The organism is Nocardia sp. NPDC056100, from assembly GCF_042266325.1.
Taxonomy (GTDB): Bacteria; Actinomycetota; Actinomycetes; order Mycobacteriales; family Mycobacteriaceae; genus Nocardia.
In genome coordinates this window covers 1,180,776-1,238,446 of the sequence record NZ_JBHJVY010000002.1, presented here as the reverse complement: position 1 = coordinate 1,238,446, position 57,671 = coordinate 1,180,776, and the positions used below count along the sequence as shown (strand labels likewise).

Here is a 57,671-nt window from a genome sequence, read left to right as displayed (position 1 = left end):
GCCCACTACTTCACCGAGATCATCGACGGCTACCGCACTCGCCAGGTGGAGGTCCGCGACACCGGAGAATCGGTCCGAACCGGCCTCGACGACTTCCCCTTGAACCCGCCCATCGACCTGTGGGACCCAGACCTGGCGGCCCACGAGATCACCGCGGCAGAGTTCGAAAAGACCTGGGAGCGTGCTGTTCCCCCACCCGAAGGCTGGTACGGCTGAGCGCACCTCAGGTCAAGCGTCGCGCGGTCGAGCGAGGTCGCGTTCGATGAGAGAACGGATGTACGCGGACTTCGATAGCCCGAGCCTGACCGCGCGAGCAGCGACACGACGATCCATATCGTCGGACATCTGCACAGTGCGCGGCTCGAGTGCGGGATCGGCATCCTGTCCCAGCTCGACGGACAGCTCGACCTCGAGGTCGGTGAAGTTCAAGCGACCCAACAGGTCGTTCACTTCATTCGGGGTGGTGGGGTCGAGTGGATAAGTCATCGGTGTACTCCCACCGCTCGTACCGATAGAGTTGTACGCCCGTCAATGCGCGCGTCGGGAATTCTATTGGACTGCCGGGGATTACCTAAGGGTTGTTCCACCTCGGCTTCGATCGGTTGCGACTTCGTGAGTGTCGCAGGGAGTTCCGGCCGTTGCGGCGTCATACGCTGCGGTTATGGGCGATGACATCGGGGTGGCGGGGCGTATCGAGGTTGGATATTCGCATCTGTTCGCTGGGCTGGAGTTGCGGCCTGATCGGGATGCCGATGAGTACGAGATCGAGTTCTCGGATGGGTCGGTGGCGCGGGGTGAGGTGCTCGAGGATGCGGGTGGAGGTGGGGTGTTGCGGGTTGAGTCGTATCGGACGGCTGCGGGGACTGATATGCCCGAACGGGTTTGGACGTTGCGTGCGGGTGGGGCGGGGGTGTTCAAGCTTGGGCGGGCGTTGTGAGTGGGGCGCGACGTGCGAGGGCTGCTGAGAGGTAGGGGGCGGTTCGGCTGCGTGGGGAACGTGCGACTTTGGCAGGGGTGCCTTGGGCGACTACTTGGCCGCCGTCCTGGCCGCCGCCGGGGCCCATGTCGATGATGTGGTCGGATTGGGCGGCTACGGTCATGTCGTGTTCGGCGATGATGACCGTCGCGCCTGCGTCGACCAGTGAATGTAGTTGGCGGACGAGGACTTCGGTGTCGGCGGGGTGGAGGCCGGTGGTGGGTTCGTCGAGTAGGTAGAGGGTGGCGGCGCGTTTGGTGCGTTGGAGTTCGGAGGCGAGTTTGACGCGTTGGGCTTCGCCGCCGGAGAGTTCGGTGGCGGGCTGGCCGAGGCGGAGGTAGCCGAGGCCCACCTGTTGCAGGGTGGTGAGGGCGCGGTGGGCGGCGGGGGTGTCGGAGAGGAAGTCGGTGGCTTCGTCGACGGTGAGGTCGAGGACCTGGGCGATGTTGTTGTCGCGGTAGGTGATTTCGAGGGTTTCGGGGTTGTAGCGGGCGCCGTGGCAGGTGGGGCAGGGGGTGTAGGTGCTGGGGAGGAAGAGGAGTTCGACGGTGACATAGCCTTCGCCCTGGCAGGTTTCGCAGCGGCCGCCCGCGACATTGAAGGAGAATCGGCCTGCGCCGTAGTGGCGCTGTTTGGCTGCGGGGGTGGCGGCGAACAGCTTTCGCACCGTGTCGAACAGGCCCGTGTAGGTGGCCAGGTTCGAGCGGGGTGTGCGGCCGATCGGCTGCTGATCGACTTCGACGACCCGGTCGATAGTCGACTCGGAGGTTGCCTGCCTGGAAATCGCGTGCAGGAGCGTCGATTTGCCGGAACCGGAGACGCCGGTGATGACGGTGAGGACGCCCAGCGGCAGCTCGACATCGAGCCCATGCAGATTGTGTTCGGTGAGATTGCGCAGTTTCAGCGCACCGGTGGGCTTGCGTGGGATGTGCTGGGGTTCAATCGAATCCGGGAACAGATAGCGCCGAGTGGCTGAGTCCTGGACGTCGTGCAGTGCGTCCAGTGGTCCGCTGTAGAGCACGTGCCCGCCCGCTGTTCCCGCGCCCGGACCCACGTCGACGATCCAGTCCGCCTGGCGCACCACGTCCATATCGTGCTCGACCAGAAAGACGCTGTTCCCCGAGTCGCGCAGGCGCATCAGCACCGAGGTCAGTGCTGCTGTGTCGGCCGGATGCAGTCCAGCCGATGGTTCGTCGAGCACATAGACCACGCCGAACAGCCCTGAGCGCAACTGGGTTCCGAGCCGCAGACGCTGGAGCTCGCCGCCGGACAGGGTCGGGCTTTCGCGAGACATGCTCAGGTAGCCGAGCCCGAGTTCAACCGGCACCTCGATGCGGGCGATCAGATCCCGGCTCAGCACCGCCGCAGCATCATCACCCGAGGCGTGCGGCCGCAATACCTCCGCCAACTCGGCCAGCGGCAGGCTAGCCAATTCGGTGATGGTGCGACCGGCAAAGGTCACCGCCAGCGCCTCGGGCCGCAGCCGTTCCCCATGGCACAGCGGACAAGTCCGCGTAGTCAGGAACTGCGCCGCGCTCTTGCGCCGCGCCTCACTCTTGGATTCGGAGAAAGCCCGCAGCACAAGGTTTTTCGCGCTCGTATAGATGCCTTCATAGGATCGCTGAATGCGCCCTGCTTCACGCTGAGGCCGCACCGTCACCACCGGCCGTTCCTCGGTGAACAGAATCCACTGCCGCGCCTCGGCGGGCAGATCCCGCCATGGAATATCGATGTCATACCCGAGCGTCGCGAGAATGTCCCGCAGATTCTTCCCATGCCAGGCACCCGGCCAAGACGCGACCGCGCCGTCCCGAATGCTCAGCCCGGGATCCGGCACCATCGATTTCTCGGTCGCCTCGTACAGCGTTCCCATCCCGTGACACTGCGGGCACGCACCCTCAACGGTGTTGGGCGAGAACGCATTCGAATCCAGATGCGCTGCCCCGTCGGGATACCGTCCCGCCCGCGACAGCAGCATCCGCAGATAGTTCGACATGGCTGTCACGGTGCCCACGCTCGACCGCGACGACGGCACCGCCCGCCGCTGTCCCAGCGCCACCGCGGGCGGCAGCCCGGTCACCTCGTCGACATCGGGCGTCTCGACTTGCTGCAACAGCCGCCGCGCATAGGGCGCTACCGATTCCAGATACCGCCGCTGCGAATCGGCGTACAGCGTGCCGAACGCCAGCGACGACTTCCCCGACCCGGAGACCCCGGTGAACGCCACCAACGCATCGCGCGGCAGCACGACATCCACCCTGCGCAGATTGTGCACGCGTGCACCGCGTACCCGGACATACGGATCGACCTCGGGCGACCTCATGGCAGCAAACGCTACCCAGCTCGCCGCGGGCGTGCTCGCGGCGCTCCGGATCGATGTCGGCCGGATCCGATCATTCCTGCGTTGTCGCAAATGCGACAGAATTCTGAAAAATGGATGTTTATGTTGGTGCAGTGCTATTAATGACGGGATGCCTGAGAATAGGGCAACAATTTCGATAAAACCCGTCGTGATAGTATCGATATGATGTGAATATCCAGATCAAAGGTGGAGATAGTCGGTGACTGCCGAAATTCGAGCAGCCCGCCGGTCCCGGAAGCCGCGTGATCGCAGCGCGCGGGTTCGTACGCTTCCTCAACTGCTGGCAACCGCGGTGGAATGCAATCCCGACGGCCCGGCACTGGTGTCCGGCTCGCGGACACTGACATACGCGGAGCTGGATCAGTGGTCTACGCGAGTCGCGCGGACGCTGATCGCCAGGGGCTTGGGCCCCGACGATCGAGTCGTGCTGGCCCTGCCGCGCTCGATCGAAGCGGTCGTCGCGGTGTGGTCTGTCGCGAAGACGGGCGCGGCCTTCGTGCCGATCGATCCGAACTATCCGCCGCCGCGGGTGGCGTATATGCTCGCCGATTCGAAAGCCGTTTACGGGCTGACGAATTCGGAAATACGCCCGCGACTCGGTGACGCACTCGAATGGATCGATCTCGACTCGCCTTCCTATACGGAAGAATTGTCGCGGACGTCAGGGGAGTCTTTCCTTTTCGCCGAGCGGATACGTCGAATCCACCTCGGCGATATCGCCTACCTGATCTACACTTCCGGCTCGACCGGGACTCCCAAGGGCGTATCCGTCACGCACGCGGGCTTGGCCGCGCTGTGTGCCGAGCAGGTTCGGCGCTTCGGCGTGCGGGACGAGTCCCGGACATTGCACTTCGCCTCCCCGAGTTTCGATGCCAGTGTCCTGGAATTGCTGCTCGCGGTCGGCGCGAGCGCGACGATGGTGATCGCACCCGCCGATTGCTACGGCGGAGCCGACCTGGTCGAGGTGCTGCGCACGGGCCGGGTGAGCCACGCGTTCATCACCCCGGCGGCACTGGCCGGTCTCGATCCGGCGAATCTGCCCGAATTGGGCACGGTGGTCGTGGGCGGGGAAGACTGTCCGCCGGAGTTGGTCGCCCGCTGGTCTCCGGGCCGGGATTTCTTCAATCTGTACGGCCCCACCGAAACCACCGTCGCGGTCACCATCAGCGAACCGTTGACCACCGGGGATACCGTCACCATCGGCGGCCCCATCGCGGGGATGACGGCTCTGGTGCTCGACGCGAAATTGTGCCCGACCCCCGACGGCGGCATCGGCGAGCTGTACGTGGCCGGACCCGGACTGGCTCGGGGCTATCATGATCGGCCCGGCCTGACCGCCGCACAATTCCTCGCTCACCCGAACGGCAGCGGCGAGCGCATCTACCGCACAGGCGATGTCGTACGGCGGATCGCGGGCACTCCCGCATTGCTCTTCCTGGGCCGCAGCGATGCACAGCTCGCGATCCGCGGATTCCGGGTGGAGTCGGGAGAAGTCGATGCGGTACTGGCCGCGGACGAATCCGTCTCCTTCGCAACGACTTCGGTGCACCGGGCTCCGAGCGGTGACGATGCCCTGGTCTCGTACGTGGTGCCCGCGCCAGGAATGGTGATCGACACCGCCGAGTTGATCGCTCGCGCCCGCCGCAGTCTTCCCCGCCACGCCGTCCCCGCCGCGATCATGGTCATCGACGCGATTCCATTGACGCCCAGCGGCAAACTGGATCGCGCGGCCCTGCCAGACCCGCTCATCGCCGCGCGGTCCTATCGCGAGCCGCGCCCGGGCACCGAGCAGATCATTGCCGAGATCTTCGCCGACCTCTTGGGCGCGGTTCGGGTAGGCGCCGATGACGACTTCTTCGAGCTGGGCGGAAATTCGCTGCTGGCAACACGATTGGTGGCCCGGCTGCGCACGGCCGCACCTGTCCGGGTGGCGGTACCGCTGGTATTCGACCATCCCACCGTGGCGACGCTGGCGGCCGCAGTCGACGGTCTGGCCGGGACCGCGCCGCAGCTGCCGCTGACCGCGCACGAGCGGGATGAGCGAACGCCGCTGTCCATCCCGCAGCAGCGCATGTGGTTCCTGGCGCGCCTGGACCCGGATTCGCCCGCACACAATATTCCGGTGGCCCTGCGCTTGACCGGTGAATTGAGTACGGCCGCAATGGAATCGGCGATGCGCGATGTGCTCGAGCGGCATGAGGTGCTGCGTACGGTGTATCCCGAACACGACGGTGCCGGATATCAGCACATCGTGCCCGCATCGCAGGTCCCGATGGACCTCACACCGGTCGAGGTGGCGAGTGCGGGCGTGGCGGCGGAGCTGACGGCGTTGGCGGGCAAGGGATTCGATGTTGTCCGGGAAGTACCGTTGCGCGCTCGCCTGTACCGCGTCGCCGAGGGCGAGTTCGTGCTGGCGGTGGTCATCCACCACATCGCGGCCGACGGCTTCTCGCTGGCCCCGCTGACTCGTGATCTGATGACCGCCTACGGCGCTCGCCTGCACGGCGGTGCGCCGACCTGGACGCCGCTGCCGGTCCAGTACGCCGACTTCGCGCTCTGGCAGCGGGAATCACTCGGTGCGGCAACCGATCCGGAGTCGCCGCTGGCGACGCAGCTCGGATATTGGCGCGACGCACTGGCCGCTGCACCGCCGTTGCTCGACCTGCCCTCGGATCGCCCGCGCCCACTGGTCGCGAGCAATCGCGGCGCGGCCCATCGCTTCGAGCTGGACGCGCATCTGCACCGCGCTCTCGAGCAGCTCGCGCGTGATCACGGCGCATCGCTGTTCATGGTGGTGCACGCGGCACTGGCGGTGCTGCTGACCCGCCTGTCCCGCACCAACGACGTCGTGATCGGTGCACCGGTGGCCGGACGCGGTGATCAGCGCCTCGACGATCTGGTCGGCATGTTCGTCAACACCCTCGTATTGCGCACTCGCACAGCCGGTTCCGACACCTTCGCGCAGCTGCTCGCCCGTGTGCGCGAGACCGACCTGGGTGCGTTCGCACACGCGGACCTACCGTTCGAGCAGTTGGTGGCCGAGCTCGATCCGCCTCGATCGCAGGCGCACCATCCGCTGTACCAGGTGGCGCTGTCGTTCCAGAACTTCGAAGGCGGAACGCTGCGGTTGCCCGGGCTGACCATCGAATCGGTCGACCTCGGCGATAACGCCACTCTGCTCGATCTGTACCTGTCGGTTGTCCCGCAACGGGATTCCGGTGGTCCGGCCGGGTTGCACTGCTCGTGGCGCTACGCGACCGATCTGTTCGACGAAACGACGATCGCCGCGCTCGGGCGACGACTGACCGCCCTGCTCGCGGCCGCGGCCGCCGCACCACACCGGCCTGTCGGGGATCTACCCCTCCTGCTCAAGGACTCCGAGCGGCGCGCAGTGCGGCAATCGGCAGCGGGACTTGATGTTCCGATGCCGCCGCGACTGCTGCTGGACGGTTTCACCACACAGGCGCACCGGGAACCGCACGCGACAGCCGTGACCTGCGACGATCGATCGCTGTCCTACGGCGAACTGTCCCGGCGAGTGAATCGACTGGCGCGCATGCTGATCCGCGCCGGAGTGGGACCCGGCGAGACCGTCGCGCTGGCGGTACGACCGGCACTGGAACGGGTGCTGGGTATGTACGCAATCGTGCAGGCCGGTGCCGCGTACGTGCCGATCGACCCCGATCAGCCCGCCGCCCGCGTGCTCGACCTGCTCGAAACCGCTGACCCGATGTGCGTGCTTACCACCGCCGACCATCCGGTCGACGTCGGTGACCGGCCGGTGTTCTACGCGGACGAGTTGGTGAACTCCGGTGCGCTGGAAGACGTTTCGGATGCTCCGGTGGTCGATGCCGAGCGACTGCGCCCCCTGCGCGAGGATGACCTGGCCTACATCATCTTCACCTCCGGGTCGACCGGACGCCCCAAAGGGGTGGGTGTCACGCATCGGGCCATCGGCAACCAGGCCGCGTTCATGGCCGCGGAGTATCAGCTGAACGCCACCGACGCGTTCCTGCAGGTGGTGCCCTCGACCTTCGATGCCTCGCTCATCGGCTATTTCGCACCGCTCGGTGTCGGTGCGCACCTGGTGATCGCCTCCACCGAAGGCCGTCGCGATCCCGTCTACCTCGCGGAAACCATTGTGCGGCACGGGGTGACGACGATCACCACCGTACCGGCGATGCTCCAGGCATTGCTCGAGTCGGTCCCGGCCCGGACCCTGTCGACACTGCGCGCGGTGTGGGTGGGTGGCGAGCCGCTGCCGGAGGCGACCATCACCCGGTTCACCGCCGCGACTACGGCCCGGTTGCACAATCTGTACGGGCCGACCGAGGCCACGGTGTCGATCACCGCCGCCGACGTGACCGATATCCGCGACGGTGGGGTGCCGATCGGGCGTCCGCACTGGAATTGCTCGACCTTGGTGCTCGACGAACGATTGCACGAGGTCCCGCCGGGCACACCCGGTGAGCTGTATCTGGCGGGTGCGCAGCTGGCCCGGGGGTATGTCGGTGAGAACGCTCGCACCGCAGAGCGTTTCGTCGCCCATCCGTACGGTCCCGCGGGCACGCGAATGTACCGTACCGGCGATCTGGTCACCCGGACCGCGGATGGCGAGCTGAAATATCTGGGGCGCACCGACTTCCAGGTGAAGCTGCGTGGGCAGCGCATCGAGCCGGGCGAGGTCGAGGCCGTGCTGTGCGCGCATCCGGCGGTGACCGGTGCGGTGGTGATCGTGCGCGCCGAGCAGCTGGTCGGGTACCTGCGTACCGCGTCCGGGGCGACGCCGGATCTCCCGGCGATCCTCGCGACGGCGCGGAAGCGGTTGCCGGGCTACATGATTCCCTCGCATCTGACCGTGCTCGATGAATTCCCGCTGGGGCCGACCGGGAAGGTGGATCGCGCGGCCCTGCCCGATCCGCAGCTGCCGGTCCGCGAATATCGCGCCCCGCGAACAGCCGACGAACAGCTCGTCGCCGAGGTGTTCGCCACGGTGCTGGGCATCGACAAGGTCGGGCGGGACGACGACTTCTTCACCCTCGGCGGGACGTCGCTCTCGGCGATCCGATGCCGCGCGACACTGGCCGAGCGGCTCGACGCCCCCGTCGCGCTGCGCGACCTGTTCACCTACCCACGGGTCGGCGAGCTGGCCGCGGCGTTGCGGGGTGAGACACCCTCGGCCGCAATGGAACCGGATCTACGGGCAGACGCTGTGCTGGACGCGGCGATCACCACCGTCGGCAGCGCGCCCCCGCGCCCGGGTGATCCCGAGGCGATCCTGCTGACCGGCGCGACCGGATTCCTGGGCGCTTTTCTACTGCGCGAACTGCTCGACCGGACCAGAGCCACCATCTACTGCCTGGTCCGCGCCGCTGACTCCGACACCGCCCATGCCCGCATCGTTGCGAGTGCCCGGCGCTATCGGATCGATGTAGCCGCGCACGGCGCTCGAATCGTTGCCGTGCCAGGCGATCTCGCCCAACCGCGCCTCGGATTGGATCCCGAGCGCTTCGACGACCTGTCCCGGCGGCTGGACGTGATCTACCACAACGGTGCCCAGGTCAATCATCTCGAACCGTATGCCCGAATGCGATCCGCGAATGTCACCGGCACCGCCGAGGTGCTCCGCTTGGCCGCATACGGCAGGGTTAAACCGATTCACTATGTGTCCACGAGCTCCATCCCCGCTGGTCCGCCGCCGCATTCCGGTCCGACACCGGGTGTGCCCGGCTATGTGCTGACCAAGTGGATCGCCGAAGAACTGGTCCGCGCCGGTGCGCGGCGCGGCATTCCCACCACCATCTACCGGCCCGGGCTGATCACCGGAGATTCCCGTACCGGTGCGACTGCGACCGACGACGCCTGGTGGACGATGCTGCGCGCCATGCTGCTTGTCGGGCAGGCACCGGATCTGGGTGCCGGTGCGGTAGAGATGGTTCCGGTCGATCACGTGGCCGCCGCCATCGTGCGATCGGGGCGGCCACGCGCCGCGACGACTCCCCTCGAGCTGATCCCACGCCATGCCGTCTCGGTTCGGATGATCATGGATGAGGTGCGCCGGCGCGGCTATCGCATGCGGATCGTCGATCCGGCCCGCTTCGGCGCGGCCCTGACCGATCTCGCCGAACACCGCGCCGCCGAGGGCGATGACACCCTCTCTCGCGCAGCGGCTTTGAGCATCAACTACGCCGCAGCACCGCGCGCCCGCACCGACCGTCACCCGGGGCACACCGATATCCGTTGCCCCGCAGTCGATTCCCAGACCCTCGCGCGCTACTTCGACTTCCTCATCGACGTCGGCTTCTTCCCGCACCCCGCCGCCGAACCGCTCCTGCCGATGGCAGACCCCGCAACCCGCGAACAGGCCGCCAAGGAAGCCTGCTGACTAGGACGCGACCACCGTCCCCTGGTGGTAGAGGATCGTCCAGTCATTCGCGGTCCGCTTCCAGACGGTCAGGCGTCGGGTAAGCCGATCATCCTGTCGCAGGGTGTAGGTGAGTAGATAAGTGTCCGAGGCGATTTCGCGCAATTGGAAGTCGCTGGTCTCCCACGGATCCTCCTCGGGGCGACCCTGCTCGGTTGCCAGCCGCCGCTGTTCGAGGGTGGCCCACACGAATTCCCTACTGTATCGCTGTCCCGATGCGCCGGTCTCCCAAAAGTCCGGTGCCGTGGCCCGCTCGAAGTCTTCACGCGACGTGCCGAATTCGGGATGGTGGAAGATCGGCTCCCGGCATTCCAGCTCGGCGAGGACATCGAGCAGGTCGGCTGCGGTGTGGCGATCGGGTTCGGAGGCCGGGAGTTCCATGATGCGAGCCGAGTTCACTGCGTGTTTCGGCGGGCGCGACGGCGTCGTTGCAGGCCGGGGTGGATTCCGGCCGGAAGGTCCGCGTGTGCGGCGATGCGATGCAGGAGGGGGATGAGCAGGCTTCGCTCGCTCTCGTCGAGTGGCGCGAGGATTTCCGATTCCAGTGCGTCGGCCTCGGATTGGACCGCCTCGAGCATCTCGCGGGCGTGATCGGTGAGATGCACCGCGTGCGCGCGCCGGTCGTCCGGATGCGGGCGCCGGGTCACCAGTGCGCGTTCCTGCAGCTCGTCGACCAGTCCGACCATCGCATTGCGGTGCACCCGAAGCAGATCCGCGAGTTCTTGCTGACTGCGGCCATCCACGACTGCCAGGTGACCCAGGACCGCGAAGTGAGCGGGATCCAGATCCAATCGGGACAGCTGTTCGGTGAACCGATATGCCACGTGATGACCGATCTGCGACAGCAGAAACACCCCACGCGAGTCCAACGGCCGGTTCACCATGGCCTCACTTTAGCAATCCAACATGACTGCCATCGAACATGATTGACAACTAGGCGGATTGTCATTTACGGTGACAATCTAGCGATGCTAGATTCTATCGCCCGGCAGCGCCGAATGGCTTGTCGGACAACGGCTCACCGCCACAACGTCACTGGAGAACCACCATGTCGCGCACAACTATCAACACCGTCCTGGCCGCCGCCGTCGTTCTGTTCACCTTCTATCTCGCGATCTCGTTCGTGCTGACCCCCGAGGCGGCTGCCCAAGGCTTCGGGCTGCCCGAGATCCCCGCCGATGGCGGCGGATTCCTTATCGTGAAAGGCTGCCGCGAACTCGCGATGGGCCTGGGCACAGGCATCCTGCTGCTCACCGGCCAACGCCGCGCCCTGGGTTGGGTCTTGCTGATGACGGCCGCCGCCCCGATCGGCGACATGGTCAATGTCCTGGCTCACGACGGCTCCACGGCCACCGCGTTCGGCGTCCACGGTTTGACCGCAGCGCTGATCGCAGTCACCGGCCTGCTGATTCTGCGCGAAACCAGCAAGGCGCCCGAGGACCAGCCTCTCGCCGGCCGGGAACCCGCCGCGCAGCCCGCCTGACATCGGCAGACCTGAACGACCGCAACATATTTCACGATCGAGGACTCGATGAAACAGCTCTATTGGGCCGCCGTCGGCTACACCGTGCTGGGACTGCTGTCCGGCCTGTTCTACCGCGAACTCACCAAATCCCACGACTTCACCGGAAAGACCGAACTCGCCGTGGTCCACACCCACCTGCTGGCGTTGGGAACACTGTTCTTCCTGATCGTTCTGGTGCTCGAACACCAACTCGCCCTGTCCGATACCCGCGCCTACCGCTGGTTCTTCATCCTCTACAACGCGGGCGTCCTATGGATGGTGGCGTGCATGACCGTCATCGGCGCAAGGACGGTCCGCGGTGACAGCAAGTACGAATTGCTGTCGCACCTGGCCGGCGGCGCGCACATCTTGCTGACGATCGGATTCGTGCTGTTCTTCGTCACCGTCCACCAGGCGATCACCGCCCGCCAGCACGCCCGGAATTGACGGTGGGGATTGCTACAGTCCCGCCATGCGCACAGTCACGTCCAAGGTTCGTATCGAAGCACCCCGAGAGATCGTGTGGGCGGTGCTGACCGATCCCGAATATGTCAGGCAATGGCAGTACGGCAGCGTCCTGAGCACCGACTGGTCGATCGGTTCGCCGATCAGGTTCACCACCGAATGGGATGGAACCACGTTCGAGCAGTGGGGCACCGTGCTGCTGGTCGATTCCCCCGCGCGGCTGCGGTATTCGCTGTTCGCGCCCCGCCCGGAGCTCGAGGACAAGCCGGAGAACTACTTCACCATGGGGTACGCGCTCGAAGACGACGCGGGCGCAACGGAATTGACGATCACGCAGGAAGATCCCCGCGAGACCGACGGTGATGAGGGCGACGACGAGGGGGAGAGCCCCGTGCTCGCGGCCCTGAAGGCCCTGGCTGAAGCCGAGGCCGCAAACCAGCGGGCCTGATATCGCGCGTTTGCCATCGGCTGCCGGGCACGGGTTGTCGCTTCAGAAATGGGCTCGCAGAAACCGCAGTGCATCGGGCAAGGATGCAAGGAACGCTCCGCTGTGATCCTTGCCCGGATATTGGGTGACGCCGACCGTGATGCCGGGGTTGCTGCGCTGCAATTGCCGGCCGAATTCCTCTGTGTAGGTGGGGGGTACGTCGATATCGGCGGTGCCGTAGCCGATGGAGACATCGACCGGGAAGTCATCGGTTCGGAAGCCCGCCAGGGCGGCGATATCGGCTTCGAAGGTCGGTGTGGGGGAGTCCGGGTCGGTGACCAGCGCCGCCGGGCGTCGCCCCTGCGCCGCGGCGGTGAGATTAGCCAGGCACGTCGAATTCGCCTGCGCCACATAGTCGCGGCCGAAGTCGGACAGAAACGGCGTCACCCGATCCGGATACAACTGCTGCATCGCCGCCAGATAGTAGGCGGCGTAAGCGATTTGATTGGCGGAGCCGGTGGAAGAGCGCTGGAACATCGTGCGCAGGCTCGGTCCGGTATTCGCGCGCAGGCCGGTGACGACCGCGCCGCTCAACCCCGCAGACGGTCCTGCGGGATCGTAGAGCGAGACCGCGCTCAGCGCGGCATGCGAGCCCTCGGATTGTCCGATGACGACCCAATTGTGTGACAGCGGAACCGGAGTCGTGCGGATCGCGGATACCGCGTCCAGGATGGAACGGCCTTCGACGATGGTGTTGTAGTAGCTGAACCCGCCGCCGGTCCCCAGCCCCTGGTAGTCCGGAGCCAGCACGGCATAGCCATTGTTCAGGATCTCGTTGAAATAGGTGCGGTTGCGCTCTGATTGGGGTTGGCGCGAGGGCGCGCAGGCATCGGCGATCCCTACCGTGCCGTGCGCCCAGACCACCAGCGGCCAGCCGCCAGCCGGGGGCAGCCCGGGCGGTACGTACAGTCCCGCTGAGGCGGGCGCGATCTGCGCGTACTGATTCGTTGTCGTATATCGAAGCTCGATCGCGGCGGCGGCCGCCGGGAATGACCAAGCCGGATCGAGCACACCGAGACCGGATACCTGACCGAAGCCCGCGTTCTCGGCGGTGGCCGCAGGGCTCGCCAGGGCGGCCGAGAGCGAGAGAAAGGAAACGGCGACGACGCAGGCCGCCTTGCGCAACGACAGTGCGAACATGGTCGACAACCGTAGTTCCCGAATCGGCCGGATGAGTGCCACCGGTGGGAAATCCGGCGCGGCGAGTGGCATCCGAGGCAGCTGATACCTTGCGTGCAGGCTTGTTTGGACTGATGTCTGGATCGATGTCGAAGGAGACTGCCACATGGGCTCAGCCGCACAGTGGTTCACCGGTGCGAACCGGTGGCGACTCTGGATAGCCGGACTGGTCGTCGTGGTGGCCGCGGGTGTGCTGGTGATCGCCTGGCCGGATTCGTCGACGAAAAAGTCAGCGCCGCCAGCTCCGGTGGCGGGCGGCAGGTTTCGTGTGACCACCGTGCTCGACTCCACTCCCGCCGCTGCGTGGACCGTGCGCGCCGCTGATCTGTCGAGCGAGCCCGGTGCGGTTCTGCTGTCGGTGCCGCACAGTCTCGACCGCTACTACGGATTCAGCAGTCCCATGGACGCCGGTACGACGATTGTGGCGGCTACCGCGGTGCCCGCGAGCGTGAGCGATGGGACCGGGGTGCCCGTCGGTCCGGTCCGACTGCACGGCCTCGACTCCGACACCGGAAAACCGCGCTGGACAACCGATGTCGGGGAACTCACCAGCTGCGGTGAACGGGTATTCGCGGGGATGCTCACCTGTAAGGGTGCCCATCGGATATTGATCATCGACAGTGCGACGGGCTCGGTGGTCACCGACCGGACCACCGATTTCGAGGTCGTGGACGTGCAGGTCCGCGACGGGGTCGTGTCGGTGGCCGGGCGTACCGCGGACGGACAGAGCGCGGTCATCACCCGCGGCACCGTCGCCGATATCGCCGCGACCTGGAGCAAAACCTATCCCACAGCGGTGCCCGGTGAACCCGTCCAGCCTCGGCTCGATCCGCCGGACTACTTTCGGCTCGGACGCGACAGCCATGTCCAGGTGTACGACTTGCGCTCTGGTGAACCGCTTTTCACCGGTCCGGTCGGCAATATCTTCGACGGCGGCATCATCGCCTCGCAGGTGATCGATCGCAGCGGCACCGCCGGAACGGTCGCGCTCCTGGGACGAGACGGGCACCTGATCACCGATGTCGCCAACGCCACCTTCATGCTCGAGTGGTATCCCGCAGCCTCGGCGGCACCGCTTCCGATCATGACCGGGGAGAGCGCCTACGATCGCACGACCGGCGCAATCCTGTGGACCAACCCGGAGATTCGCATCAGTGATGTCGCCGGGGGCAAGAGCGCGGTTCAGGGCGTGGTACGCGATACCGTCATCATCCGATCACAGGATGGGACAACGCTTTCCGGGCTCGACCTCACGGACGGGCATCGAATCTGGCAGCGGCCCTCACCATTCGAGCACGCCTCGCAATTCACCCTGTACGACGGCGTCACCGACGCAACGCATCTCATCCTCACCGACGGTGTCACCGTGCAGGCGATCGATGCCGCCGACGGGTCACCCGTCTGGTCAATGTCGTTGCCGCCCAACGGCGATCCCCGCACGCGCGCACAGGTGCGGGCACTCGCGGGTCGCATGGTGATCACGACCGCCCAGGACTTCACCGGATATGGCGTGTGAGCATGTCACTTGATCTGATCGTCGTTTCGAGCAGTCTCGAACCAGTTGATGCCGCTGCTGTGTCGGCCCTCGAACAGCGTCTGGGCATACCGATGCCACCCGGATACGCCGACTTCGTGGCGACCTACGGCCAGGGCAGTGTCTGCAACGCTTTCGATGTCTGGGGGCCGACGCGCTTTCTGGACAGTCTCGACGGCATGCGAGAGATGTGGGCGGAGTACTGGTTCTGGAAGCACCCGGAGCTGGGGCAGGCTGATTTCGCGGACGCCGTACCGGTGGGCGGTTCATCCGATGGCGACCAACTGGCGCTGGTGCTGGGGCGGGGTCTGGTGATGCTGCCGCGTCATTCGGACGAGGCGATCGATGTGGGCACCTCGTATACCGACGCCGTGCGCTGGTTCTGCACCTCGGGACGCCTCGTGGTGGCCAGTGAGGTGCTGTGGTTCGCATCCTGGGCACGGCAGAGCTGCTACGAGAACTGGGCGGGCGGTGAGCTGAATCCGGTGCGGGACGCGATTTCCGCGTTGGGGGTGCATGTCGCGATCGAGGCGTCCGGTGCGGACGCGAGTACGTTCCTGATCCCGGCCATGGGTGGTCACGTGTCCGTCCTGCGGCCCTCCGGCGACGCGGATCTGTATGTGCATGTGCGATTCGAGCCGGAATTCGCGGCGCTCCACGCGCGGATCGAAGCGGCGCTGATCGGAACCGGAGCGCGTCGAATGGCGCGCTGGGGAGCAGAACCCGTCACCTAGCGTTCCTTCCCCCGGCCGTGCGCGCCGCTGATTGCGGGGCGCACGGCCGGGGGGCGATTCAGTGTGCTCCGACCGTGAGCGCGGGCAGGAATCCCGATGCGGTGAACTGTTCGAGATAGCGGTTCAGCACCCCTCGATCGATGACCGGGCAATGAATGCCCTTCTCGTGCAGTGCCTCTCGCGTATGGCTGTCATCCCATCGGGTGTGCCCGGCGAGATCTCCGAAAGTGGAAGCCAGTACCGACGCGCGGGCGAGGGAGTCATCGCCCGTGGCGGAGCGGGTCACCGATTGCCGGTTCAGTTCGGCCAGTACGAAATCCATCGACCGTTCGTGTACCGGATAGCCGTGCTCGCGCAGGCATTCCAGGATCTCGCGCACCGCGACGGGTGTGTGATTGACCTGGTGGTAGACGGTCTCGGTGCGCGGATTCGAGCCGAGCGCGACGATCGCACGCACGACATAGTCGACGGGAACCAGGGAGACCGTGGCATCGCCCACCTCGGGCGTGACACCGAGCACCGCGGCGGCGCGCACCATATTCCAGAGGGCGTCATCGGGATTGTTGGCGCCGGTACGGGTGTCACCGCAGATCGTTCCCGGCCGATGGATGCTCACCGGCACCCCGCGCGCACCGGCTTGGCGAATCAGTTCCTCGCCAACCCATTTCGAGGTCAGATAGCCGTTGGACTGAAGTTGGCCCGCGCGCAGCCGGTCGTTCTCGCCGACGACCTCGGGGACCGTGCCCGCCGGGATCGCCGCGCCGAGGGTCGAGATGTAGTGCACGGCCTTCACCCGTGCGGTGGTGGCCAATTCGAGCACCGAGCGCGTGCCCTCGACATTCGCCGCGCGCAGCCGCTCGTACGGATCGACGTGGTTGACCTTCGCGCCATTGTGATAGATGACGTCGATCCGGTCGGCGAGCAGGTCGAACTGCCCGGCGTCCAGGCCCAGTCGCGGTGCGGCCAGATCGCCGCGCACGGCCGTCACCCGGTCGGTGACGCCGTCGGTCGGCAGCCGAAATCGTGCCATGGCCAGCAGGATTCGATCCAGCGGATCGTCGTCGCCGTGGGTGCGCACCAGGCACCACACCCGAGCCCGGGTGCGGGTCAGCAATTCGTGCAGCAGGTGTGCGCCGAGGAATCCCGTCGCACCGGTGAGCAGGATATTGTCCGCGCTACGCCGTGCCAGCGCGCATCCCGCAAGCGAGATCGCCGGGGCGAGAACCGCATCGGTCTCCGGTGTGAACGCCGGGAGGGGTCGGCGGACACCGCTCACGTAGCCTGCCAGACCCGCCACGGTCGGCGCGGCCAGGATCGCGGACATCGGGACATCGCAGTCCAGTCGCTCTGAAAGACGTTGGTGCAGCACGAATATCAGCAGCGATGAGCCGCCGAGCTCGAAGAAGTCCGAGGCCGAACCGACATCGGAGACCTCCAGCACCTCCGCGAAGACCTGCGCGATCGCGATCTCCAGCGGGGTGCTCGGTGCGATGACGACCTCGTCGGCGAACACCGGCGGGGGCAATGCGGCCCGATCGACCTTGCCGCTGGTGTTCACCGGCAGCGAGTCGAGCACCATGATCGCCGCCGGAACCATATATCCCGGCAGCAGTCCGGATACGTTGTGGCGCAGTTCCTTCGACTGGACGGTGGTTCCCGCTCGCGGCACCACATAGCCGATCAGCCGATCGTCCTGGCCGTCCCGGCGCACGGTCACCACGGCCTGGGCTACGGCGGGATCATCGAGCAGCGCGGATTCGATCTCACCGAGTTCGATGCGATGTCCGCGCACCTTGACCTGAAAGTCCGTGCGGCCCAAGTACTCCAGCACGCCATCGGGCCGAGAACGCGCCAGATCGCCGCTGCGATACATCCGCGATCCCGGTGGCCCGAACGGGCTGGCGACGAATCGCGAAGCGGTGAGTCCGGGCGCACGATGATAACCGCGTGCGAGTTGATCGCCCGCCAGCACGAGCTCACCGGCCACACCCGGAAAGAGCCGATGCAATCGGGGATCGAGCACACCGCACTGCGAATTCCATGCGGGCACCCCGATCGGCATGATTCCCGCGCGCCGATCCGCCTCGGCCACCTGGTGTTCGGTAATGCTGACCGCGGCCTCGGTCGGTCCGTACAGGTTGTGCAGCTCGGCCGCGGTGACCTCCGCGAACGCCTGCGCGGTCTCCGGCGCGAGCGCCTCGCCGATGACGAACACCGCGCGCAAGGTCGCCAGATCCGCGGATGTTGCCGCGCGGGCCACCAGGGTCAGCATGGTCGGCACGAAATCGGTCAGTGTCGCACCGTGTTCCGCGATCAACCGGCAGATAGCCTGCGGGTCCCGATGCTCGTCCGGCCCGGCCAGGACCAGTCGCGCTCCGGCACCCAGCGGCAGGAAATACCCCCACAGCGAGACATCGAAGGTCGCGGCGGTCTTGTGCAGGTAGATATCCCGGGCGCGCACGTCGTAGCGAGTACGCATCCACTCGAGCTGATTGACGATCGCGGCGTGGGTGACGACCACGCCCTTGGGCTTACCGGTCGATCCGGAGGTGAAGATGACATAGGAAGGGTGATCGCCCAGCAGCGGTGTGGTCCGCTCTTCATCACGCACCGGTCCGGCGGAATACCCTGCGAGGTCAACGGTATCGACGGTGTACGGGGATCCGAGGGTGAACCCATCGCCGGTGGTGGTCAGAACACACTGTGGCGCAGCGGAATCGAGGATGTATCCGATGCGCTCGGCCGGATGATCGGGATCGATCGGCACCCACGCCGCGCCCGCCTCCGCGACCGCGTACAGCGTGACGACCTGCTCGATCGATCGGCGCATCGCCACCGCGACAAGGGATTCCGGGCCGATGCCCTGTGCGATCAGCCACCGTGCGCGCCGGGTGGCGCGCTCGTACAGCTCGGCGAAGGTGAGGGATTCGTCCGCACCGACCAAGGCCACCGCGTCGGGGCGCTCGGCCACCTGCCGGGCGATCGCGGCGGTGAGATGCTCGCGTGCGACCGCCACATCGTCCCCGCGTGCCACATCGCGGCCATCGACCATCGCGAGATCGCCCACCGCAGTACGCGGATCGGCCAGGATGGACTCCAGCAGGCGGGTGTACGCGTCGACGAAACCCTGCACCGTCGATCGATCGAAAAGGTCTGTGCTGTAACCGAATCGCAGCGCTATGGGACCGAGCGCGCCCTCGGCGTCGCGGGTATCGATCACGCCGATATGCATATCGGTCTTGACCGTATCGGCTTCGATTTCGAACACCGACATATCCGTCGCGGTCATCTCCAAATCGGCCGGAGTGAAGTTCTGGAACGCGAATCCGATCTGGTACAGCGGATGCCGCCCCGGCGATCGCACCGGATCGACCGCGTCCACGACATGTTCGAACGGCACATCCGAGTGCGCGAAATTGGCCAGGTCGCGATCTCGGGTGCGTGCCAGCAGTGCGTCGAAACTCTCCGCCGCGTCCACCCGGGTGCGAGAGACGGTGGTATTGACGAACATTCCGACCACACCCGCCAGGGCAGGTTCGGCGCGATTGGTCATCGGCACGCCGATCGCGATGTCCTGAGTGCCGGACAGCCGGGCCAGCAGTACCGCCAGCGCGGTCCGCATCACCATGAACACGCTCGCGTGGCGTGCCCGCGCGAAGGTCAGCAACTGCTCGTGAACGGTCGCGGGGAGGAGTTGATCGAGCGTCGCGCCGCGGAGCGAGGCGATCGCGGGCCGCCGCCGGTCGGTCGGCAGATCGAGCTGGTCCGGCAGCCCGCGCAGTTCCTCGGTCCAGTATCGAAGCTGCTGTGCCAGCAGTGATTCGGAGTCATCGCGTGACCCGAGCAGCGCCTGCTGCCACAGCGCGTAGTCGGCGTACTGCACCGCCACCGGACGCCAGGCCGGGACGGTGCCGCCGCAGCGTGCCGCGTACGCCAGGCCCATATCCTGGGCCAGCGGAGCCATCGACGAGCCATCGGCGCAGATATGGTGCACCGCGCAGACCAGCACCTGCTCGGTCGGGGTCCGCAGCAGCCGCATACGCAACGGCACCTGCGCGGTGACGTCGAACCCTTCGCGAATCACGCTGTGCACCTTGACGGACAGCTCGTCCTCGGCGACATCCTGGACCGCGAACCCGTCCATCACCGCGTCCGCGTCCACGATCTGCTGGTACGGCCCATCAGCATCGGCCGGATAGCGGGTCCGCAGTGCCTCGTGCCGGGTGATCACATCGCGCAACGCTCCGCGCAGCGCGTCGACGTCGAGGCCGGTGAGCCGCAACGCGAAACCGATATTGTCCACCGCGGTGGCGGTATCGAACTGATTGCGCAACCAGAACCGAAGCTGATTCGGCGACAATGGAATTCGGTCCGGACGCAATCCCGCCAACAGTGCCGGACGCGCGGTGTCGAACCGCTGGGAACGAATGGCCTTGGTCAGTGTGGCGACGGTCGGATGATCGAACAGCAGCTGCGGCGGAATCCGCACTTTCCAGATCTCGCTCAACCGCGCCGCCGCCTGCGTCACCAGCAGCGAATTACCGCCCGCGGCAAAGAAATCACTGTCGGCCCCGAGTCGTTCGACACCGAGTACCTGCGCGAATACCTCGGCGACGAGGTCTTCGCCGGCACCGGTCACCCGCCGTTGACCTTCGCGTCGCACCGGCAGTGTTCGCAGTGCGTTCCGATCGACCTTGCCCGCCTCGGTGAGTGGGAACTCCGGCACCACCACAACGGAATTGGGCACCATATAGCCCGGTAGTCGGGCCGCCAACCGTGTCAGCAGGTCCGTCGAATCCGGTGCCGCGTCGGCGTCGGCGAGCACGAACGACACCAATTCGGTATCGCCGGTGGCGGTTTCGCGGTTCACGGTCACCGCACTCGCCACGCCCGCCAGGCCGGACAGCGCGGCGTCTATCTCCCCGAGTTCGATGCGCAGACCGCGAACATTGACCTGATGGTCGATCCGGCCGAGATACTCCAGCTCGCCGCTGTCACTGCGGCGCACCAAATCCCCGGTGCGGTATATACGCGCGCCTGCCCCTTGCGGATCGGCGACGAATCGCGCCGCGGTCAGTGCGGGCTGACCGATGTATCCGCGCGCCAAACCCGGTCCGGTGACGTACAACTCGCCGACCGAGCCGTTGGCGACCGCCCGCAATCGATTGTCGAGGATGAGGTGCCCGACTCCTTGCACCGGGCCACCGATCGATACGGGGGCATCGGGAAGCAAAGGACCGCTGAGGCTGGCCGCGACGGTGGTCTCCGTCGGCCCGTACGCATTGTGCACCCGTCGCGGACCACCGGCCCAGCGCATGACCAGCGACGCGGGACACGCCTCACCGCCAACCACGATCGTGCTGAGCTCATCGAGCCCGTCCGGTTGCACGGTCGCCAGCACCGACGGCGTCAAGAAGGCGTGCGAAACCCGTTGCCGGTGCAGGAATTCCGCCAGCTCACCGCCGCCGATGAGCGAGGGCGGGGCGATGACCATCGTCGCGCCCGCCCCGACTGCGAGCAGCAGTTCGAGTACCGACGCGTCGAAGCTCGGCGAGGCGAAGTGCAGGCATCGCGACGCCGAGGTGGTTGCCAAGGTCGTCTGGAGCTCGGCGCACAACGCCGCCAACCCGGTGTGGGTGACCGCGACGCCCTTGGGTACGCCGGTCGACCCGGACGTGTAGATCACATACGCCGTATTCGAAACCCGCAGCGCCGCAGCGCGATCGAGGTAGGAGATCGGTGCCGGTGATTCGCTCGCGACCGCCGTGCGCACCCGTGGATCATCCACTTCCAGCCACCGAACGGTATCGGGCAGATCCTCCCGATGACCGCGATCGGTCAACCCGAGCACACATCCGCTGTCCGCGAGCTGATACTCGATCCGCGCGCGCGGATACCCCGGATCCAACGGTACGAACGCCGCTCCCGCCTTCGTGACCGCCCACACCGCCGCGATCGATTCCACAGACCTCGACAGCGCCACCCCCACCCGATCCTCTGGCCCCACCCCGGCTTGAATCAGCCAGCGCGCCATCCGATTGGTTCGAGCATCGAACTCCCGATAAGTGAGCTCCACCCCGTCGGCGACCACCGCGACCCCATCGGGATTCCGCTCCACCGCCGCCGCCAGCAACGCCGCCAACCCCCGGCCACCAGTCCCGCTCCCGCGTCGACGCCGAGTCGAACGTGAAGAAGAAACATGGCTGCCGTCGCGCATAGGTGTCCTGCCGTTCGGGTCGAATGCTGGGATGATGCTACGACCGCCCGGATCACCTTGCCACAGCAGAGAAATGGACGCTTGACCGAACCGCTCGCCCGCCGACCTCACCTCCGCGAACGGTTCCGCCCGGTCCCTCGCGGTGGCGGAACGTTGCTCGGAACGTTATCTACCGGCCCGCAGTAGAGGCCAGAACCTGTCCTGTACTCCTGACACGATCGGAAGCATCCGGAATTCCTCCGGAACACCTCGATCTAGGAGTGCCCATGACCGTCGCCGCCGTCACTCATCTCAACTTCACCGGCGAGGCGCGCGCCGCGCTGAGCTTCTACCAGCAGGTGTTCGGTGGTCAGCTCACCGTGGCGAGTTACGCGGACTTCGGTATGCCCAAGGAAGTACCCGGCGCGGACAACGTCGTATTCGGCCAGGTCGTCGCCGAAAACGGCTTCGCCATCATGGCCTACGACGTCCCCGGACAAACCGATGCCCCCGAGCCCTCATGGACCCGCCGTGAAAACGGAACAACCCTGACAAACTCCCCATTCTTCGTCTCCCTGCGAGGCGAAACCGTAGACGAGGTCGCAGCCCTCTGGGCCAAACTCTCCGACGGCGCGAAGATCGTCGAGGAATTCGGCCCAGCACAGTGGGCCCCAGCCTTCGGCATGCTGACCGACCGCTTCGGCGTCACCTGGATCCTCGACGTAGCCGCGAGCTACTGACCCCACATCAATCAGCCCCGATCGCAGGCCCGCTCACCCGGGCCTGCGATCGGCGTAAGAGCGGGATTCGGAGACAGGTCATGCGTTGGCCTCGACTGGATTAGTTCCGCACCGGCACGTACGCGGGATACTTCACCTTCATGATCTTGTAGAGGTCTTCGATGTATTTGGTCAGGCGCGAGCCCGGCGTTGCTCGGCCGACAGCCAAGGCTCGGTTCGCAAAACCCTGTGCTGCTTCGGGTTCCCCGAGTCCGGCATGGGAGTACGCAAGCTCCGCGGTGTACCAGGTTGCCCACTCGGATTTCAGCGTGTCGGGGTCGAATCCCGCGAGACCCGCCTCCAAGTGCTGGACGGCTTTCGCCCACTGGCGCGCGTGCCGGTAGGCCATGCCGCGCTGCATTTGAATGAAGCTCTCCGAGTAGAAGTATTGGGCGTCCGGTCGATCGGGATCTCCTTTCACGATCAACTCCGTCGCCGTATCCAGCAGGGATTCCATACCCGCGATGTCGCCCTCCATGCCCAGGCCCCTCGCCTCCTGCTGAACCGCCAAGGCCAGTACGGTCCGGGAGAGCTTCTTGGCATCACGTTGCGCGGCCTGTGACAGGCCGATCGAGGCTCCGATATCGCCGGCCATCCACGCCACATGGCCGCGCATCGCAAGCGTCGTGGAGATCATGTCCGGATTGCCTGCCTCGGTTGCCAACTCGAGCGCGGTCCGATAGTGGTGCACGGCGGCATCGCGTTGCCCCAGTGAGGCATTCAACCAGCCTTGGAACTGCGTCCATCCCGCCGCGGCATCCACCATCGGTCGGCGGACCTCGGATCGCGCTTCCTTCGCCAGCGATGACGCGATTCTGGATTGTCGAATCGTCACGGGCAGAACAAGTCCCGAACCGATCCGATCCTCGAGGCGACGCGTCTCGGCCAGCACCGATTCCAGATCTGCCGCCAGCTGTCGGTCTATGTATCGGCGACTCTCCAGCGCGGCGGTCTCATGCGCGCCGAGCGGATCCGGTTCGCCGAGAGATTCGTACAGGGCGGTGAGAACGCCCTCGGTGTGTAAGGCGGTATCGAGGCGAGCGACGACGTCTCGTGGAGGCTTCCGCTTGCCATTCTCGAACCGCGAGAGGGCAGATGGGTCGTAGAGGATCGCTTTGCTCAACTGGCGCACAGACATACCTGCCTGTTCTCGCAACCTGCGGAGCTCGTTCCCGAACGTTCCCCAGTCACCCACTGTCACAGCCTGCTTCACCCCTCCGGTCTGCGTTGCAACGGGTTCGGCCACATTCCGGCCACACCGCAACGGTACCGCCAATGGCCTGGTCAGGGCATGGTTCCAGCCATGGGGACGAGCGATGATCAACAGCACGCGGATGCGGTCCAAGCGGCCTGGAGACGCAGTAGGGCCGCATCCGCGAATGAGGACTGGTCGCTGGAGATTCAGGCGTTGATTGTGAAAGCGGCAGGCAAAGGGTTCGTGTTGAGACCTCGGGGCTGCCCTCCGTGGGGGTGGTTACTGGAGAGGGATGGGAAATTGATCATCGGGGGATCCCTTCGCATCTGCGAGCAGGCGTTGTTATGAACCGGTGCTCGTGCGCTGCCGGCCGCGTTGGATGCGGGCGATGATCCAGTCGACGTAGTGGGCGGTGAGTTCCGGTGCGGTGGTGGTGATTCGGCGCAGGATGCGGGTGGCGAGGTTGGGGAGGACGGTGGGTTTGCCGGAGGCTGCGCCGATGAGGAGGGCGCGGGCTACGGCGGGGGCGGTCATGGGGGTGCCGGAGGAGAGGGCGGAGAGTTCTCGGGGTTTGGTGGCGGCTTCGGCGGCGAGTTGGGGGGTGTCGACGTCGGGCGGGTAGACGACGGTGACGGTGATGCCCTTGGGCTTGAGTTCTTGGCGCAGGGCCTCGGCGGCGGCGCGGACGGCGAATTTGCTTGGGCTGTAGGCGCTGTAGCCGATGAGGCTGAGGAAACCGGCGGCCGAGGAGATGGCGGTGATGCTGGCTCGGTCGACGGTGAGCAGGTCGGGGAGGGCTTCGCGGATGGGGGTCAGGGTGCCGAAGTAGTTGACTTCCATATGGTTTCGGAAGTCGGATTCCGAGAGTTCGGTGAAGTAGCCGGGTTTGGCGATTCCGGCGCAGGCGATGACTGCGCCGATGGGGCCGTGCTGGGAGCGCGCGCCGTGCAGTGCGGTGCGGATCTGGTCGGGCGAGGTGACGTTCGCGGTGAAGGTCGCGAGCCTGCCGTCGAATTCGCCGGTGCGGGCGGCGAGTGCGGACATGGCGGGATCGCCGAGGGCGAGCACGCTGACCTTCGCCCCCGCGCCGAGCGCCAATTCGGTGACGGCGAGGCCGATTCCACTGCTGCCGCCGGTAATGACCACATGGCGGTCCGCCCAATAGGCGGCGGTGGCGGCGGGCAGCTGGACCTGAGTCGAATCATTGTGCTGTACGCGAGTATTCATGACCGTCTTCCATTCACTCGATGTGTACTTCGTCAGCTGCGGGCGTGATACCGGCGTATCGGGACGCGGGTCCTGCCGATTGCGGGGGCAATCGACCGGTTCCGTACGCGGACAGCGGTATTCGTGATCGGCCGATTGATCGAACCGATCCGAACGCGCCGGATGCGGGCCGGGACATGGGTCAGGAATCGCAGTCCCCGGGTGGGATAGGGCGTGATCGCGGCGATGATGTCGACCGCGCCGCGAATGATGAGCCAGCAGCCCATCCACTCCAGCGAGGTCCACACCGTGGTGTTGGGGCGCAGTAATGCGTTGAGCCCCACGCCGATTCCGAATATCCGGATACCGAACGTCGCCGGGACCGTCCACGATTCCTCACGCAGCGCGCCGTGGTCGGCTCCCAATCCGGCCAGTAGAGCGGCGATTCCGTCGACCATGAGGTAGCCCGCGGTCAGCGCGAGCACGGTGATCGCGGTGTCGTCCGTGGACAGCATCGCGATCATCCCGAGCCCGAGAGCCGCCATACCTTCGACGACGAAGGCGCGGATCATGCGCCGCGATGTGTTCATTGCTTCCTCCCGTCGTCTCGGTACGGCACAAGTATTAAGTCAATCGATCGACTAAGTCAAATGACCAACTTGGAAACCACTGCCTGTGAGAGCCACGAGAAGCGCGAGGACCAGCTGATATAGTCCAAGTTGTTCAACTGATCAAGTTGATCGATCACATCTTGGAAGGACGGTATGGCCCACGTGCCCGCCGCGGTCCGCCGCGCGCAGATCGTCGAGGCGGCAACCGCGGTCATCGCCCGCGACGGCGTCGCCGGAACCACCACCCGCGCGATCGCAGGGGAGGCGGGGCTGTCATTGGCGACCCTGCACTATGTGTTCGCGGGCAAGGACGAAGTGCTGGCGGCGGTCCTGGAGGCACTACTGGAGGAGGGAAAGCGGGCTCTCGAAGCCAGCACCCCGCAGGCCGGGGACGCGCCCATCGGACTGGCCGATGCGCTCTACCACCTGGCCCGCACCTACTGGCAGGGAATCCGGAGCGACCCGGGAACCCAACGCGTGCAATACGAATTGACCCTGTACGCCATGCGCACCCCCCAGGCCGCCCACCTGGGCCGCGCACTCTACGAGTACTACCTCGAAGCCACCGAAACCCTCATCCGCGACGCCTGCGAACGCGCGGGCGAGACACCCCGGACCCCGGTGCGAGACCTGGCCCACCTCGCGGTCTCGGGCATCGACGGCATCTTGCTGCAATACCTGGTCCTCGACGACGACGAGCAAGCCCGCCGCAGCCTGGACAACCTCATTCACGGCATCCTCGCCCTGGCCACCGCGCCGGAGTCGAGCGGTCAGCGGATCTGATCACCTGACCGCCCCGGCCTCATTCGATCGCGCCGAGACCGCGGAAGAACGTGCGCACGTCCGCGACGAACAGGTCCGGTTGCTCCATGGGCAGGAAGTTGCCGCCGCGCGCGAGTTCGGTCCAATGGGTCACCGGCGCATCGCGTTCGGCGAAGCGGCGAATGGTGATATCGGTGGGAGCCAATGCGACACCGGTAGCCACGGCTCCGGTCGGCCGGGGCGTCCAGGCGTCCGGGTTGTGCCCGTTCTCGTAGTACAGCCCGGCCGAGGACCCGGCGGTGCCGGTGAACCAGTACAGGCTGACATTCGTCAGCAGCGTGTCCCGGCCCACCGCGTCCTCGGGCAGTTCGGTTGCGGGGTCGGTCCATTCGCGGAACTTCTCCACGATCCATGCGAGCTGACCGACCGGGGAATCATGCAGTCCGTAAGCCAGGGTCTGCGGGCGGGTGGACTGCTGGATGGCGAAGCCCATCATGTCGTCGCGGAAGTGCTGCAGCTTGCCCAGGCGGCGCATCTCGTCCTCGGTCAAGCCGTCCATCTCACCGTCCTGCCCGAGCGGGAAGGTGACGTGACCGTTGACGTGCACGCCGACAACGTTTTCGGGGGCCTGGCGACCCATTTCCACCGCATCCCAGGCACCGCCGCCCTGTCCCTGCACGCCGTAACGGTCATATCCCAGGCGTGACATGAGTTCGATGAACGCTCCGGCAATCTTGCCCGCGTGCCAGCCGGTGCTGGTCAGCGGACCGGAGAACGCGATGCCCGGAATGCTCGGGATGACGAGGTGAAAGTCCTGCGACAGCGGTGCGACGACCTCGCGGAAGATCATGAACGAGGCGGGCCAGTCGTGCAGCAGCAATAGCGGTAGGGCATTGGGATTGTCCGAGCGCAGGTGTGCGAAATGAAGTGTCTCGCCTTCGATCTCGGTGGTGAACTGGGGCAGCTCGTTCAGCGCGGCCTCCTCGGCGCGCCAGTCGTACTCGTCCGCCCAATAGCGGGCGAGCTGCTGGAGATAGTCCAGCGGCACGCCCCGGGTCCATTCCTGGCCGGGAATCTCGCCGGTCCATCGGGTACGGCGCAGGCGGTCACGCAGGTCATCGAGGTCGGACTGCGGGATATCGATCTTGAATGGCTGAATTTCGGTCATATGAGTAGTGTTCGCCGAGCAGGTGCTCGGCGGCAGTGTCCGGTGCAGCAATGCGGGTGCAAAATGCACATTCCTGCGCGATGGTTACGGCTGGTTCTGGAGGCGAGCGGTGGGCCGACAGCCCGGATGGATACTTGTCGCGGTCATGCTCGCCGGGCAGCTGGTGGCTCGGATCGGCGAACTGATCAGTGGGGCATCGCGATTCACCCTCGTCGGGTCCGCTGTCCTGGTGGCGATCGTCGTGCTGCAAGGGCTGATCAGCATCGGGCGCTGGCATCCCAAGCTATTGCTGTGTGTGCAGGCGATATTGGTGTTCGCGCCCTATCCGTGGCTCGGCACGGTGTGGGGGCCGGTCGCGGGTCTGCTCGGGGCGGGCATCGTACTCACGCTGCGGCCGCGTCTGGCCTGGCCGTTGTTCGGTGCGGTGCTGATCGCCGAGACCACGTGGAATCTACTGCTGGACAGTGCGTTTTCCGCGGTCACCACCACCGTCGTCGATCTCAATGTGGGTTTCACCTTCTTCGCGGCGGTATATCTGGTCCGGCAGTTGGAGCGCACGGCTCGTGAACGCGAGCGAGTGGCCGCCATGGCCGTGACCACCGAACAGCTGGACACGGCGGCACGGTTGCATCAGACCCTCGGCGCGGAACTCGGTGCGATCATTCGGGAGATCCGGCGGGCACCCGGCCGCGCGGATCTGATTCGAATCGCCGAGTCGAGCAGATCGGCGCTCGGTACCGTTCGATCGGTCGCGGACGCGCAGCGCGCCGCGATACCCGCGCCCGCGGATACCGCGCAGCAGCCCTCGCAGGCTCGGTTCGCCTGGTGGTTTCTGCTGTTCCTACTGCTCAATTGCAGTGCGATGCCCTTGGCCAATCTCACCCAGCTCCATGTCGATTGGCGCGGTTTCGCACTGATCACCGCACTGATGATCGTCTCGGGCGCGCTCCAGCTGCATCACGGCGCACCCCGGGAATCCGATGCCGAGCCCAGGGCTTGGCACTGGACGCTCGCACTGCACGCGGTGATCGTCGTGCTCGCGCTGGTGCTCCCGTCGTGGCCTGCGGCGTCGACGATCGCACCGTTCTTCCTGATGTTCGGTGCGGTGGTGGTTCGAATCCGGACGGCCTGGGCGTGGGCGTTGATCGTGGCCTGCACGCTGGTGGCCGCGTGGACGTTCCAGTGGCACGGCATTCATTTCGGGTGGCGCATCTATTGGAGCGTGACCTCGGTGGTGGCGGCCGTTTACGTCTATGTGCTGTGCCGTATCCCGGAGGTGAATCGGGAGCTGTATCGGACCAGGGCGCAGGCGCTTCGGATGGCTGTTGTCGCCGAACGGCTTCGCATGGCCCGCGATGTCCACGATCTGCTCGGGCAGACCCTGTCGGCGATCACCCTCAAAGCCGAATTGGCCGCCCGCCGCCCGGAGGATTCCGCCGAAGCCTTACTCGAGTTGGCACAGCTGGCCGACCAGGCGTTACAGGAAGTCCGATCGATCACCCGCGGACCCGCCGAGCTGTCCCTGGCCGAGGAGATCGCCACCGCCCGTTCGGTTCTGGAGGCAACGGGGGCCGAGGTGAATGTGGACGTTGCCCCCACCCCGCCGGACAGTCGAGTCCTGGCCATCGTCCTGCGGGAGGCGGTGACCAATATCGTGCGTCACTCCGAGGCGGATCTGGCTTCGATCCACGTGATCGTCGATGCGAATTCGATGCGGCTGGTTGTCACGAATAATCGCGTGCCACTCGGCAAGGAAGTGCCCGGACGTCAGGGCACCGGCTTGTCCAATATGTCTTCCCGGCTCACCGATTGCGGGGGAGTCCTTGTGACAGAAAGGGATTCGGGCCTGTTCACGCTCACCGCCACGCTCCCTCAGGTGATGGAGTCGGCGGCCGGACCGGTCACAGCCAGCCCGCGGCTGTCGCGAGTTTGATCGCGTCCACGCGATTGCGGGCATCGAGTTTGGTCACCGCGGCGGCCAAATAGTTGCGCACCGTTCCATAACCCAGATGCAAAGTGGCCGCGACCTCGCGCGGTGACGCACCGGTGGCCAGTTCGCGCAGCACATCGGTCTCGCGTTCGGTCAACGGGCTGTCGGCCACATCGAGCGTCGCGTACGCGAGCTGCGGATCCAGCACCCGCCCGCCGCCTGCCACCGTGCGGATCGCGTCGATGAGTTCCTGCGGGCGGGCATCCTTCAGCATGAATCCGGCCACCTGCGCGGCGATACCCCGGCGCAGATTGCCGGGTCGGCCCACGCCGGTGAGGATGAGCACCCGGCACGAGGGCACCCGATCGCGCAGCAGCGCCGCGGCTTCCAACCCGTCGATCCCGGGCAATTCGATATCGAGTATCGCCACGTCGGGCCGGTGTGCCAGCACTGCGGGGACAACCGCGTCGCCGGTTTCCACCCCGGCCACCACCTCGATGTCCTGCTCGAGGGACAGCAAACCGATCAGCGCCTCCCGCAGGATGCGCATGTCCTCGGCTACCAATACACGAATCACCGTTGCATCATTCCCGACCGCGTTCGCGGTGATTCCGCAGGGCACAGGGCTACGAGAGAACCGGTACGCGCAGATAGCTGGGTTCGGCGTCCGGTGGCACGGCTCCCGCCAGTGTGAAAGGTGTGGCTTCCGCGCGGAATTCGATCAATTGCCGGGCGTGTTCGTCGAGTGCCCGGTCTTCACCGGACACCGGTTCCCAGGGGCGAATCGGCCGGGCTTTTCCGTCCTCGGCCAGCGCCACGACGACCGCGAGTCCGTGGGCGGCGAGGGTGGGCTGATCGGAGAAGGTGTCGGTGGAGGTGACGTGCACGCTCATGTGCATGCTGCGCGGGCCGGTGTGGATCAGCCGCGCGGTCACTTCGACCACATGACCGATTGCGATCGGGCGGTAGAAGCGGATACCGCCGAAATACGAGGTGATCACGTGCTGTCCGGCCCATCCCGCACCGCAGACATAGGCGGCCTCGTCGATCCAGCCCATGGTCCGCCCGCCGTGCACCCGGCCACCCCAGTTGATATCCGAGGGCGCTGCGAGGAACCGCAGGGTGGCGTCCGGCGCGGTGCCCGCGCTCGTGTAGCGCTGGGCGCTCATCGCCTCCTCGATCCGGCGGCGCACCGAGATGCGTTCGCGCGCTTGGCGACTGCGCTGCTGTTCGAGGATGGTCGTCGGAACCCATTGCGGGACTTCGACGGCGTGGCGGTGGTCGTCCATCGCGACGAAGATCATCAGGCATTGCGTGGTCTGGATCGGCTTGGCCCGGGTCGGATCGGTCGAGTAGACGGTCACCAGAATGTGCATGCTGGTGCGCCCGGTGTGCACCAGATTCGCATGCAGCTCAACCAGTTCGCCCACCGCGATCGGGCGGTCGAGATGGATATTGCCGACATAGGCGGTCACGCAGTACCGCCCGCTCCACTGCGCGGCCGCCGCATAGCCGACCTTGTCGATCCACTCCAGCAGACGGCCGCCGTCCACGGGCCCGGCAATGCCCGCATCGTCGGGTTTGACGAGAAGTCGATGGATTGAGCTGGTCACCGTCGGATCCGTTCGGTAGCACCTGTCGCGTACGCGCTTGCTCGACCGCGTTGTCCCGCAGCACGATAGGGCTTCGCTGGGTTTACGGGCGAGTAGCGGTATTCCCAGGCGCTCGGCTCAGCTGACGGCCGGTTCGATATGGCGGCGCTTGATCAGCAGGATGATCGCGAGCAACGGGTAGACCAGGATCGGCAGCAGCGTGCCCGCGTAGAAGGTTTGCTCAGCCAGGATCGCGGTCCCGGACAGCAGCGTGAAATCGAAGAGCCCGTGGATGATCGAGTTCGCGGCATTGCCGCGGGTGACCCGCCGGATCAAGTAGAAGAAGTACCCCGCGAGGCTGACCATGATCGCCTGCGGCAACGCCGACGCTCCATGGCTGATGGCATTGGTCAGGTGCACCGCGCCGAAGATCACACTCGACCAGAGCGCGACCCGGCCTTCGGTGAGCCCGTGCTCGCGCAGCATCACCACCCCGATACCGCGGAACATCCCCTCCTCACCCCACCCCACGAACTGCGTGGCGATAAGCAGCACAACGACATACAGCCAGCCCTTCTGCGAGAGCGCGCTGTAGGCGATGCCCCCGGCGATGGCGACCAGGAACACGATCGGCACCACGCGCACCCACGATTGCGTAGGCCGGTCATCACGCAAAACCGGCCGCAGCCAGCCGAGGTAGCCGATCACCGCGTACGTGAACGCCAGCGCCACACCGAGCGGAATGATCATGCAGTAGAACACCGCCCGGGTGGACAGGAAATCGTCCTCCCCGGTGAGGTGCTTCATGAGGATCCCGCCGCCCTGGATGAGGGCGAGATACACGACGACGATGACAGCAAACATGGGGTACGACAGGCTCCGGCCAGTGCCGACGGCCGAAGTCTGCGTGCGGGGCGCGCTCATGAGCCAAAAGTAGTCGCGTTCACCCCGTCAAGTCGGACATTTCGCGCTTGCTCGCCATTCGCTGCGTGGAGGGCGCGGTAGCCGTAGTAGTACACGGTCAGTTGCAATGCCCAGGTGGCGAGAGCTCCGATATAGAACAGCATGTGGTCGGCATCATCACCGGGGATGTGGACCAGGTCGTAGACGACAGCGACCACGGTGCCCAGGATTGTCGCTATGAGCGCCCAAATCGCTTGGGCGCGTGCGTTTATCGACCACAGTCGGAGTGCGAAGTAGAGCAGATAGATCGTGGTGAGGAGGTTGACCACGATGTAGAACACGGCCCAGCCGAAGGGGATCGGCTGATGCAGCCGCGATAGGAGGAATCCGGCGACGATCGCGAGCGCGAACACCCCGATGTCCACCGAGAGCGGGGGTCGATACCGGTGCGTGACGGTCATCAGTCCGAGCACCAGGATCAGTGTGAGGCCGACCGAGCGGGAGAACGCGTCGAAGAACAGCATCAGGTGGTAGCTGCCACTGTCGTGGTGAATGCCCGTCGCACCGAGCACCACCACATTGCTGCCCGAGATCGCGACGACCAGCCATTCCAGGCCGAGCAGGTAATTGCCGAAATTCCTGATGAAACGAGTGCCGTAGACGAACCCGGCGTAGACCATCGCGAGATCGGCGACGACCAGCAGCGCTATGCGGAGGTCCATGATGACTGCTTTCGAACGGACGAGGGGATATGAGCGAGCGCGTGACCGGCCTGCTGGGCCGCCCGCTCACCGGCGCTGACCGCACCGTCGATATACCCCTGATTGATGGTCGCGGTCTCGGTGCCCGCCCAGTGGATACGCCCGACCGGTCGGCGATCGGCATCGGTGTACTGGGTGATCACGCCCGGCGGGCGCGAACTGACGCAACCGCTGATCCACGGCTCGTGCGTCCAGTCCTTCTCCAGATATGCCGTCGGGTTCGCGGCCTCGGGACCGAACAGCGTGCACAGATCCGCCAGGAACGCGGTCCGGCGGGCCTCGGGATCGTCGAGAATCTCATCGCTCCAGTGCAGGCCGTACCCCGATCCGGCGGTGCCGAGGAAGGTGAGCAGGATGCCGACGCTCGCATCGGGCGGTGAGTTGTCGACGACGTAGTTGGCGACCGGCAGATCGGTGATGGCTTGGCCGCTGAAACCCTTGTCCCGCCAGAAGGGCCGGTCATAGATCGCGAAGAGCTTGCTCTCGGTGCCGTTGCACCACCGGCGTTGCAACATGGCCCGGCGCGTGGGCAGATCGGGGGAGAAGTGGATGCGATTCGCGTCCGAGGGAGCCATCGCGACGATGACCTGCTCGGCGCGGACGTTCACGCGCGCCGAGGACACCAGCACGCCCGAATCCTGCTGGCGGATCTCCGATACCGGAGAGTCGAGCACGACCAGGTCCCCGAGTTCCTCGGCCATGCGCAGCGAAATCAGCTGCGTACCACCGACAACCCGCGATTCCTGTGCACCGCCGGTGATATTGACCAGGTGGTCGATCCCGCCGCAGCCTGCGATGCGGGTGAGTTGCACCAGCAGCGAGGTGCTGTGCAGGTCCTCGCCGTCGGTGACGGTGAAGGCCAGTTTGAACAGCAGCCGGACCTCCTTGGTGAGCGAGTTCGCGTCGATCCACTGCCCGAAAGTTGTGCTGTCCCAACGGCGTGCGTTCGGAGCTGTCCAAGGCGCCTCGAGTGGAACGGTTTTCGCCATGCGCTCCAGGCGCAGCTGCATTTGCGCGTAATCGGCCAGCACGAGCGGATTCAGCGGTGGGATGGTGCCGCGGAACAGTTTGGTCCGGCCCTTGCGCAGGTAGATCGACTTGCCCTCGACATAGGTCTTGAAGGTGGGCAGCCCGAGTTCGTCGAGCAGCGCCAGCACGCGGTCCTGCCCCGGGCCGACCCACTGCCCGCCCGCCTCGGTGATAATGCCCGGTGCGACATCGAGATTGAGGGTGCGCCCGCCGACCCTGTCATTGGCTTCGAGTACCAGCACCGAATGCCCGGCCTGCCGCAGCCGCCGAGCCGCGGTCAGTCCGGAGACACCGGCGCCGACGACAACGACATCGACGATCTTCTCTTCGGTCATCGGGGAGTCCTTTCGTTGGAGGCGTGCGCGCTGATCTCGTGAACGATGCGATCGGCGAGCGAATCGGGTATGTGGTGGCCCATTCCGGGAATGACCAGGTGACGTGAGCCGGAAATGGCGGCGGCGGTGGCGATTCCGCCCGAAGGGTGGATCAGTGGATCGCGATCGCCGTTGATGATGAGCGTGGGCGCGGTGATCGTGCGCAGTTCGGCGGTGCGGTCACCCGAGGCGCGAATCGCCTGTACTTGCCGCCGCATGCCCGCAGCGGCGTCGCCGGCGGTTCTGTCCCAGGTGCTGATCGCATGCGCGGTCTCGGCCGCGTCATCGATGGGGTAGGCCGCGCCTGCCAGATGCGCGGTGAGTTGCAGGTGCGCGCGCACGGCCTGCTGCCGTGTCCGGGGCGGAGCGGCTGCGAGCAACATCGTCGTGCCGAGCGAGGCCCGGCCCACTCCGGGACGACCGGTCGTGGAATACAACGAAGTCAATGACCTTGTGCGACTGGGAAATTGGGCGGCGATGGTTTGCGCGATCATGCCGCCCATGGACCGCCCGGCGATATGCGCCCGTTCGATACCGAGATGGTCGAGCAGCCGGGCACAATCGGCGGCGATATCGGAGAGCGTGTAGGCGTCGCGCCGCGGGCGGCCGCACAGCAGACGAAGATTTCCGGGCGCGGGTGCGGAGACGAACGTGGACTTTCCGCTATCGCGATTGTCCACGCGGACAACAAGAAATCCGCGTGCCGTGAGCGCGGACACGAAATGTCGCGACCAGGTGGTGAGATCCTCGCCGAGACCCCCGAGCAGCAGAATCGGCGGGTGCTCGCGACGACCGTCGAGGCGGTAGCAGAGTCGAATCCCGTCGCGCGGTCCGGTGAATCGGTCCCGCGATGTCGTGATCGGTTCAAACATGGCTGGATTCCGTTGTGACACCGGAGGTTTCGGCAATGCGCGAGAAATGCAGACTTTTGTCGAACAGTGCGCCGCGCAGCAGTTTGGCGTCCTCCGGATAGGAAAGACCCATGCGCCAGGGCAATTCGGTCCCTTGACGTGGAATCGTGTGCTGGGCGCGCAATACGTAACCTGCGCTCAGATCGAGCACCGGCCGCGTTGCCATACCGGGCTCGGCCACCGCGACCGCCGTGTCGTAGCCGTGAGAGTCCATGTGCGCGAGCAGATCGCAGAAGTACCGGCACATCAGGCTGATCTTCAAGGTCCACGACGAGGTCGTATAGCCGACCGCCATCGCCAGGTTCGGAACCCCCGACAGCAGCATGCCCCGGTAGGCGATCGTCTCCGACAGATCGACCGGGCTTCCGTCGACGCGCAGTTCCATTCCGCCGAACAGCTGCATATTCAGCCCGGTGGCCGTGACGATGACATCGGCGGGCAGCTCGCGACCGGACTCCAGCAGTATCCCGGATTCGGTGAATCGCGCGATCCTGTCGGTCACGACCGATGCGTCGCCCCGGCGGATCGCCGCGAAGAAGTCCCCATCGGGAGCCAGACACAAACGCTGGTCCCAGGGTTCGTACGGCGGATTGAAATGCGTATCCACATCGAAACCCGTTGGCAGCAACCGTTTGTTGACGCGACGGATCAACGCGCGCCCGACACGCGGGAACGTGCGCATACCTTTGACGACACCGCGATCGAGCCAGATGTTCTTGAATCGCGTCAGTGCGTACCCGCGCCGCTCGCCGAACAGTTTGGTCAGTGCCAGCGCGACCGTGTCGACCCGGGGCAGCGACATCACATAGGTGGGCGTGCGCTGGAGCATCGTCACATGCGATGCCGCGCCGGGCCCCGAAACCATCGACGGGACAAGGGTTATGGCGGTGGCCCCGCTACCGATCACCACCACGTTCCGGCCGGAGTAGTCGTAGCCCTCGGGCCAGTGCTGCGGATGGATGACGACGCCCGCGAAGTCCTCACGTCCGGGAAAGTCGGGGGTGAAGCCCTCGTCGTAGCGGTAGTAACCGGTGGCGGCGAAGACCCAGTTCGTCTTGATCAGCCGATGTTCGGCGGTATCGCCGATCCGCACTCGCAATGTCCAGGCCGCGTCGGCCGTCGACCACTCGGCGGCGATCACCCTGTGCCGCAGTCGAATCAGCCGGGACAACCCGTTCTCATCCACGGTCTCGCGCAGGTAGTCGCGAATGAGCGGAGCGTCGGCGATCGCCGCCCGGTCCTTCCACGGTTTGAACTCGTACCCGAAGGTGTGCAGATCCGAATCGGATCGAATTCCGGGATAGCGGAACAGATCCCACGTCCCGCCGATATCGTCCCGGCTCTCCAGCACCACCACGCGCTTGCCCGGGAATGCCGTCGTGACGTACCGGGCGGCGCCGATACCCGAAATTCCCGCGCCGATGATCACAACGTCGAACTCCTCGTCGACGATCGACATGTTCACCGCATTCACCCCTTATCCGCTCGGTTAGGCGATGACCCACCCTGCTCCCGAACGGATGTCCGCCACTACGGCGTCATGCCCCGACATGTGACCGAGACCGGTGCAGGTTGCACCTGGACCGGTGCGGGTCAGCGCCCCTCGCGCAATTGCAGATACATCAGCGCGGCGACCACGTTGACCGCGTTGTCGACCAGGGGTTGCGGCAGTAACCGATCCGCGCGGGTGAGGCGGCGCTCGATCGTATTGCGGTGCGTGAACATGCGTTCCGCGGTGCTGGTCGCGTTGAACCTCTCGCGCACATAGGTCAGCACCGTCTCGCGCAGGACCGCGTCGGCGGCGGCGAGATCACCGAGACTGTCGGCCACGAACTGCTCGGCCTGGGACATATCCGCCGAGAGCGCCGCGACCAGCTGGACGTCCTCGTACCGCACGATCCGGCGCTCGGAGCCCAGCCGCGCCAGCACCCGCTGGGCGGTGATGGCATCGAGGTGAGTGCGGCGAAATCCCTCGATATCGCGGCCCGGACGACCCAAAGCCACTCGCACCCTGGACAATTCGCCCAACTGCGGCCGTAGCGCATCAGCCTGGGGAGCCGTCCCGGTGGGAAACCACAACCACTGTGCGGCGGTACTGGCGACCAGGGTCAGCCGGCGGTCCGCCCCGCACGCTCGCATCACCTGGTCGGCGGCCTGTTCGAGCGCGCCCGCGTCCTGCTCGGCATCGACCCAGATGACCGCTGCCACATGGTCTCCGGTCAGGGCGTATCCGAGCTTGGACTCTGCGCGCGCACGACTGATCGGCGCACCCTCGAGCAACAGCTGTACGGTCGCCTGGCGTTCGGCGTTCGCGCTGCGCGCGAGATCGTTTCGTTCGGCCTCGATATGCGCGGCCAGGGCCGCGATCGAATCATCGACGAAAGTGGTCATGGAATGGCCCGACACCTCGATGACCCGGCGCAGCAGGTCATGATCCTCGGTCGCGGCGAAACAGGCGTCGACCCAGCGCCGCCATGCGACGCGCTGGCCCCCGCGCCATGAACCGAGGTCGCCGATATCCATGCCGCGCCGCGCCAAATCCCTTCCGAATCGCAGGGTTTCGGGATCCACGCACGGCGGTACGCGCCGTCCGGGTTCCTGGATGGTCGCGGTGAGCCAGTGCAGCAGATATGCCCGGCTCATGCGCCGATCACCGGCCGCCAGCACCGGATCCTCAACGATGAACCGGAACGGCGTGCCGAGTTGGGCCGCGGTGAACACCTCATCGGCCAGTTCGTCCGAGGCGGGCAGCACCTGTTCCGCGACCGTGCGCAGCATGGCGCGCACACGTTCATCGGGTGCGGGCCACAACTCCTCCATGTGTGCACTGTGCACCATTTGTGCTCATCCGGTGGCTGATACGCGACGATTAGCCGCGTGACCGGGTATCAGCAGCTGTCGCAGCGCGTGCCCGGCGGCCAGATCCGCGAGTGCCGCGGCGGCGTCGGAGAGCGGGCGGCGGGCCGAGATCATGGATGCGAGATCGAGGCGACCCGCCATGACCTCATCCACCAGCGCGGGGATGTCCCGGTGCGGGATGGAGGAACCGTAGTTGCAGCCGAGAATGCGCTGATCGGCCTCGGCCAGCGCGAGCGGATCGAACCGGGCCCGCTCACCCTGGGCGGGCAGCCCGACGATTACCGCCGCACCGCCGAGCCCCAAAGCCGCGATGGCCTGTTCGGTGGTGCTGATCTTGCCGATGGCGTCGAAGACGTAGTCGTAGCCGTCGGGTTCGATCGAGCGCAGCGCGGCGACCGCATCGGATGCGGCGGCGTTCACCGTATCGGTCGCGCCGAGCGCCGTGGCCAGCTCGAGTTTCCCGGCGACGACATCCACCGCCACCACGCGACTCGCCCCGGCCAGGCGAGCGGCCTGCACACATGCCAGACCGACACCGCCGCAACCGATTACGGCGACCGTGGACTCGGGCCGGACCGCCGCGGTATTGCGCACCGCGCCGACGCCCGTCGCGATCGCGCAGCCGATGATCGCGATATCCTCGAGCGGAGCGTCCTTGCGAATCTTGATCGCCCCCGACACCGGAACCACGGCTTCCTCCGCGAACGAGGACACCCCGAGGTAGTGGTGGACCGAGCTCCCCGCCTCCGACAGCCGGGTGGTGCCGTCGTACAGCACGCCGCCGGGCGCGACAACCGTTGCCACCAGCGCACATTGGGCGGGTCGCCCCGCCCGGCAACTGCGGCAGCCGCCACAACCGGGCACCCACGAGAGCACCACGTGGTCGCCGATCTCCAACTCGTCCACGCCGTCCCCGAGCGCGGTTACCACCCCGGACCCCTCATGGCCCAGCACCACGGGCCGGGGGATCCGCCACGCGCCGGTGAGGACGTGCAGATCGGAGTGGCACACCCCGGCCGCCGCGATGCGCACCCGCACTTCGCCGGGGCCGGGCGGCGCGAGCTCGAGATCCCGCACCCCCACACTCCCGTGCTCATCGAGCACGACGGCGCTGATGCGAGTGGCTCGCGAATCCGGAATCTGCTGTGGTCGCATGGGTTTTCCTAGCGTGAGGCGGTGAACGACTGCACAGCAACGTCATTCGCGCACGGCACGCACACGCGCGGGCACAGTCGTCTCGGACGTGCCGCCACTGTGCCCGCGATCGCCACCGGCCCGCCACACCTCGGTGCTCCTGATAGGGCACGCGGGTGGTGCAGATAGCACCCTCGTCAGCCGGCCTCACCGAGGCGCTGGACGACCTACGCTGAGGATTTCACAGCCCGTTACGCTCCCAATAGGTCCTCGGTACCCAGCAGTTCGGCGGTGTAGGAACCGGGTTCGGGCAGAAGTTCCCTGTCCCACAACAGGACTCGTGCGCGAATGGCGGTGGGGTCGGTGTCGCGAGCGGTGTCGATGCGCACCGATATCGGTGCGGGCAGCGCCAAGAACGCGGTGACGAAGGGCAGTGACTCGGCCAGGTCCCACAGGGTGCGGGTTCGCAGGACGCCATGGTCATGCGAACGTGCGCAGGTCACCGTCCAGCCCGAGTGCATCGAGTCGTCGAGCGAATCGCGCGAGAGCATCAGCGCGGACACCGTCTCATCCACGCAGTCGGCGACGGCGGCCAACTGGGTGTCGGCGGGAAAGTCGATACCGGCCTCCAAACCCAGTCCCGAGGTCACCTGCCGCTGTGTCCACGACTCGCGCAGCGTCTGATCGACCTGTTCGACCCAGTGGTCGCCGGTGACGCGTTCCTCGAGGCCCAGCAGCCCATCGGGCCGTTCGACCAGCCGCAACGTGCGCCAGCCGGACCGCACGGTCTGCCCGGCGGTGAATCGGGTGCCGTCGGCGATCGCGTCCTGGATGTCGTCGAGCGCCCACGCCACCCACCACGCCCCGGATTCTTCCGTCGAGGTCAGAGCGACCCGGGCGACCACATCGGGTAGTCCCAGCTGCTCACCGATCATGGTGCGGGTCAGCCCATCTCCGAAACTCCCGAGCCCGCGCCGTGCCCGCGCCATGGACAACGGTGCTCTTTGCGGCCCGAACCAGATACCGCCGTGAGTGATGTCCACGCCGTCGCGCACCACGGTGGCCAAGACGCTGCCCGCCAATATGACCGACGGTTCCAGGACCACGGTGGTGTCCGGCGGCAGCGCCAGGAACTGACGTAGATACGGCCACTCCGCCAACACATGTCGGAGCGAGGAGTAACCCACCGGCTCATGGTCGTGCTCGTCCAGGCAGACCAGGAACCAGCCCGACATGCCTTGATCCGGGGTGCCCCCATGTCGGCGGAACCCGAGTGTGCCCGTAGTACGCACGCATGGACGGAGCGCCACCATATCCGTTCCGGCGACACTGCCGTCGAACATCGCCAATTCGAGTCTGGCGCAGACGGTCTCCTGATGACGCAGATCGGTGATGATCTCGTCGACCTGTTCGGACCACACCCCGGGCGTGACCTCTTCCTCGAGCCCGAGGGTGCCATCCTCGCGCGCGATGACCCGCACCATCCGACCGGCGATGCTGAACACCTGCCGCGGTTCGATCCACTGCCCACCGAGAACCGCGTCGCGCAACCAATCCAGTATGGACCGCACCGTGGCGGTGTCGGGCACCGGCTCTCGCACGATCACCGTGAATTCGGCATGCCCGGAGTCGGCGGCGGTCGTGGTCCGAAAACGCATCACCGCAGTGTTTCTACCTGCCATACCGTCGCTTCCCAGTGGTGGGCAGCACGGCCCGACCCCTGCGTCGATGCGACCCGATCGCTCAGGGAGCGTTGTTCGCGACGGTGATGACCGTGTCCGGCGTGAGCGGCCGGGTAATCGTCCAGAACGTCCGGAAGTGCGATTTGGACATCTTCCACGTGCCGTTCTCGATGACATACTCGTCGTCGTACTCGCCCGCGGAAACGCTCTCGGTTCTGTCGATCAGATTGACCTGCCGGAACCGCAGTGTCCAGACGCCGTTCGCGGACGTCCCGGAGGTGAGGGTGATGTCGGGCAGCATGCCGTGATGCATGTCGAGTATCACTGGCTTCCCGTCAACCTGGTGCAGCGCAATGGATTCGAAGATCTTGACGATCCCGTCGGCGTCATCGAATCGGCCCAGCGTTCCGAAATCGATCGACGCGCCCTCGGCGATGAAGCAGTCGCGGAAAGCCTGCGGATTCTTGGCATCGCACGCGCGCCAATACCGGTGCTTGAGCGCCTTGATCGCCTCGACGGCTTCGATCCGCGCCACCCGCGCACGCAACTGCTCGACTTCGGTTGTCCCATCTTCACTCACGCTCGTGACGCTATCGCCCAGGCGCGGATAACGCCGTGCCGGATGTGGATCATGATCGTTTCGACTCGTCGAAACCGGGTAAGTGCTGGAGGTACCCAGTCTGTTCCGGGCGACCCCTCCACAAGGGATTGATATGTCAACTGAATACGCAGCACGATCCGCACACACTTCCCACACAGCGACGGGCGGCGATTCATACGACAATCTCGAGCCCCGGTTCCACGAGCTCGCGGCTATGGACCCGCAGGACCCCGCGCGGGCTCGATTGCGCGACGAAATCATCACCGCCGCTATGCCGTTGGGGGCGCATGTGGCTCGCCGGTATGCCGGGCGCGGGGTGGAGCTCGAGGATCTGACCCAGGTCGCGACGATGGGCGTGGTGCTGGCGGTGGATCGGTTCGATCCGCAGCACGGGTCCACCTTCCTGGGATTCGCGGTGCCGACGGTGATGGGTGAGGTCAAGCGGTACTTCCGCGACAGCACCTGGGCGGTGCGTGTGCCGCGGCGAACCAAGGAGTTGCAGCAGCAGCTGACCAAGGTGATTCCGGAGCTGGCGCAGCGGCTCGAACGCGAGCCGCGAGCGCGCGAGATCGCCGAGCACCTCGGGGTGGATCTGCTCGAGGTCACCCAGGCATTGGTCGCCCGCAACAGCCATACCGCGTCCTCGCTGGACGCGATGCTCACCGTCAGCGAGGACAGCTCCGGCTACTCCCCGGCGGACACCCTCGGCGACGTCGACGCCGGATACGCGCTGATGGAGGACTCCCTGACCGCCGGTCCGCTGCTGGCGGCGCTGCCCGCGCGCGAACGCTCGATCCTGGTCATGCGCTACGGGCAGGACAAGACCCAGTCCGAGATCGCGAAATCATTCGGCATCTCCCAGATGCAGGTCTCGCGAATCCTGGCCAAGGTACTGGGCGAATTACGCGCCCAATGCCTGCAAGCCGCCTGAGCCGGTCTCACGGTGCGCCGCAGCCACTTCGAGCAGCATGGTGATGAATGTGCGCAGCGGGGCCGAATCCCTGCCGATCGGCCGGAGCAGGCCGTACTCGATCGGCGGAGCGTCCCGGAACGGCACGAACGCGATGCCGGGGCGGGAGTAGTAGAGGCGGGCGCACGCTGCCACCGGCGAGACGCCACGACCGGCCGCGACGAGGGTGGGGATCTCCGTCCAATAGGTGGCGGTCGGCCCCTGCGGAATCGGTCGCCCCGACGGTGTGTGCAAGGGCAGATGGGCGTCGAGCCAATAGCCCGGCACCGCACCGTGAATCGATACGAGCGGGACGTCGGCGAGATCCTCCAGCGATACGGTGTCGCGTCGCGCGAGCGGATGCCGCGCCGGGACCATGAGCGCGCGCGGCTCGGTCAGGACCACCGGCCCGATCGCGAGACCCGTTTCGTGGACCGGGAATTCGCTGATCTGCAGATCGAGATCGCCCGAGCGGAGTCCGCCGAGCGGATTCCCCACCTGCACTTCGTGAATCGTGATCTCGCAGTCGGGCCGCTGCACCCGGAACGCGTCTGCGGCGGGCCCGAGCAGATCGGCCACCCACGGCGTGGAGTATCCGATGTGCAGGGTGCACGTGATGCCGCGACCGAATTCGATCGCCCGCGCCACCGCCCGTTGCACGCTCTCGTATGCGGGCTGCAGGTCATCACGGAGCCGCTGTCCGGTCGCGGTGAGAGCCACCTGCCTGCTGGTGCGATCGAATAGTGGCACACCGACACGACGTTCGAGCCGTTTGACCGTCTGGCTGACCCGGCCGGTGGACAACCCCAATCGTTCGGAGGCCCGCCGGAAGTGCAATTCTTCCGCCAGGGCGAGAAAAGTTTCGATTTCGTACCGCTCGATGGTCGTACTCCCGGTGCGATCGCTGGCGATGGATAACCCGTGGTCAGCCCCACAGCGATGAGATGAATCCGAAACGCGCCGCCCCTGGGACGAGAACGAAGTACATAGCGGTGTGCGCGGGCACCGGGTCGATTGGCGGATCGGAAGGCTCATTGGATTCCCCCATTCGGTCTATTTCACTGCGGGGCAACAGAAGTGGGTCGGCACCTGCGGCCGGTTCGTCGCCGGTCGCGATTGCGCGCATATGAACTCCTTGCTGCCCGTCCGCGTCCGGGTGAACGGGGTCGATACCGTCGGCCACACCCGGTGATCCAGGAGTCAGCTATTCGGACGGTATCGATCGGCCGTACGTGCCCGCTTGTCCGTGAGCGCACGGCCATTGTCCGAATGCGCAGGGCGCGGAATGGCCGATCGTGGCCGGGCTGCGGTCCGCGCGGGTTCGGTCGTACACTCTGACCTCGAATTGGATTGACGATCAGGCACCGATGGTCGCCGAACCGAGAGACGGTACCGATGAACACAGTGGCTATTGCCGACTCGGCCACGACCGATGCCGTGGATCCACGTGAGCGGGCCGACTATTGGGCGCACGTGATCGATATGTACCAGTGCCGACTCGGCTACCGGTTTCCCAGCCGCACCGATTTCCAGGGCAGTAGCCAACTGCGGCGCACCGATTCCTATCAGTTGATCGGCTGGGAATCCGATGCCGTCACCTACCTGCGCACCCGCAAACTCATCCGCGCCGATCCCGATGACAACTATCGGCTGATCATTCCCTTCACCGGGCAGCTGGCCTTCGGGTCCGACGACGGGCACGGAATTCTCACCCCGTCGGCAATGCTGCTGGTGGCCATCGACCAGCCCTTCGCGCTGTCCATGTCCGAGGCGACGCGCGGGGTGATCATCAACATTCCGCGCGAGCAGGTGCGGCATCGCCTCAACCGCGTCGCGCCGCCGCTCGGCCCGCTCGATCTCACCACCGGGCTCGGGCGCGTTTCCGCCGGGATCGTCGGTGGCCTGTACACCGAGCGCGCCACCCTCACCGACCGCGAATTCGACAGTGTCTCCGAACGTTTGGTGGATCTGCTGTGCATGCAGATCCTCGGCGATCCGGCGGCCTCGACCACTCCGCTTGCAGATGTAGCAGCGGCCGCTCGCCGGTATATTCGCGCGCACGTCGGCGATCCAGACCTCACCGGCGCGTGCGTCGCGGCCGCGCTCGGCTGGTCGCTGCGGCAGATTCAATTGGCGTTCAACGCCATTGGCACCACACCGAGCGAAATCATTCGAGAAGAACGCCTGCACGTGGCGTGCGAGCGCCTGCGCAGCCCCGCCTACCGGCGGTGCGGTATCGCCGATATCGCCTCGGATCTGGGGTTCGGTTCGGCCAGCAGCTTCAACAAGGCGTTCCGCCGGCGTTTCGACACCACGCCGAGCCAATTCCGCGGGGGAGTGGTGGGCGATACCGGCCCGCGACTACTCGCGTGAGACCGGTTGCACGCGAATTCCGGTGGGTGAACCATGTTGCGCGCGTGCGGAATTGCGGATCTGCTGGGGTGTGACGCCGAACCAGCGGCGCACCACCCGGGTCAACGCGGATTGTTCGCGTAGGCCGGCGAGCGCGGTGATCTGGCTCATCGGCAGATCGGTCTCGCGCAGCAGGCGGTAGACGGTGTCGCGGCGGGTGCCATCGAGGACATCGTTGAAGGTAGTGCCCTCCGCGGCCAGGGCGCGTTGCAAGGTGCGCTCATGCATGATCAGCATGCGGGCCACGGTCGCGATATCGGGTTTGGCGGTGGTGATCAGCTGTTCGATCGCGACGCGGACGCGGGCGCTCATCGTGTGATCCTGATCGGAGAAGTTCCTGTTCAGGTAGTCGACCGAGATGGTGCGCAGGGTGTGGTTGCTGCCCGCGATGGGGCGGGCGAGCATCTCGGCGGGTATCCGGAAGACGACGTACGGCGAGTCGAAAACCACTGGCGCGCCGAAGTATTCGATGTAGAGCGACTTCGGCGCCACCGGCGGATGCGGCAGATGGATCGAGAGCAGGCCATAGTCCTCACCCGCCACCTGCCGCAGGACCTTGTGAATCGTGCCCGCCGACAATCCCGCGCCCTGTGCGAAGCCGGTCGCGGCGGCGGTATCGCGATATTCCAACCCGATGGCCTCGGGCTCGCCTTCCGGATCCTCGATCAAGCCGACGGAAATACCGCCGTTATGCGTGAACACGAAGCGGGAGGCGAACTCCAGCGCGTCGCCGACGGTGGCGGCATTGGCCACCGCGACCGCCAGCGGTCCCAGCACGTCGATGTCCTGCCGGGCGGCCAGTCGCAGGCCGAAGTCGGGGCAATTCAGTTCTGTCGCAGCGGCTTCGAGCGCCCACCCGATCGATTCGGCGGGGATGATCGCCTCGTCGTTGGTGACCGCGGCGACGGTGATGCCGAAACGGCCGAGCAGGGCCGCGCCATCGCCGCCCAACTCATCGGCCAATGCCGGATAGTCCCGCAGGCCGGCGGCTCGTGCCGTGGTCACCATGTGATGGCTCGCCTTTCCCGATGTCGGTTATTCGCGACTACGGACGTTAATGCAGAGCGTCGATTCACCGCAATATCCCGCGCTGCGGCCGTGAACTCCCAATGCAATTAACATATTCTGCCACCGACACGGCGAAAAATATTGTCGCCGTGGGATAAAAGGCCATGTACATCGCTCTGAGCTGGGGTTTCAGCGGGGGAATGGGACATGTGCAGGTTGCTCGGCCGATGTGGGCCGCATTACAGTCCCTACCCGCTGGTAACTCGTAATCGGCTAATGCGTCCGAACTCTGAAAAACATTGACGTTTCGGATGACTCGAATGAATGTGGAGCGATATGAAATCGAGGGTGGGGGCAAGATTGTTCGCTCGAAAAGCGAGCGTGGCGGTCATCGGCATCGCCGCGGTGACCCTGTTCGTCCAGCCGATCTCGGCCGCCGATCCCGAATTCACCGGGATCGACGGCGGGCAGTACGCCGCCGCGTGGACCGCCGCGGTCGACGGCCCGCAACCGTACGCGCAGATCTACCCGGACCTGGCCGAGCCGGTCACCCTGAGCGACGGAACGGTGATCAAACTCGATGTCACCCGGCCCGGGAACACCGGGCAGCCGGTGGACGCCAAACTGCCGACGATCGTGGAATTCGAGACCTACAGCAAGATCGCGATCAACCTGGCCTCGGTGCTGTTGCAGGTGCCCGGGGTGGAGAATGTGCTGCTGCCGTGGATCGGATCGATCGGCGCGCCCGCCGGATCCGGGCTCGAGGGACTCACCGATCTCAGCCAGCAGCTGCGGTCGGGGGCGCTGCAGACCTTCCTGCACAACTATGACCTGGTCAAAGCCGGATACAACATGGTGCACGTGGACATTCGCGGCACCGGGACGTCCCAGGGCAAGTGGCAGATGTTCGGGGACAAGGAGCGGCAGGACGCCGCCGAGGTGATCGACTGGATCACCAAGCAGCCGTGGAGCGACGGCAGTGTCGGGGTCAAGGGCACGTCGGCGACCGGTATCGCGGCACTGCGCTCGGCCGATCGCGGCAATCCGGCGATCAAGGCGGTCTTCACCTATATCGGCAGCGGGGACCTCGTCGATGACATCGTGGCACCGGGCGGCGCGGTCGGATTCGGGTTCGCCGCGTTCTGGCCGATGGTGGTGAACCTGGCAAAATTCGCCCCCGATGTGGAGTCGGTCATCGCGGGCAAGTTCGATCCGGAACAGCAGCTGAAGTGGTTGCAGGACAGGCTCGCCGACCCGTTGACGATGGTGGATGTGGTCGCCAACGCGTTCACCGCGATGAATACCGGCCAGCTCATGCCCAAGACCCGCGATCTGTTCGACCCGGAGTCCGACGTGCGCCGGGGGCTCAAGGCGGACAGTCGGAATGTCACCGCACCGAGCTTCATGGTCAGCGGTTGGTGGGATCTGTTCGGCAGCACACCGACCGACACCTATCGGGCCATACCGCAGGCCGCGGACCGCAAGAAGCTTGTCGTCGGTGAGGGCTTTCACGCGGGCGCGGGTATCAAGGGATTCGGCGATCCGGGGATGCCGCCGCGCCTGGATGTGCTCCAGCGTGCGTGGTTCGACAAGTGGCTCAAGGGAATCGACAACGGGATCGACCGATACAGTCCGCTCACGCTGATGCAGCAGGGTGGGGGATGGATCTCCTCGGACACCTATCCGCAGGCCGGAAATGGTTACCGCCGTATGTATCTCGACGATCAGCGCTCCGGCACCGCGAATTCGCTGTATGACGGCGGACTTTCGGGCACTCCGCGACAGGGCGCGGTCAATGATTTGACCGTCGCGCCCGGAATTCTCGGCGTGTGCTCCCGCGATACCGCGCGCATTCTGGCGGGCGTCCCGTCCATCGTCATGGCCTGCGGTGAGGACTCGCGGATCTGGGAGAACAACGGCTTGAGCTTCACCAGCGGCCCGGTCGCCGAACCGACGGTCATCTCCGGGGCCATCAGCGCGCATCTGAACACGGTGCTCGATCAACCCGACGGCTACTGGGTCGTCACCGTGAATGACGTGTCCCCGGACGGTCGTTCGCGCGAGATCAGCTCGGGTCAGCTGGTCGCCTCGCTGCGTCAGATCGACGAATCCCGCAGCATCAGAACGGACAACGGCGACTTCACTCGGCCCGTCTACTTCCTCGACGTCGACAAGCGCCAAACCGTGACCCCGGGCGAGCCGCTGGTCCTCGATATCGCGATCGACCCCACCGACGCGGTCCTGCAACCCGGGCATCGCCTGCGCGTGGACGTCTACGCCAGCAATTTCCCGAAGGGCTTGCCGCCCATGCCGATTCTGGTCGACAGCAAGCTCGCACCGCAGCATCTGCGACTGGATCCGGCCGAGCCCAGCTGGGTGAATATCCCGCTCAGCGCCGATATCCCGTAGCGGCCCCCACCACCTCCTCGGCACCGCGCATCGCATGGGGTATGCGCGGCGTCGAGGGCTTTCGTCCGTGCTCGAATCACCCGGAAGAATGATGACCACTCACCACATCACCGATGCGCGCCCACGGCACCATGTTTCATCCCTGCTGCGGTTGTCCGCGCTCACCGGCGCTCTGGCGTTGACCGGAACCTGCGTGCTGGCCGGGCTTCCGGCCGCCTCGGCCGACGACGCACCCGATCCCGTTGCGGCACAGTCCGCTCCGGCCGACACCTTCTACGATCCGCCCGCGGGTTATGAATCCACCACGCCCGGAACCATTCTCGCCAGCCGCCCGGTCCGCGCCGCCCTCCCGTCGCTGCCGCTGGCGGTGAACGCCTGGCAGCTGCTGTACCGCACCACCGACGCCGACGGCAACCCGTACGCCGCGGTCACCACGGTGCTGAGTCCCGAAACCCGTTCCGGCCCTGCCCGATTGCTCTCGGTGCAGGCGGCCTACGACTCCATCCAGCGCAACTGCATGCCCTCCTACGCCATGACCGCCGGGGATCTTGCCTCCCCGCCACCGAGCGAAGCGCTCGAAGCCGCGATCGCGCTGGATCGCGGCTGGACGGTATCGATTCCCGACCCGGGCGGCATCGACAACCGCTTCCTCACACCCCGCGTCATGGGATACACCGTGCTGGACGGGATTCGAGCCGCCGAGAACTTCAGCCCGCTCGGCCTCGACGGTGCCGCCACCCGCACCGCGCTGACCGGATACTCCGGCGGCGGTATCGGAACCAGTTGGGCCGCAGAACTACACCCGTCCTACGCGCCGGAACTCAACATCGTGGGTGCCGTACTCGGCGCGCCGATCCCGGACCTCGCCGCGGCAATGCGATCGGTCAGCGGCCGCATCTCGGGCGGCCTCATCGCCGTCGGCGTCGCCGCAGTCATGTACGACTCCCCGGAATTCTCCGCCGCCCTCGACCGCTACCTGAAGCCGGGAGCCCGCGCGATCCTCGCCGCCGCCGGCCGCGAATGCGTCTCCGCCACAGTCTCGAAAAACCTCTTCATCAACGCCTCGGACCTGCTGACCGTGCCACTGGACCAAGTGCTCTCGGACCCGGTAATCCACGCGACCATCGCCGACCGAGCCCGCGGCACCGCCGCCCCCACCACACCGATGTACATCGTGAACGCCGTAAACGACGAGGTAAGCCCGATAGCGAAGGTCGATGCCCTGGTCGCCCGCTACTGCGCGGCCGATGCGTCAGTGAGTTATGTCCGCGACGACCTCCCCGACCTCATCAGCGACCACAGCATCGAAGCCCTCACCAGCGTCGGCGGCTCCTTCACCTGGCTGGACCGCGCCATGAACTCCGACAACCCGAACCCACCCACCTGCCAAACCACCACCGTCCCCTCCACCTTCACCGACGGCTCCTGGTCCACCCAACTCCCCGCATTCACCCAGAGTCTGGCACGCGTACTACTGAGTCAGTCTCTCGGCCAATAGCTTTCGGCAACGTTCGCCTCCGACGAGCGCGGCCCCCGGCAGCAGATGCCGGGGGCCGCGTGAACGTTGTCGGGCTAGGCTCCGACGGCCGACCAACCCCAGTAGGTGCCCGAGGTGCCTCCGGGGACGGTGGCGATGGGGTCGCCGGTGCAGTCCTTGGTGCCGAAGACCAGCAGGTTGCGGGAGCTGCGGTTGTCGAAGCGGATGTCGCGGGGGAATCCGCTGGCCCAGCAGGAGTTGAGATCGCTCAGCTCCAGGGTGTTGTCGACGATCACGACCTGGCGGCCGTCGCCCGCTCCGAATGAGCCGGTGGGCAGGGCCGATGCCATTGGAGCAGCGAAGGATACCGCAGTGAGCGCGAGAGCGCTTGCGGCAGAACGCAATACGAATGTCATGGGATGACCCTATCGAAGTCGGGTCCGGGGCTCGGGGGCAGGGGCTCCCAATGGTGAATCCTTTCTGCGGTTGAGCGCTCTTATGGGTGTGCGTCCACCCGGGCGCGCATCGAGGAAGGGAACTCATGACCATAGGGATCGTCGCCGTGGTGATCGCGGCCGTATCGGTGTGTAGTTGCGTGGTGTTGGTGCGAAGGAGGCGGGCGCGTGGCTAGGTACGGCGCATGGCCGGGGGAGCAGGTGGTCGCGGCCGCCCGGGAAGGGGATGAGGCGTCGATCGCGGCACTGGTGTCGGGGGCGCATCCCCATGTGCGGCGGTTCGCGTTCTCGCTGTGCGCGAGTAGTCAGGATGCCGAGGACGCGGCGCAGGAAGCGTTGATCGTGCTGTACCGCAAGATCGGAACTCTGCGGGCGACGGGAGCGCTGGCCTCGTGGATGTTCCGGATCGTGCGCAATGAATGTCTGCGGCGGGTGGCGGATTTGGCGCGGCGCGGTGAACCCGAGGTCGAGTTGTGCGTCTCCTCGGCCGAGGACGATGTGCTGGCTCGGCTCGAGGTGGAGCGGGTGGCAGCCGCCATCGCGGCGTTGCCGCCCGATCAACGCCGGGTGCTGATCATGCGTGATGTGCAGGGATTGCCGGGCGGGACGGTGGCCGATGCGGTCGGATTGAGTACGGCGGCAATGAAATCCCGGTTGCATCGGGCGCGCGCGGCGGTGCGTTCCGCACTCGATTTCCCGAGTGCGGAGGCACCGCGATGAGCGCTCCGGTCCGGTCGGGCGAGCCGTCCTTCGCCAGCCGATCCCTCTCGGCACACCTGGTGCGTGGCCTCATCGGATTCGGCTCGCTCCTCGGATCACTCGCGCTGACACCGCTTCTCGGTCTCGGCGCGCTCCTGCTGCTGCCGGTCGGGCTGGTGGCCCTGCGCGGCTGCCCGATGTGCTGGCTGATCGGCTTGGCGCAGACGATCTCCGGCGGTCGCCTGCGTCGAGACTGCACCGGCGACTCATGCAGTCTGGTCATCCGGTGAGCGTCGGCGTGTAGGGAGCCGGCGGTGAAAGGCGTTCGGCGTCGGTTCAGGCCGGGATCTGTGCCCCGAGGGCCGCGCCGGCGCTCGCGCCGACGGTGGCTCCGATGGCTCCGCCCACCACGCCGCCGATCCCGACCCCGACGATCGTGCCGACCGGGCAGACGGGCGCGGTGACCGCACAGGCGAACGCGCCGCCCAGCACCGCGCCCACGCCCACCCCGACCACGGTCCCCACCACGGTGCCGACCTGCTCGCCGACCAGCGCCTGCGTCTGGCCCGCGGCAACCGGTTCGGGCGTGGGGGTTTCGGCCTGCGCGAGTCCGGCTCCGGTTCCGATGAGCGCGGCGCTGATGGCCGCCGCGGCCGCGATCCTGCGAATCATGGTGCACTCCTGAGTTTTCCGGCAGTGCACCGATCGTGAGCCGCGGACGACCCGCAGGTGCGGCGATTACGCCGAGACCGTGCACATGCACAGTCCGGGCTGGACCTCGGCCTCGCGGTCGTTACGGGTCGAGACCGTGAATGATGAAGTCCACGTGTGGGTTTCCGTTGTAGTCACCGATGGCCGCGCGGATATCGAAGGTGGTGCCGGACTGGTCGAGGATGAAGACATAGACCTTCGGCGTGGTGGCGGTGCCGGTGTTATCGGTGGTGTAGTTCGCGTACGCCTGCTCGGAGTTGCCGTCGAAGGAGATCCGCATCGCCTGGCCCTGCGGGTTGTACGGCGAGAAATAGACTTTGACGCCCGCGAAGGGCACGCCATTTCCCTTGCCGTACTTGACCGAGAGCGGTGCGGTGGGCACCCAGTCGTGGCCGATGCCGCCACCGTGCACGGTCTGGTTGTTACCGGAAAGGATGGTCAGCACGTTGTCGGTGGGATTCGCGGTTGCGGCGTTGTTCCACAGCGCTGCCGCGGTGGTGTTCGGATCGTTGCCGGAGAAAACCGCGAGGGTTCCGTTGTCGTCGAGGTTGGCCACGTAGCTGCCCTGCGCGCGAGCCTTGCCCGAAATCGCCCAGTACAAGCCCTGATTGTGGCCCGGATCGGTGCCCTTGTAGACGCACAGATTGCCATCGGTCTGCATGATCGCGAAGCAGGGGAACGCCGGTTTGGTGATCTTGTTGCTCCAGTACTGCTGCGTCCCACCCTGGATCGGATTACCCGGCTGAGTGCCGCACACCAGCGCGAACGTGCCGGTCTCGGTCAGCGTGATCCCGTATTTCCCATTGGCGGAAGGCAATACGATGCCGCGCGAAATCCATTGCCCGGCTTGCAAACTGTGACCGCTGGTGACCCGCTGCGCCTGATAGCTCTGCGCCGACTGCCACGTGATGAACGCGGGATTGAATCCATTGTCCGGAACCACTCCTTCCGGAGCCGAACCGATCTGTAGGTTCCCATCCGGCGCGAACACCGCCCAGTATTTCGGCCCGGCGCCCTTCTGCCACGTGTTCGTGGCCCAACAGGGTCCGTGGTTGTCCGAGGGCCCGGTGCCCCGATAGATGACGAAGTTGCCATCATTTTGAATGGTGGCGAAGTACTGCCCGTTGGTCTGCGCGGGATTGAACTTCCAACTCTTGTCGATATGCGCCGCCCCGGCATCCCCGACCACCGAATAGTAGGGCTGATTCGGATCGATATCGGCATATGCGCCCCCGGTCGCCCCTGGCTTGGCGTAGTAGAACCGCAGGTCCCCGTTGGCCTGCAGCACCGCATAGAACCCGTTCAACGGGCCCTGTTTGAAGAAATAGTCTCCAACCCGTAGATATCCCCCCATATCCACCGCGGACCCCTTGTTCACCCCCGCCGCGGGCAGCAGATTCCCACTGTTCAAACTGGTTGTACTCATCGGCATCTCGCTTCATCCTCGCCGACCATGCTGGGCTTCGATCGTCCGGCGGTCCCCACGCCCAGGTCAAGCGCTCGCCCCGAAATCCGACCCCGCACAAGGCAAGTCGCTCGCGACGCGCCGATACCCGGTCATATCTCCGCGGCAAGAGCATCATGTGGGGTTATGAAACCAACGGTGACCGATGAAGAGATTCAAGCCGTGGCCGCGACGGCGAGACCGTACAGTCTGGTGCTGCTGCACTGGGGTCCGAACCGAACAATGGACGGTGCCAACGCAATAGAACTCGAACACCAGCGCCGTATGGTCTCCCTCCGCGCCGACGGCATAATCGCCGTCCTGTGCCCGGTGGCCTCCGACACCGTCGCGGGCGTCGCGATCCTGACTGTCTCGGTGGACGAAGCCACGAAGCTCATAGCCGAAGATCCCTGCGTCCAAGCCGGAATGCTGATCCCCGAGGTACACCTGTGCCACGGCTTCCCCGGCGACACCATCCCGGCGTAAGCGCCGCTGTGGCACAGTGCCACCCGTGCTGGTCGAGGTGGCACCGTGTCTCTACTTCAGGTGGGCGCTACGCAGTGCTGACGGTTGCGTAGCGTGGATGCGGCCGGACTACTTGCGCGCGGTGAGCGCGGATTCGTAACCTCGGTCGTATCCGTCCCACTGGCCCTGCCGGTAGTCGCCATTACCTGCCAATTGTGTTGCGGCAGTGAAAGCCCTGGGCAGTTCGGCGTCGCCGTCCTTGAAACCTGCCCGATAGCCCTCGCGATAGCCGCGCGTGTATGCCGGTGTCTGCATATCGGCTCTCCTGATTGCGAGAATCGATCCCGGTATCGATATGGGTCGGAAGATATGAAAGCGCATGTTGAACGGCCGCCTGTGGGTCGGCGACCCCGCGTGCATTTTCCCCGTGCACGGAATGTCACGTGCGATTCGAGTATCGCATAAATTCTGCGTGTCTGTCTTCGGAGTGGTGATGAATTGATGTAATCGTCTGTGGCCATGCCGGTTTCGCTGCGAGACCGCGTTGCGCGCGTCCCCGCACACGCCGACTGTCCTCGGGGGCTTCTCGGGGTGGCATCCCTCTGTAGAGGGATTCGAGACCGGTGGTCGTTTCGGTAGCTTCGGAACAGTGCGGTTGCCGTTGACATTTCGCCTGCGGGGCGCTGGTCTGATCGTCGGGGTGGTGGGGATATGGCTGTTGTCGGTGTTAGGGGCCGGACCGGCGCGGGCCGATGGCGCGGTGAGCGGGGGTGATGTGACGGTGGCGCAGTCGCTCGGAGACCGGGAGTTGACGGTGATCGTGCGGCGCGCCGAACCCGGGCCGCTGCGAGTGGATCTCGTGACCCATGTCGGAACACCGGCGGGCACGCTGACGCTCGGAGTCGCCGCCGCCGATCGCGTCGGTGACGCCGGATCGGCCACGGTGCAGCTCACCGATCGGGCGGGTCCGTATCCGGTGACGCTGCGGGTGGATCACGCCGGACCCTGGGAACTGACGATATTCGACGGGGAACGCACCGCGCGCATTCCGTTCCTGGTCTACGCCCGCGTGGTAACCCCGTGGGAGCGTGCGGCTTACGGAGGCTTCTGCACCGCAGGAGCCATGCTGCTGGTGGCCCTGGGCACGGCGCTGATCTCGCGGCGCGGTTGGGTGACATTGCTGCCTGCGGGTGCGTTCCTGGTCGCGCTCACGGTCGGGGTGACCGGGGCCGTGCTGTCGGGCTACGCGCCCGCGCCACGTGCGGCGGGCAGCCTGCTCGATCCCACCTCGGACAATGTGGACGATCCCTTTCCGGAGCGGGACCTGCCACGAACAGTCAATTACTCACGGCCGCCGGTGAATATGGTGGTGCAGGCGAACAGTCCCGCCGATATCCGTCTGGCGCTGACCGATTCGGCGACCGGCCGTCCCGTGGACGATCTGCTCGTCAACGATGACGCACTGCTGCATCTGATGGTGGTCGGGCCGGACGGGCGGCTGTGGCATCGCCATCCGATCCGGGTCGCGCCCGGCGACTATCGAATCTCCTTGCGCGGCGCGCAATCCGGTGAGTACGCGTTCGCGGCCGAGATCGCGCGGCGCGGCGGCGGCGTGCAATTGCTGAGGGCGGCGGCGAGGTTGGACGCTTCGGTTGCCGCACCCGCCATTCCGACTGTGTCCGGAGAACCCGGAACGGCCGCGGTCGGTGATCCCGTCACTCCCGGTGCGACGCTCACCGTGAGCGATCCGGTGGCGGGCGAACCCGCAACGCTCACCGCACAATTCGGCGGCGGGGCAGATCTCCAGCTGTGGCTCGGCATGGTCGGCCATCTCATCGCGGTCGGCCCGCTGCCCGAGCGGACGCCGACAGGCAGCGCCGCCGCGACCGCTCCGATCTGGGCGCACGCACACGCCATGGCCCCGCTGCCACCCGCGGGTGCGCAGCCCGCCGACGAGACCGTCGCGAAGTACGGGCCGACTGTCGATTTCACCTTCACATTCGCGCTACCGGGCCGATATCTGGTCTGGGCGCAGGCCGAGCGCGGCTACGGCGTGCTGACGCTGCCCGCGGTCGTCGATGTCCGGATCGGAGCTCCGCGATGACCGCGCGCCGGGGGATAGTCGCGATGGCCGCCATAGTCATTGCCGCGCTGGCGGTTTGGTGGCTGTGGCCCGATGGCGGCGGTGCGTCGGTGTCACGTATGGCGGCCGGACCGTATCAGGTGGCATTGAGTGTCGCCGGGGACGGTGCACGGACCGGAGACAATACGGTCGATCTCGAAATCCTTACGGCGCAAGGCGATCCCGCCGCACCGGAGAAGGTGATCGTGGCACCTGCCATGCCGCAGATGGGTCATGCGCTGCCGACCGCCACCGCGACCGCCACCGGCCCGGGACACTATCGCGCCGCGGTGAACCTGCCCATGCCCGGGCAGTGGGAGATCACCGTACAACTGTCCGGTCCGCAGGGATCGGGGTCGGCCACCTTCTCCGTTCGCGCGAATTGATCACTCAGCCAGTCGATCTCATAGTCAACCAATTCCACAGCCGATCGATCACCTCGAGGAGACCGCAATGGACCTCACCGCGCACGGTGGCGGGCGCACCGCCACCGCGTCCACCCCGCTCGTCGTCAAACCCTGGATACCCGCGGCGATCCTGTTCGCCGCCACGGCCACCTTCGCCATCGGATCCACCTGGGATATCCAGTGGCACGCCGATGTCGGACCCGACACCTTCTTCACCCTGCCGCACCTGTTCATCTACGCCAGCGCCGCGGTCGCCGGATTCACCGGCCTCGCGGTCATTCTGCACACCACCGCGGCCGGTCGGGCCGGGCGCGGCGTGGATCCCGCACTGGGCGGACCGGGTATCGGGGTGTTCGGCCGCACTTTCACCGCACCGCTCGGGTATCTGGTCGCCGCGTTCGGTGCGGCCTCGTTCCTGCTCTACGGACTGTGGGATCTGTGGTGGCACAGCCTCTACGGCTTCGACGCGGTCATCGACTCACCCCCGCATATCGGACTGTTCCTGTCCAGTACGGTCATTTCGGTGGGCACGGTCATCGTGTTCGCGGCCGCGCGCGGGCAGCGCTGGGGTGAGATCGGCGCGCTGGTCTCGCTCGCGCACCTGCTCACCTCGAGCACGGTCACCGCGCTGGCGGTGCAGCGACTGAGCCAGGGCACCGTGCGCTGGACCGTCGCGGTCACCGCGTTCATGGCGATTCTGCTGCTGATCGCGGGTGCGGCGTTCCGGCGCGGCGGCGCGACGGGCGTGGCGGTGTTCGCCTCCGCCATTCAGGGCGTGTTCTGGTGGTTCGCGCCGTGGGCCGCGCGCGCCTACGCCGATGTCGTGGGATTGCCACTGCGCGAACATATTCGGAGCATCCCGACCACCCCGGCGCTGATCCCGTTCTGCCTGATCCCGGTGGGCATCGTGCTCGATCTCCTGCTGCGCCGCACCACCGCCCCGGCCCGGCTGCTGCCGCTGCTGGCCGGCGCGATCGGCGGCGCGATCATCGCCGTACTGTCCTTCGAGCAGAACACGCTCATCTACGACGCGCACTGGCCGCTGTCATCCATCGTCACCGGAACCACCATCGCCGGAGCCGTTTTGGGCGCGCTCGGCGGATTCCTCGGACACCGATTCGGCGCGATGCTGCGCCTGACCGCGCCCGCACCGGAGGTGCACGCATGATCCGCCGCCTGGCTCCCTTGGCCGCCTTCCTACTCGCACTGTGCTGCGCGCTCATCGCCACCACCGGCACCGCCGCCGCCTACCAACCGGTCAATATCGTGCACACCGAGAACGTCAACGTCGGCCCGTACAACCTGACCGTCGGCTTCAGCGAATGGCCTTTGCGCGCAATGCAATCGCTGGACTTCACCTTCGTCCCCGACGGCGGCACCGAGGGCATGACCGGCAAGCTCACCACCGTGCAACCCAATGGCAAGGTGCGCCGCTCGGAACCCCTCTCGCACCATCCGCGCAAACGCGAGGACTGGGGCCTGGACGTGCGATCCCTGGACAAGGACGGCACCTGGACCTTCCGCTTCGCCCTGGACGGCCCCCGCGGCCACGGCGAAGGCGAACTCCGCGATCTCACCGTCCTACCCCAGCCCGGCCCACCCCTCAGCGTGAGCTGGGCCGTCAGCAGCCTGCCGCTACTGGGCCTGATCGCCTTCCTCGCCTATGCCTGGCGGCGTAGCGACAGGACCGCTGCTGCCCGCTGAGCCCAGGTCGAGGCGGTTGAGCAGGTTCTGGATCAGGACATAGGGATTCAT

At 66.2% G+C, this 57,671-nt stretch carries 49 protein-coding genes (1 of these 49 only partly in view); 22 read left to right on the top strand and 27 right to left on the bottom strand.

The genetic code is table 11. From position 1 onward, the window contains the following. A protein-coding gene (locus ACFC0O_RS17800) for a hypothetical protein (protein WP_375959027.1) crosses the window boundary here: on the top strand, positions 1-216 show its 3' portion. Its footprint begins 330 nt before the window's first position; only the last 216 of its 546 coding nucleotides appear in the window; its start codon lies beyond the left edge, outside the window; its stop codon occupies positions 214-216. 12 nt (positions 217-228) lie between these two features. Here the strand turns inward: ACFC0O_RS17800 and ACFC0O_RS17795 are convergent, their stop codons facing one another. Then, positions 229-486, bottom strand: coding sequence for a hypothetical protein (locus ACFC0O_RS17795; protein ID WP_375959025.1), 258 nt, complete (start codon positions 484-486; stop codon positions 229-231). A 175-nt stretch (positions 487-661) separates the two neighbouring features. Between ACFC0O_RS17795 and ACFC0O_RS17790 the strand changes: the two genes are divergently transcribed. Then, positions 662-937: a hypothetical protein gene (locus tag ACFC0O_RS17790; RefSeq protein ID WP_375959023.1), complete on the top strand. Its 276-nt coding sequence runs from the start codon at positions 662-664 to the stop codon at positions 935-937. Here ACFC0O_RS17790 and ACFC0O_RS17785 read toward each other — a convergent pair. Next, positions 915-3,299 (bottom strand): ATP-binding cassette domain-containing protein, encoded by a 2,385-nt coding sequence (locus ACFC0O_RS17785; RefSeq protein ID WP_375959021.1) that lies wholly within the window; start codon positions 3,297-3,299, stop codon positions 915-917. The genes ACFC0O_RS17790 and ACFC0O_RS17785 overlap by 23 nt on opposite strands. Positions 3,300-3,537: 238 nt before the next feature. Between ACFC0O_RS17785 and ACFC0O_RS17780 the strand changes: the two genes are divergently transcribed. Continuing rightward, a complete protein-coding gene (locus ACFC0O_RS17780) occupies positions 3,538-9,723 on the top strand; it encodes an amino acid adenylation domain-containing protein (RefSeq protein WP_375959019.1) in 6,186 nt (2,061 codons plus the stop codon). On the opposite strand, the gene ACFC0O_RS17775 is transcribed toward ACFC0O_RS17780, so the two are convergent. Both ACFC0O_RS17775 and ACFC0O_RS17770 read right to left on the bottom strand, forming a co-directional pair. Further along, entirely contained in the window at positions 9,724-10,143 is a 420-nt protein-coding gene (locus ACFC0O_RS17775; RefSeq protein ID WP_375959017.1) for a DUF4440 domain-containing protein, read from the bottom strand. Positions 10,144-10,157: 14 nt separating this feature from the next. Next, complete coding sequence (locus ACFC0O_RS17770) at positions 10,158-10,646, bottom strand: MarR family winged helix-turn-helix transcriptional regulator (protein WP_375959015.1); 489 nt, start codon at positions 10,644-10,646, stop codon at positions 10,158-10,160. 164 nt (positions 10,647-10,810) lie between these two features. Here ACFC0O_RS17770 and ACFC0O_RS17765 point away from each other — a divergent pair, with 164 nt between their 5' ends. From ACFC0O_RS17765 to ACFC0O_RS17755, 3 genes are read left to right on the top strand one after another with little or no spacing between them, the layout of a single operon-like run. Continuing rightward, positions 10,811-11,245, top strand: coding sequence for a DUF4267 domain-containing protein (locus ACFC0O_RS17765; RefSeq protein WP_375959013.1), 435 nt, complete (start codon positions 10,811-10,813; stop codon positions 11,243-11,245). Positions 11,246-11,293: 48 nt separating this feature from the next. Further along, the gene (locus ACFC0O_RS17760; protein ID WP_375959011.1) at positions 11,294-11,713 is read left to right on the top strand and encodes a DUF2871 domain-containing protein; all 420 of its coding nucleotides are present in this window, start codon (positions 11,294-11,296) and stop codon (positions 11,711-11,713) included. Positions 11,714-11,738: 25 nt separating this feature from the next. Then, positions 11,739-12,179: an SRPBCC domain-containing protein gene (locus ACFC0O_RS17755; RefSeq protein ID WP_375959009.1), complete on the top strand. Its 441-nt coding sequence runs from the start codon at positions 11,739-11,741 to the stop codon at positions 12,177-12,179. 42 nt (positions 12,180-12,221) lie between these two features. Here ACFC0O_RS17755 and ACFC0O_RS17750 read toward each other — a convergent pair whose 3' ends face one another. Continuing rightward, a complete protein-coding gene (locus tag ACFC0O_RS17750; RefSeq protein ID WP_375959007.1) occupies positions 12,222-13,358 on the bottom strand; it encodes a lipase family protein in 1,137 nt (378 codons plus the stop codon). Between the two features lie 145 nt (positions 13,359-13,503). On the opposite strand from ACFC0O_RS17750, the gene ACFC0O_RS17745 reads away from it, so the two are divergent. Both ACFC0O_RS17745 and ACFC0O_RS17740 read left to right on the top strand, forming a co-directional pair. Then, a complete protein-coding gene (locus ACFC0O_RS17745; RefSeq protein ID WP_375959005.1) occupies positions 13,504-14,913 on the top strand; it encodes a PQQ-binding-like beta-propeller repeat protein in 1,410 nt (469 codons plus the stop codon). Next, complete coding sequence (locus ACFC0O_RS17740; protein WP_375959003.1) at positions 14,910-15,665, top strand: SMI1/KNR4 family protein; 756 nt, start codon at positions 14,910-14,912, stop codon at positions 15,663-15,665. The genes ACFC0O_RS17745 and ACFC0O_RS17740 overlap by 4 nt, the downstream gene beginning before the upstream one ends. A 58-nt stretch (positions 15,666-15,723) precedes the next feature. Here ACFC0O_RS17740 and ACFC0O_RS17735 read toward each other — a convergent pair whose 3' ends face one another. Beyond that, positions 15,724-21,807: an amino acid adenylation domain-containing protein gene (locus ACFC0O_RS17735; protein WP_375959001.1), complete on the bottom strand. Its 6,084-nt coding sequence runs from the start codon at positions 21,805-21,807 to the stop codon at positions 15,724-15,726. Positions 21,808-22,148: 341 nt separating this feature from the next. On the opposite strand from ACFC0O_RS17735, the gene ACFC0O_RS17730 reads away from it, so the two are divergent. After that, positions 22,149-22,601 (top strand): VOC family protein, encoded by a 453-nt coding sequence (locus tag ACFC0O_RS17730; protein ID WP_375958999.1) that lies wholly within the window; start codon positions 22,149-22,151, stop codon positions 22,599-22,601. 100 nt (positions 22,602-22,701) lie between these two features. Here ACFC0O_RS17730 and ACFC0O_RS17725 read toward each other — a convergent pair whose 3' ends face one another. The 3 genes from ACFC0O_RS17725 to ACFC0O_RS17715 all read right to left on the bottom strand — a co-directional run bounded on the left by ACFC0O_RS17725 (position 22,702) and on the right by ACFC0O_RS17715 (position 25,631). Then, a complete protein-coding gene (locus ACFC0O_RS17725) occupies positions 22,702-23,886 on the bottom strand; it encodes a helix-turn-helix domain-containing protein (RefSeq protein WP_375958997.1) in 1,185 nt (394 codons plus the stop codon). A gap of 291 nt (positions 23,887-24,177) precedes the next feature. Next, the gene (locus ACFC0O_RS17720) at positions 24,178-25,062 is read right to left on the bottom strand and encodes an SDR family NAD(P)-dependent oxidoreductase (protein WP_375958995.1); all 885 of its coding nucleotides are present in this window, start codon (positions 25,060-25,062) and stop codon (positions 24,178-24,180) included. Positions 25,063-25,094: 32 nt separating this feature from the next. Beyond that, complete coding sequence (locus ACFC0O_RS17715; RefSeq protein ID WP_375958993.1) at positions 25,095-25,631, bottom strand: DUF308 domain-containing protein; 537 nt, start codon at positions 25,629-25,631, stop codon at positions 25,095-25,097. Positions 25,632-25,805: 174 nt separating this feature from the next. Here ACFC0O_RS17715 and ACFC0O_RS17710 point away from each other — a divergent pair, with 174 nt between their 5' ends. Further along, positions 25,806-26,435, top strand: coding sequence for a TetR/AcrR family transcriptional regulator (locus ACFC0O_RS17710; protein WP_375958991.1), 630 nt, complete (start codon positions 25,806-25,808; stop codon positions 26,433-26,435). Positions 26,436-26,454: 19 nt separating this feature from the next. Here the strand turns inward: ACFC0O_RS17710 and ACFC0O_RS17705 are convergent, their stop codons facing one another. Next, a complete protein-coding gene (locus ACFC0O_RS17705) occupies positions 26,455-27,582 on the bottom strand; it encodes an epoxide hydrolase family protein (protein ID WP_375958989.1) in 1,128 nt (375 codons plus the stop codon). A 109-nt stretch (positions 27,583-27,691) separates the two neighbouring features. On the opposite strand from ACFC0O_RS17705, the gene ACFC0O_RS17700 reads away from it, so the two are divergent. Beyond that, a complete protein-coding gene (locus tag ACFC0O_RS17700; RefSeq protein ID WP_375958987.1) occupies positions 27,692-29,515 on the top strand; it encodes a sensor histidine kinase in 1,824 nt (607 codons plus the stop codon). Here the strand turns inward: ACFC0O_RS17700 and ACFC0O_RS17695 are convergent. The 11 genes from ACFC0O_RS17695 to ACFC0O_RS17645 all read right to left on the bottom strand — a co-directional run bounded on the left by ACFC0O_RS17695 (position 29,484) and on the right by ACFC0O_RS17645 (position 41,337). After that, positions 29,484-30,089, bottom strand: coding sequence for a DNA-binding response regulator (locus tag ACFC0O_RS17695; RefSeq protein ID WP_375958985.1), 606 nt, complete (start codon positions 30,087-30,089; stop codon positions 29,484-29,486). The two genes, ACFC0O_RS17700 and ACFC0O_RS17695, sit on opposite strands and share 32 nt — an antisense overlap. Positions 30,090-30,138: 49 nt before the next feature. Continuing rightward, positions 30,139-31,125, bottom strand: a complete 987-nt coding sequence (locus ACFC0O_RS17690) for an acyl-CoA thioesterase (RefSeq protein ID WP_375958983.1) — start codon at positions 31,123-31,125, stop codon at positions 30,139-30,141. Positions 31,126-31,242: 117 nt separating this feature from the next. Then, positions 31,243-32,028, bottom strand: coding sequence for a CPBP family intramembrane glutamic endopeptidase (locus ACFC0O_RS17685; protein WP_375958981.1), 786 nt, complete (start codon positions 32,026-32,028; stop codon positions 31,243-31,245). After that, complete coding sequence (locus ACFC0O_RS17680; RefSeq protein ID WP_375958979.1) at positions 32,025-32,729, bottom strand: transporter; 705 nt, start codon at positions 32,727-32,729, stop codon at positions 32,025-32,027. Before ACFC0O_RS17680 ends, ACFC0O_RS17685 begins: the two co-directional genes overlap by 4 nt. Then, a complete protein-coding gene (locus tag ACFC0O_RS17675) occupies positions 32,714-34,132 on the bottom strand; it encodes a flavin monoamine oxidase family protein (RefSeq protein ID WP_375958977.1) in 1,419 nt (472 codons plus the stop codon). The genes ACFC0O_RS17680 and ACFC0O_RS17675 overlap by 16 nt, the downstream gene beginning before the upstream one ends. Continuing rightward, a complete protein-coding gene (locus tag ACFC0O_RS17670; protein WP_375958975.1) occupies positions 34,129-35,043 on the bottom strand; it encodes an alpha/beta fold hydrolase in 915 nt (304 codons plus the stop codon). Before ACFC0O_RS17670 ends, ACFC0O_RS17675 begins: the two co-directional genes overlap by 4 nt. Next, entirely contained in the window at positions 35,036-36,541 is a 1,506-nt protein-coding gene (locus ACFC0O_RS17665; protein WP_375960754.1) for a flavin-containing monooxygenase, read from the bottom strand. Before ACFC0O_RS17665 ends, ACFC0O_RS17670 begins: the two co-directional genes overlap by 8 nt. A gap of 134 nt (positions 36,542-36,675) precedes the next feature. Then, positions 36,676-37,902, bottom strand: a complete 1,227-nt coding sequence (locus ACFC0O_RS17660; RefSeq protein WP_375958973.1) for a PucR family transcriptional regulator — start codon at positions 37,900-37,902, stop codon at positions 36,676-36,678. Positions 37,903-37,926: 24 nt separating this feature from the next. Beyond that, positions 37,927-39,096 carry a zinc-binding dehydrogenase gene (locus ACFC0O_RS17655; RefSeq protein WP_375958971.1) on the bottom strand — a complete coding sequence of 390 codons (1,170 nt, stop codon included), beginning with the start codon at positions 39,094-39,096 and terminating at the stop codon, positions 37,927-37,929. Between the two features lie 230 nt (positions 39,097-39,326). Continuing rightward, entirely contained in the window at positions 39,327-40,733 is a 1,407-nt protein-coding gene (locus ACFC0O_RS17650; protein ID WP_375958969.1) for a hypothetical protein, read from the bottom strand. Between the two features lie 85 nt (positions 40,734-40,818). Beyond that, a complete protein-coding gene (locus ACFC0O_RS17645) occupies positions 40,819-41,337 on the bottom strand; it encodes a nuclear transport factor 2 family protein (RefSeq protein ID WP_375958967.1) in 519 nt (172 codons plus the stop codon). Between the two features lie 235 nt (positions 41,338-41,572). On the opposite strand from ACFC0O_RS17645, the gene ACFC0O_RS17640 reads away from it, so the two are divergent. Continuing rightward, on the top strand, positions 41,573-42,289 hold the full coding sequence (locus ACFC0O_RS17640; protein WP_375958965.1) for a SigB/SigF/SigG family RNA polymerase sigma factor: 717 nt from the start codon (positions 41,573-41,575) through the stop codon (positions 42,287-42,289). On the opposite strand, the gene ACFC0O_RS17635 is transcribed toward ACFC0O_RS17640, so the two are convergent. Continuing rightward, complete coding sequence (locus tag ACFC0O_RS17635; RefSeq protein WP_375958963.1) at positions 42,260-43,342, bottom strand: LysR family transcriptional regulator; 1,083 nt, start codon at positions 43,340-43,342, stop codon at positions 42,260-42,262. The two genes, ACFC0O_RS17640 and ACFC0O_RS17635, sit on opposite strands and share 30 nt — an antisense overlap. 369 nt (positions 43,343-43,711) lie before the next feature. Between ACFC0O_RS17635 and ACFC0O_RS17630 the strand changes: the two genes are divergently transcribed. Continuing rightward, positions 43,712-44,680 carry an AraC family transcriptional regulator gene (locus ACFC0O_RS17630; protein ID WP_375958961.1) on the top strand — a complete coding sequence of 323 codons (969 nt, stop codon included), beginning with the start codon at positions 43,712-43,714 and terminating at the stop codon, positions 44,678-44,680. On the opposite strand, the gene ACFC0O_RS17625 is transcribed toward ACFC0O_RS17630, so the two are convergent. Beyond that, complete coding sequence (locus ACFC0O_RS17625) at positions 44,669-45,727, bottom strand: AraC family transcriptional regulator (protein WP_375958959.1); 1,059 nt, start codon at positions 45,725-45,727, stop codon at positions 44,669-44,671. The two genes, ACFC0O_RS17630 and ACFC0O_RS17625, sit on opposite strands and share 12 nt — an antisense overlap. Positions 45,728-46,087: 360 nt before the next feature. Between ACFC0O_RS17625 and ACFC0O_RS17620 the strand changes: the two genes are divergently transcribed. Both ACFC0O_RS17620 and ACFC0O_RS17615 read left to right on the top strand, forming a co-directional pair. Further along, the gene (locus tag ACFC0O_RS17620) at positions 46,088-48,136 is read left to right on the top strand and encodes a CocE/NonD family hydrolase (RefSeq protein ID WP_375958958.1); all 2,049 of its coding nucleotides are present in this window, start codon (positions 46,088-46,090) and stop codon (positions 48,134-48,136) included. Positions 48,137-48,227: 91 nt separating this feature from the next. Next, positions 48,228-49,634, top strand: a complete 1,407-nt coding sequence (locus tag ACFC0O_RS17615) for a lipase family protein (protein ID WP_375958956.1) — start codon at positions 48,228-48,230, stop codon at positions 49,632-49,634. Positions 49,635-49,708: 74 nt separating this feature from the next. On the opposite strand, the gene ACFC0O_RS17610 is transcribed toward ACFC0O_RS17615, so the two are convergent. Further along, positions 49,709-49,963, bottom strand: coding sequence for a hypothetical protein (locus tag ACFC0O_RS17610; RefSeq protein ID WP_375958954.1), 255 nt, complete (start codon positions 49,961-49,963; stop codon positions 49,709-49,711). Positions 49,964-50,236: 273 nt separating this feature from the next. Here ACFC0O_RS17610 and ACFC0O_RS17605 point away from each other — a divergent pair, with 273 nt between their 5' ends. Both ACFC0O_RS17605 and ACFC0O_RS17600 read left to right on the top strand, forming a co-directional pair. Beyond that, complete coding sequence (locus ACFC0O_RS17605; protein WP_364650707.1) at positions 50,237-50,788, top strand: RNA polymerase sigma factor; 552 nt, start codon at positions 50,237-50,239, stop codon at positions 50,786-50,788. Then, a complete protein-coding gene (locus ACFC0O_RS17600) occupies positions 50,785-51,057 on the top strand; it encodes a hypothetical protein (RefSeq protein ID WP_375958952.1) in 273 nt (90 codons plus the stop codon). The genes ACFC0O_RS17605 and ACFC0O_RS17600 overlap by 4 nt, the downstream gene beginning before the upstream one ends. 46 nt (positions 51,058-51,103) lie before the next feature. Here ACFC0O_RS17600 and ACFC0O_RS17595 read toward each other — a convergent pair whose 3' ends face one another. Both ACFC0O_RS17595 and ACFC0O_RS17590 read right to left on the bottom strand, forming a co-directional pair. Beyond that, positions 51,104-51,439 carry a hypothetical protein gene (locus tag ACFC0O_RS17595; RefSeq protein ID WP_364650713.1) on the bottom strand — a complete coding sequence of 112 codons (336 nt, stop codon included), beginning with the start codon at positions 51,437-51,439 and terminating at the stop codon, positions 51,104-51,106. 121 nt (positions 51,440-51,560) lie between these two features. Next, positions 51,561-52,904: a hypothetical protein gene (locus ACFC0O_RS17590; protein WP_375958950.1), complete on the bottom strand. Its 1,344-nt coding sequence runs from the start codon at positions 52,902-52,904 to the stop codon at positions 51,561-51,563. 177 nt (positions 52,905-53,081) lie between these two features. Between ACFC0O_RS17590 and ACFC0O_RS17585 the strand changes: the two genes are divergently transcribed. Next, positions 53,082-53,408: a hypothetical protein gene (locus ACFC0O_RS17585; protein ID WP_375958948.1), complete on the top strand. Its 327-nt coding sequence runs from the start codon at positions 53,082-53,084 to the stop codon at positions 53,406-53,408. Positions 53,409-53,516: 108 nt separating this feature from the next. On the opposite strand, the gene ACFC0O_RS17580 is transcribed toward ACFC0O_RS17585, so the two are convergent. Continuing rightward, the gene (locus ACFC0O_RS17580; RefSeq protein ID WP_364650722.1) at positions 53,517-53,702 is read right to left on the bottom strand and encodes a hypothetical protein; all 186 of its coding nucleotides are present in this window, start codon (positions 53,700-53,702) and stop codon (positions 53,517-53,519) included. 334 nt (positions 53,703-54,036) lie between these two features. Between ACFC0O_RS17580 and ACFC0O_RS17575 the strand changes: the two genes are divergently transcribed. The 4 genes from ACFC0O_RS17575 (at position 54,037) to ACFC0O_RS17560 (ending at position 57,620) form a co-directional block, all read left to right on the top strand. Further along, a complete protein-coding gene (locus ACFC0O_RS17575; RefSeq protein WP_375958945.1) occupies positions 54,037-55,491 on the top strand; it encodes a hypothetical protein in 1,455 nt (484 codons plus the stop codon). Then, entirely contained in the window at positions 55,488-55,895 is a 408-nt protein-coding gene (locus tag ACFC0O_RS17570; RefSeq protein ID WP_375958944.1) for a FixH family protein, read from the top strand. The genes ACFC0O_RS17575 and ACFC0O_RS17570 overlap by 4 nt, the downstream gene beginning before the upstream one ends. 67 nt (positions 55,896-55,962) lie before the next feature. Beyond that, entirely contained in the window at positions 55,963-57,084 is a 1,122-nt protein-coding gene (locus tag ACFC0O_RS17565; protein WP_375958942.1) for a hypothetical protein, read from the top strand. Beyond that, positions 57,081-57,620 carry a hypothetical protein gene (locus ACFC0O_RS17560; RefSeq protein ID WP_375958940.1) on the top strand — a complete coding sequence of 180 codons (540 nt, stop codon included), beginning with the start codon at positions 57,081-57,083 and terminating at the stop codon, positions 57,618-57,620. Before ACFC0O_RS17565 ends, ACFC0O_RS17560 begins: the two co-directional genes overlap by 4 nt. Positions 57,621-57,671: the final 51 nt, after the last annotated feature.

Bases quoted from the DNA above. Each gene is read 5' to 3' on its own strand.
- ACFC0O_RS17795 (WP_375959025.1), bottom strand. From the start codon at position 486: ATGACTTATCCACTCGACCCCACCACCCCGAATGAAGTGAACGACCTG.
- ACFC0O_RS17790 (WP_375959023.1), top strand. From the start codon at position 662: ATGGGCGATGACATCGGGGTGGCGGGGCGTATCGAGGTTGGATATTCG.
- ACFC0O_RS17785 (WP_375959021.1), bottom strand. From the start codon at position 3,299: ATGAGGTCGCCCGAGGTCGATCCGTATGTCCGGGTACGCGGTGCACGC.
- ACFC0O_RS17775 (WP_375959017.1), bottom strand. From the start codon at position 10,143: ATGGAACTCCCGGCCTCCGAACCCGATCGCCACACCGCAGCCGACCTG.
- ACFC0O_RS17770 (WP_375959015.1), bottom strand. From the start codon at position 10,646: ATGGTGAACCGGCCGTTGGACTCGCGTGGGGTGTTTCTGCTGTCGCAG.
- ACFC0O_RS17765 (WP_375959013.1), top strand. From the start codon at position 10,811: ATGTCGCGCACAACTATCAACACCGTCCTGGCCGCCGCCGTCGTTCTG.
- ACFC0O_RS17760 (WP_375959011.1), top strand. From the start codon at position 11,294: ATGAAACAGCTCTATTGGGCCGCCGTCGGCTACACCGTGCTGGGACTG.
- ACFC0O_RS17755 (WP_375959009.1), top strand. From the start codon at position 11,739: ATGCGCACAGTCACGTCCAAGGTTCGTATCGAAGCACCCCGAGAGATC.
- ACFC0O_RS17750 (WP_375959007.1), bottom strand. From the start codon at position 13,358: ATGTTCGCACTGTCGTTGCGCAAGGCGGCCTGCGTCGTCGCCGTTTCC.
- ACFC0O_RS17745 (WP_375959005.1), top strand. From the start codon at position 13,504: ATGGGCTCAGCCGCACAGTGGTTCACCGGTGCGAACCGGTGGCGACTC.
- ACFC0O_RS17730 (WP_375958999.1), top strand. From the start codon at position 22,149: ATGACCGTCGCCGCCGTCACTCATCTCAACTTCACCGGCGAGGCGCGC.
- ACFC0O_RS17720 (WP_375958995.1), bottom strand. From the start codon at position 25,062: ATGAATACTCGCGTACAGCACAATGATTCGACTCAGGTCCAGCTGCCC.
- ACFC0O_RS17715 (WP_375958993.1), bottom strand. From the start codon at position 25,631: ATGAACACATCGCGGCGCATGATCCGCGCCTTCGTCGTCGAAGGTATG.
- ACFC0O_RS17710 (WP_375958991.1), top strand. From the start codon at position 25,806: ATGGCCCACGTGCCCGCCGCGGTCCGCCGCGCGCAGATCGTCGAGGCG.
- ACFC0O_RS17705 (WP_375958989.1), bottom strand. From the start codon at position 27,582: ATGACCGAAATTCAGCCATTCAAGATCGATATCCCGCAGTCCGACCTC.
- ACFC0O_RS17685 (WP_375958981.1), bottom strand. From the start codon at position 32,028: ATGAGCGCGCCCCGCACGCAGACTTCGGCCGTCGGCACTGGCCGGAGC.
- ACFC0O_RS17680 (WP_375958979.1), bottom strand. From the start codon at position 32,729: ATGGACCTCCGCATAGCGCTGCTGGTCGTCGCCGATCTCGCGATGGTC.
- ACFC0O_RS17675 (WP_375958977.1), bottom strand. From the start codon at position 34,132: ATGACCGAAGAGAAGATCGTCGATGTCGTTGTCGTCGGCGCCGGTGTC.
- ACFC0O_RS17670 (WP_375958975.1), bottom strand. From the start codon at position 35,043: ATGTTTGAACCGATCACGACATCGCGGGACCGATTCACCGGACCGCGC.
- ACFC0O_RS17665 (WP_375960754.1), bottom strand. From the start codon at position 36,541: ATGTCGATCGTCGACGAGGAGTTCGACGTTGTGATCATCGGCGCGGGA.
- ACFC0O_RS17660 (WP_375958973.1), bottom strand. From the start codon at position 37,902: ATGGAGGAGTTGTGGCCCGCACCCGATGAACGTGTGCGCGCCATGCTG.
- ACFC0O_RS17655 (WP_375958971.1), bottom strand. From the start codon at position 39,096: ATGCGACCACAGCAGATTCCGGATTCGCGAGCCACTCGCATCAGCGCC.
- ACFC0O_RS17650 (WP_375958969.1), bottom strand. From the start codon at position 40,733: ATGCGTTTTCGGACCACGACCGCCGCCGACTCCGGGCATGCCGAATTC.
- ACFC0O_RS17640 (WP_375958965.1), top strand. From the start codon at position 41,573: ATGGACCCGCAGGACCCCGCGCGGGCTCGATTGCGCGACGAAATCATC.
- ACFC0O_RS17635 (WP_375958963.1), bottom strand. From the start codon at position 43,342: ATGAGCCTTCCGATCCGCCAATCGACCCGGTGCCCGCGCACACCGCTA.
- ACFC0O_RS17625 (WP_375958959.1), bottom strand. From the start codon at position 45,727: ATGGTGACCACGGCACGAGCCGCCGGCCTGCGGGACTATCCGGCATTG.
- ACFC0O_RS17615 (WP_375958956.1), top strand. From the start codon at position 48,228: ATGACCACTCACCACATCACCGATGCGCGCCCACGGCACCATGTTTCA.
- ACFC0O_RS17610 (WP_375958954.1), bottom strand. From the start codon at position 49,963: ATGGCATCGGCCCTGCCCACCGGCTCATTCGGAGCGGGCGACGGCCGC.
- ACFC0O_RS17600 (WP_375958952.1), top strand. From the start codon at position 50,785: ATGAGCGCTCCGGTCCGGTCGGGCGAGCCGTCCTTCGCCAGCCGATCC.
- ACFC0O_RS17595 (WP_364650713.1), bottom strand. From the start codon at position 51,439: ATGATTCGCAGGATCGCGGCCGCGGCGGCCATCAGCGCCGCGCTCATC.
- ACFC0O_RS17590 (WP_375958950.1), bottom strand. From the start codon at position 52,904: ATGAGTACAACCAGTTTGAACAGTGGGAATCTGCTGCCCGCGGCGGGG.
- ACFC0O_RS17580 (WP_364650722.1), bottom strand. From the start codon at position 53,702: ATGCAGACACCGGCATACACGCGCGGCTATCGCGAGGGCTATCGGGCA.
- ACFC0O_RS17570 (WP_375958944.1), top strand. From the start codon at position 55,488: ATGACCGCGCGCCGGGGGATAGTCGCGATGGCCGCCATAGTCATTGCC.
- ACFC0O_RS17565 (WP_375958942.1), top strand. From the start codon at position 55,963: ATGGACCTCACCGCGCACGGTGGCGGGCGCACCGCCACCGCGTCCACC.
- ACFC0O_RS17560 (WP_375958940.1), top strand. From the start codon at position 57,081: ATGATCCGCCGCCTGGCTCCCTTGGCCGCCTTCCTACTCGCACTGTGC.